The organism is Nostoc sp. ChiSLP03a (genome assembly GCF_034531215.2).
Classification (GTDB): domain Bacteria; phylum Cyanobacteriota; class Cyanobacteriia; order Cyanobacteriales; family Nostocaceae; genus Nostoc.
This window is the reverse complement of the sequence record NZ_JAVRBQ020000134.1, coordinates 1-57,671: the sequence shown is the minus strand read 5'-3', so window position 1 is coordinate 57,671 and position 57,671 is coordinate 1. Positions and strand designations below refer to the sequence as shown.

47 protein-coding genes, 1 tRNA gene and 1 other annotated feature are annotated in these 57,671 nt (G+C 41.9%); of the genes, 26 read left to right on the top strand and 22 right to left on the bottom strand.

Features of this window, described 5'->3' with window-relative positions:
- Window positions 1-225: 225 nt before the first annotated feature.
- Both RMY32_RS22460 and RMY32_RS22455 read right to left on the bottom strand, forming a co-directional pair.
- Complete coding sequence (locus tag RMY32_RS22460) at window positions 226-780, bottom strand: phosphate-starvation-inducible PsiE family protein (protein WP_322686257.1); 555 nt, start codon at window positions 778-780, stop codon at window positions 226-228.
- A gap of 158 nt (window positions 781-938) precedes the next feature.
- Window positions 939-1,847 carry a tetratricopeptide repeat protein gene (locus tag RMY32_RS22455; protein WP_322711267.1) on the bottom strand — a complete coding sequence of 303 codons (909 nt, stop codon included), beginning with the start codon at window positions 1,845-1,847 and terminating at the stop codon, window positions 939-941.
- A gap of 410 nt (window positions 1,848-2,257) precedes the next feature.
- Between RMY32_RS22455 and RMY32_RS22450 the strand changes: the two genes are divergently transcribed.
- The 3 genes from RMY32_RS22450 to RMY32_RS22440 all read left to right on the top strand — a co-directional run bounded on the left by RMY32_RS22450 (window position 2,258) and on the right by RMY32_RS22440 (window position 5,917).
- On the top strand, window positions 2,258-4,306 hold the full coding sequence (locus RMY32_RS22450; protein WP_322711266.1) for an elongation factor G: 2,049 nt from the start codon (window positions 2,258-2,260) through the stop codon (window positions 4,304-4,306).
- A gap of 317 nt (window positions 4,307-4,623) precedes the next feature.
- Entirely contained in the window at window positions 4,624-5,499 is an 876-nt protein-coding gene (locus RMY32_RS22445; protein ID WP_322711272.1) for a prohibitin family protein, read from the top strand.
- A gap of 244 nt (window positions 5,500-5,743) precedes the next feature.
- Entirely contained in the window at window positions 5,744-5,917 is a 174-nt protein-coding gene (locus RMY32_RS22440) for a hypothetical protein (RefSeq protein ID WP_322711265.1), read from the top strand.
- Here RMY32_RS22440 and RMY32_RS22435 read toward each other — a convergent pair.
- The 9 genes from RMY32_RS22435 to rplS form a co-directional block, all read right to left on the bottom strand.
- Window positions 5,914-6,699 carry a DUF4058 family protein gene (locus RMY32_RS22435; protein ID WP_322711264.1) on the bottom strand — a complete coding sequence of 262 codons (786 nt, stop codon included), beginning with the start codon at window positions 6,697-6,699 and terminating at the stop codon, window positions 5,914-5,916. The two genes, RMY32_RS22440 and RMY32_RS22435, sit on opposite strands and share 4 nt — an antisense overlap.
- A gap of 314 nt (window positions 6,700-7,013) precedes the next feature.
- Window positions 7,014-7,403 carry a 50S ribosomal protein L7/L12 gene (gene rplL / locus RMY32_RS22430; RefSeq protein ID WP_322711263.1) on the bottom strand — a complete coding sequence of 130 codons (390 nt, stop codon included), beginning with the start codon at window positions 7,401-7,403 and terminating at the stop codon, window positions 7,014-7,016.
- 93 nt (window positions 7,404-7,496) lie between these two features.
- Complete coding sequence (rplJ, locus tag RMY32_RS22425; protein WP_322711262.1) at window positions 7,497-8,081, bottom strand: 50S ribosomal protein L10; 585 nt, start codon at window positions 8,079-8,081, stop codon at window positions 7,497-7,499.
- 63 nt (window positions 8,082-8,144) lie between these two features.
- Window positions 8,145-8,313: a sequence feature (ribosomal protein L10 leader region), on the bottom strand.
- Window positions 8,314-8,390: 77 nt separating this feature from the next.
- Window positions 8,391-9,104 carry a 50S ribosomal protein L1 gene (gene rplA, locus RMY32_RS22420; RefSeq protein WP_322695413.1) on the bottom strand — a complete coding sequence of 238 codons (714 nt, stop codon included), beginning with the start codon at window positions 9,102-9,104 and terminating at the stop codon, window positions 8,391-8,393.
- Between the two features lie 132 nt (window positions 9,105-9,236).
- The gene (gene rplK, locus RMY32_RS22415) at window positions 9,237-9,662 is read right to left on the bottom strand and encodes a 50S ribosomal protein L11 (RefSeq protein ID WP_099102703.1); all 426 of its coding nucleotides are present in this window, start codon (window positions 9,660-9,662) and stop codon (window positions 9,237-9,239) included.
- 6 nt (window positions 9,663-9,668) lie between these two features.
- Window positions 9,669-10,319, bottom strand: coding sequence for a transcription termination/antitermination protein NusG (nusG, locus tag RMY32_RS22410; protein WP_322695415.1), 651 nt, complete (start codon window positions 10,317-10,319; stop codon window positions 9,669-9,671).
- Entirely contained in the window at window positions 10,319-10,540 is a 222-nt protein-coding gene (gene secE, locus RMY32_RS22405; protein ID WP_322671077.1) for a preprotein translocase subunit SecE, read from the bottom strand. Before secE ends, nusG begins: the two co-directional genes overlap by 1 nt.
- A gap of 187 nt (window positions 10,541-10,727) precedes the next feature.
- Window positions 10,728-10,800 (bottom strand) — tRNA-Trp (locus RMY32_RS22400).
- A gap of 159 nt (window positions 10,801-10,959) precedes the next feature.
- Window positions 10,960-11,322, bottom strand: a complete 363-nt coding sequence (rplS, locus tag RMY32_RS22395) for a 50S ribosomal protein L19 (protein WP_322671078.1) — start codon at window positions 11,320-11,322, stop codon at window positions 10,960-10,962.
- A gap of 152 nt (window positions 11,323-11,474) precedes the next feature.
- Here rplS and RMY32_RS22390 point away from each other — a divergent pair, with 152 nt between their 5' ends.
- Together RMY32_RS22390 and RMY32_RS22385 are read left to right on the top strand one after the other, a co-directional pair.
- Window positions 11,475-12,533: a glycosyltransferase family 2 protein gene (locus RMY32_RS22390; protein WP_322711261.1), complete on the top strand. Its 1,059-nt coding sequence runs from the start codon at window positions 11,475-11,477 to the stop codon at window positions 12,531-12,533.
- Window positions 12,534-13,034: 501 nt separating this feature from the next.
- Entirely contained in the window at window positions 13,035-14,093 is a 1,059-nt protein-coding gene (locus RMY32_RS22385) for a glycosyltransferase family 4 protein (RefSeq protein WP_322711260.1), read from the top strand.
- Window positions 14,094-14,233: 140 nt separating this feature from the next.
- On the opposite strand, the gene RMY32_RS22380 is transcribed toward RMY32_RS22385, so the two are convergent.
- Complete coding sequence (locus RMY32_RS22380; RefSeq protein WP_322689371.1) at window positions 14,234-14,890, bottom strand: hypothetical protein; 657 nt, start codon at window positions 14,888-14,890, stop codon at window positions 14,234-14,236.
- Window positions 14,891-15,244: 354 nt separating this feature from the next.
- A complete protein-coding gene (locus RMY32_RS22375) occupies window positions 15,245-16,072 on the bottom strand; it encodes an ABC transporter permease (protein ID WP_322711259.1) in 828 nt (275 codons plus the stop codon).
- 350 nt (window positions 16,073-16,422) lie between these two features.
- Here RMY32_RS22375 and RMY32_RS22370 point away from each other — a divergent pair, with 350 nt between their 5' ends.
- On the top strand, window positions 16,423-16,962 hold the full coding sequence (locus RMY32_RS22370) for a DUF3172 domain-containing protein (RefSeq protein WP_322695423.1): 540 nt from the start codon (window positions 16,423-16,425) through the stop codon (window positions 16,960-16,962).
- Between the two features lie 146 nt (window positions 16,963-17,108).
- Here RMY32_RS22370 and RMY32_RS22365 read toward each other — a convergent pair whose 3' ends face one another.
- Window positions 17,109-17,873, bottom strand: coding sequence for a DeoR/GlpR family DNA-binding transcription regulator (locus RMY32_RS22365; protein ID WP_322686269.1), 765 nt, complete (start codon window positions 17,871-17,873; stop codon window positions 17,109-17,111).
- 294 nt (window positions 17,874-18,167) lie between these two features.
- Between RMY32_RS22365 and RMY32_RS22360 the strand changes: the two genes are divergently transcribed.
- Complete coding sequence (locus RMY32_RS22360; RefSeq protein ID WP_322711257.1) at window positions 18,168-20,087, top strand: transketolase C-terminal domain-containing protein; 1,920 nt, start codon at window positions 18,168-18,170, stop codon at window positions 20,085-20,087.
- Between the two features lie 180 nt (window positions 20,088-20,267).
- Here the strand turns inward: RMY32_RS22360 and RMY32_RS22355 are convergent, their stop codons facing one another.
- From RMY32_RS22355 to RMY32_RS22330, 6 genes are all read right to left on the bottom strand, one after another.
- Entirely contained in the window at window positions 20,268-21,107 is an 840-nt protein-coding gene (locus tag RMY32_RS22355; protein ID WP_322711256.1) for an AMIN domain-containing protein, read from the bottom strand.
- Window positions 21,108-21,213: 106 nt separating this feature from the next.
- Window positions 21,214-21,696, bottom strand: coding sequence for a hypothetical protein (locus tag RMY32_RS22350; RefSeq protein ID WP_322711255.1), 483 nt, complete (start codon window positions 21,694-21,696; stop codon window positions 21,214-21,216).
- Between the two features lie 4 nt (window positions 21,697-21,700).
- Window positions 21,701-23,890, bottom strand: a complete 2,190-nt coding sequence (locus RMY32_RS22345) for a cation:proton antiporter (protein ID WP_322711254.1) — start codon at window positions 23,888-23,890, stop codon at window positions 21,701-21,703.
- A 268-nt stretch (window positions 23,891-24,158) separates the two neighbouring features.
- A complete protein-coding gene (locus tag RMY32_RS22340) occupies window positions 24,159-25,445 on the bottom strand; it encodes a cation:proton antiporter (RefSeq protein WP_322711253.1) in 1,287 nt (428 codons plus the stop codon).
- A gap of 410 nt (window positions 25,446-25,855) precedes the next feature.
- Window positions 25,856-26,290, bottom strand: coding sequence for a hypothetical protein (locus RMY32_RS22335; RefSeq protein ID WP_322711252.1), 435 nt, complete (start codon window positions 26,288-26,290; stop codon window positions 25,856-25,858).
- Between the two features lie 164 nt (window positions 26,291-26,454).
- Window positions 26,455-27,201 (bottom strand): GDSL-type esterase/lipase family protein, encoded by a 747-nt coding sequence (locus tag RMY32_RS22330; RefSeq protein ID WP_322711251.1) that lies wholly within the window; start codon window positions 27,199-27,201, stop codon window positions 26,455-26,457.
- A 1,123-nt stretch (window positions 27,202-28,324) separates the two neighbouring features.
- On the opposite strand from RMY32_RS22330, the gene RMY32_RS22325 reads away from it, so the two are divergent.
- Window positions 28,325-29,527, top strand: a complete 1,203-nt coding sequence (locus tag RMY32_RS22325; RefSeq protein ID WP_322711250.1) for an AAA family ATPase — start codon at window positions 28,325-28,327, stop codon at window positions 29,525-29,527.
- Window positions 29,528-29,536: 9 nt separating this feature from the next.
- On the opposite strand, the gene RMY32_RS22320 is transcribed toward RMY32_RS22325, so the two are convergent.
- Together RMY32_RS22320 and RMY32_RS22315 are read right to left on the bottom strand one after the other, a co-directional pair.
- A complete protein-coding gene (locus RMY32_RS22320) occupies window positions 29,537-30,406 on the bottom strand; it encodes a response regulator (protein WP_322711248.1) in 870 nt (289 codons plus the stop codon).
- 125 nt (window positions 30,407-30,531) lie between these two features.
- Window positions 30,532-32,511: a scytonemin biosynthesis sensor histidine kinase gene (locus RMY32_RS22315; RefSeq protein ID WP_322711247.1), complete on the bottom strand. Its 1,980-nt coding sequence runs from the start codon at window positions 32,509-32,511 to the stop codon at window positions 30,532-30,534.
- Between the two features lie 1,661 nt (window positions 32,512-34,172).
- Here RMY32_RS22315 and scyA point away from each other — a divergent pair.
- From scyA to aroF, 18 genes are all read left to right on the top strand, one after another.
- Window positions 34,173-36,050: a scytonemin biosynthesis protein ScyA gene (scyA, locus tag RMY32_RS22310; RefSeq protein ID WP_322711246.1), complete on the top strand. Its 1,878-nt coding sequence runs from the start codon at window positions 34,173-34,175 to the stop codon at window positions 36,048-36,050.
- Window positions 36,051-36,360: 310 nt separating this feature from the next.
- Window positions 36,361-37,422: a tryptophan dehydrogenase ScyB gene (scyB, locus tag RMY32_RS22305; RefSeq protein WP_322711245.1), complete on the top strand. Its 1,062-nt coding sequence runs from the start codon at window positions 36,361-36,363 to the stop codon at window positions 37,420-37,422.
- 25 nt (window positions 37,423-37,447) lie between these two features.
- A complete protein-coding gene (gene scyC / locus RMY32_RS22300; RefSeq protein WP_322711244.1) occupies window positions 37,448-38,419 on the top strand; it encodes a scytonemin biosynthesis cyclase/decarboxylase ScyC in 972 nt (323 codons plus the stop codon).
- A 57-nt stretch (window positions 38,420-38,476) separates the two neighbouring features.
- Window positions 38,477-39,760, top strand: a complete 1,284-nt coding sequence (locus RMY32_RS22295) for a ScyD/ScyE family protein (RefSeq protein ID WP_322711243.1) — start codon at window positions 38,477-38,479, stop codon at window positions 39,758-39,760.
- A 130-nt stretch (window positions 39,761-39,890) separates the two neighbouring features.
- On the top strand, window positions 39,891-41,267 hold the full coding sequence (locus RMY32_RS22290) for a ScyD/ScyE family protein (protein ID WP_322711242.1): 1,377 nt from the start codon (window positions 39,891-39,893) through the stop codon (window positions 41,265-41,267).
- A 172-nt stretch (window positions 41,268-41,439) separates the two neighbouring features.
- The gene (gene scyF / locus RMY32_RS22285; RefSeq protein WP_322711241.1) at window positions 41,440-42,612 is read left to right on the top strand and encodes a scytonemin biosynthesis PEP-CTERM protein ScyF; all 1,173 of its coding nucleotides are present in this window, start codon (window positions 41,440-41,442) and stop codon (window positions 42,610-42,612) included.
- A gap of 482 nt (window positions 42,613-43,094) precedes the next feature.
- A complete protein-coding gene (locus RMY32_RS22280) occupies window positions 43,095-44,450 on the top strand; it encodes a glycosyltransferase family 4 protein (RefSeq protein ID WP_322711240.1) in 1,356 nt (451 codons plus the stop codon).
- Between the two features lie 10 nt (window positions 44,451-44,460).
- A complete protein-coding gene (tyrA, locus tag RMY32_RS22275; protein WP_322711239.1) occupies window positions 44,461-45,540 on the top strand; it encodes a bifunctional chorismate mutase/prephenate dehydrogenase in 1,080 nt (359 codons plus the stop codon).
- 12 nt (window positions 45,541-45,552) lie between these two features.
- Window positions 45,553-46,197, top strand: a complete 645-nt coding sequence (locus RMY32_RS22270; protein WP_322711237.1) for a DsbA family oxidoreductase — start codon at window positions 45,553-45,555, stop codon at window positions 46,195-46,197.
- Window positions 46,194-47,390 carry a 3-dehydroquinate synthase gene (locus RMY32_RS22265; protein ID WP_322711236.1) on the top strand — a complete coding sequence of 399 codons (1,197 nt, stop codon included), beginning with the start codon at window positions 46,194-46,196 and terminating at the stop codon, window positions 47,388-47,390. Before RMY32_RS22270 ends, RMY32_RS22265 begins: the two co-directional genes overlap by 4 nt.
- A 357-nt stretch (window positions 47,391-47,747) precedes the next feature.
- Window positions 47,748-49,952 (top strand): anthranilate synthase, encoded by a 2,205-nt coding sequence (locus RMY32_RS22260; protein ID WP_322711235.1) that lies wholly within the window; start codon window positions 47,748-47,750, stop codon window positions 49,950-49,952.
- Window positions 49,953-50,104: 152 nt separating this feature from the next.
- A complete protein-coding gene (gene trpC, locus RMY32_RS22255) occupies window positions 50,105-50,938 on the top strand; it encodes an indole-3-glycerol phosphate synthase TrpC (protein ID WP_322711234.1) in 834 nt (277 codons plus the stop codon).
- A 39-nt stretch (window positions 50,939-50,977) separates the two neighbouring features.
- Window positions 50,978-51,256, top strand: coding sequence for a hypothetical protein (locus RMY32_RS22250; RefSeq protein ID WP_409883738.1), 279 nt, complete (start codon window positions 50,978-50,980; stop codon window positions 51,254-51,256).
- Window positions 51,257-51,304: 48 nt separating this feature from the next.
- On the top strand, window positions 51,305-52,135 hold the full coding sequence (gene trpA, locus RMY32_RS22245) for a tryptophan synthase subunit alpha (RefSeq protein ID WP_322711232.1): 831 nt from the start codon (window positions 51,305-51,307) through the stop codon (window positions 52,133-52,135).
- 234 nt (window positions 52,136-52,369) lie between these two features.
- Complete coding sequence (locus RMY32_RS22240; protein ID WP_322711231.1) at window positions 52,370-53,593, top strand: tyrosinase family protein; 1,224 nt, start codon at window positions 52,370-52,372, stop codon at window positions 53,591-53,593.
- Between the two features lie 53 nt (window positions 53,594-53,646).
- Window positions 53,647-54,876 carry a tryptophan synthase subunit beta gene (trpB, locus tag RMY32_RS22235; RefSeq protein ID WP_322711230.1) on the top strand — a complete coding sequence of 410 codons (1,230 nt, stop codon included), beginning with the start codon at window positions 53,647-53,649 and terminating at the stop codon, window positions 54,874-54,876.
- 152 nt (window positions 54,877-55,028) lie between these two features.
- Entirely contained in the window at window positions 55,029-56,309 is a 1,281-nt protein-coding gene (trpD, locus tag RMY32_RS22230) for an anthranilate phosphoribosyltransferase (protein WP_322711271.1), read from the top strand.
- A gap of 108 nt (window positions 56,310-56,417) precedes the next feature.
- A complete protein-coding gene (gene aroF, locus RMY32_RS22225) occupies window positions 56,418-57,488 on the top strand; it encodes a 3-deoxy-7-phosphoheptulonate synthase (protein ID WP_322711229.1) in 1,071 nt (356 codons plus the stop codon).
- Window positions 57,489-57,671: the final 183 nt, after the last annotated feature.

Genomic DNA, 57,671 nt, shown 5'->3' with positions numbered 1-57,671 from the left:
CGTTATATTCACCCTTAAAGAGCGATTCATCTTCCAAAAAGAGTATATTTCAATACGTCGGAAGTACCTTGCAAAAGTAGGTTATACCCTTTTAGATTTCAGAGCCATCCAATTTCCTGATATAGTCTCAAACAAAAGAGTGGAGAGTAGGAAAATACTTTTTCACTACTCTCCACTAGAGACACGATCAATAGCGTCTCTTCCACTCCCCATTTTCATAACAATTTATCCAAGCGGTTGATTCTCATCACATTGACGTGAATACTGTAATTCCAACTCGTTTTGGCGTTCTCTACCTCCCCTATACACAACCGGACAAAACTTAGTATTAGCACTCATACAATCCATGTGTGGTGTCTTAGCGCATACCACGAGTAGTCCACCCAAAACAAATAACAAACCACAAATTGCAAGCGTATTAACCCAAGAAATTTCCAGCGCTCCGTGAACGACTACCTCTCGCAGTAAAGATACTATTGTTACCTCAACTGCCACTCCTACAGAGATACTATGTTCTTGCAAATAGACCATTAATAGTCGAAATAACTCGACTAAAATCAACACAAATAGTATTTTTGCAGTCACATGTTTATAGTCTAGTGGCTGCATGAGGGCGATAGCTATCCCCCACAATTGGATTAGCATGACGGCGAACAAACCCAAACACAAAACAATCACTATTAGGTCTTGAAAGGCTTCCATGTTGCGAACAATTGATTGCCGATCGAGCCAGCGATCGCTAAATAAAAATCGACTTTTCTGGCGCTTTTGCATGTACATTTTTCCAATCGGGACAAGTTCAGACAACACCAGCGAGTCAACCCAATAGTTTTATCTTATGCAATATTAAGTTTTTCTGCCTCAGCGAGGTTGGTAATTTATTAGTCATTGATCATTGGTCATTAGTTTTAGACAAATGACAAAAGACAAATGACTATTCATTTTAAATTTTGTGCTTGTTGTAACAATTGCTCGGCATTTTTCGCCCATTGGGGATTTTTTTGAGCATTGTATAAATCTCTAGCAAATTGCAATACTTGTACTGCATCGCCATATTGCTGTAACTGGATAAAAACTAACCCAGCACCATAATAAGCGTTGGGATAGTTAGAGTTAGCTTCGGCTGATTTTCTAAAAGCCTCTAATGCTTCTTGTAGTTTCCTTTGTTGAAAAAAAATCGAGCCGAGATTGTAGTAGGCTTCTGGATACTTGGGATTAATTTTTAATGCTTGATAAAATGCACTTCTGGCTTGATCGAGTTTACTTTGTTGGAGATAACACATCCCAATATGGTAAGGAGGTTCTGGTGCATTTTTGCTATATTCTACGGCTTTTTTAAAAGATGCGATCGCTTTCTCACAATCTCGTTGCTGTTCTCGCACCAACCCCAAGTTATAGTGGGCAAATCCGAGTTTGGGATCGAGTTTTAAGGCGTGTTGTAAATAATCGTTAGCTAACTGTAAATTATTCCCTTCTAACAACGCTCCGCCTAAATTAGCAAAAGCTGGAGCAAATTTCGGATCGGCTTGCGTCGCTCGATAAAATGCATCCGCAGAGGGTTGTAATTGTCCGATTTGTCGGAATGCTAACCCTAAATTATAGTGCGCTGGTGCCAATGCTGGATCTAATTTAGCTGCTTGTTTAAAAGCAGCGATCGCATCTTGTACCTTTCCCGCCTGAATTGCTTGTAAGCCTTGGTTTAACCAGTCTACAGCAGTTTTAGCATTAGATTGTACCAGCTTTGAGGCGACAGGAGGAGATAGCGCAAGAGAGGGGAAGGAAATACTCATAATCAGCATCAAACTTACTAACCCTGCTATGCGATATTTAAAGAATGATAATTTCATTGATTTTCTGACTCGCAACACTTTCAGTTAAATTTACTTGATAAAAAGTTTTTTACAAAAGTTTTTGATTTGGGATAAAAATTTGCGATCCTTAACTTTTCTTAAGCTAAATCTTACGACAGGCTACAATTTTTTTAACTTTCGATTAAAGGGAGGATAATAACGAATTAAAGAAGGGGTAATTTTGACTCCAGAGAACCATTTTGTTCAAATAGAATTCAGGAGTCAGGAGCCAGAATTCAGCTGGGAATTCTGTACGACTGGCAAAGAAATAAATCGGTTTAAGACCCTCGCGGACTTGCTACTGTCAAGATTTATGAATCCTGAATTCAGAATAGCTGGATTCTTCTTTAACCCTTGATATATACAGAATCATGCGGTTATAAAAGACTGACCGCAAGGGAGGTTTTATGAACGAAAAAGTAAAATCGGGTTCGCGGAACGTTGCAATTGTTGGGCCTTATTTAAGTGGAAAAACCACTTTACTAGAAAGCTTGTTATTTGTCACAGGGGCAATTTCCCGCAAAGGCAATGTTAAGGACAGCAATACAGTCGGAGATAGTGCTGCCGAGTCGCGCGATCACCACATGAGTGTAGAAGTCAGCGCCGCTAGCACTGAGTATAACGGTATTCGCTTCACATTTATTGATTGTCCGGGAAGTATAGAATTTGCCCAAGAAACGTACAATGCTTTAATCGGAGTCGATGCAGCAATTGTAGTTTGCGAACCCATCCGCGAACGAGTCCTCACCCTTGCCCCTCTATTTAAATTCCTGGACGATTGGGAAATTCCCCACCTCGTCTTTGTCAACAAAATGGATCGGGCAAATATTCACGTCCTAGAAACGTTGCACGCCCTGAAAGCAGTATCTAGCCGTCCCCTGGTAGCGCATCAATATCCCATCATGAACGGCGAAGAACTCACCGGCTTTATTGATATGGTGAGCGAACAGGCATATCAGTATCATCCAGGCGCACCTGCCGATCCCATTCCCTTCCCCGAAAGTTTAAAAGAAGAAGAACATATAGCACGGGCAGAAATGCTCGAAGCCCTTGCAAATTTTGACGACCATTTACTCGAAGAACTTTTAGAAGACATCGAACCTCCTCAAGAGGAAATCCTCAAAGATTTAAAAATGGAATTAGGGGCAGATTTAGTAGTGCCCGTTTTCTTTGGTGTGGCAGAACAAGATTATGGTGTTAGACCTCTATTAGAAGCCTTGTTAAGGGAAGCTCCCGAACCAGAAACTACAGCAGAACGTCGTTTAAAAAACATCAAAGGTGATACAGCTTTAGCGCAGGTATTAAAAACTTACTACACTCCCCAAGGTGGCAAACTCTCTTTGGTGCGTGTTTGGCGGGGCAAATTAACTGATGGCATCGTCCTCAATGGCATTCGCACTGGTGGACTTTACCGCCTCATGGGACAACAACAGCAGTCAGTTAATCAAGTTAGTGCTGGTGAAATTGTCGCATTGAGCCGTTTAGAAGGAATCAAGACGGGCGATACAATCTCTATAGAACAGCAGTCGGCAATCAAATTACCCAAAGCTGTAGAGTTGGAACCAGTGTATGCTCTGGCTATTACCCCAGAAAAGCGCAACGATGAAGTGAAACTCAGCAGTGCCATCACCAAGTTATTAGAAGAAGACTGCTCACTTGCTTGGGAACAACATGGCGATACCCACGAAGTTATTCTTTGGGGTCAAGGCGAGATTCATTTACAAGTCGCCCTAGACAGACTACGCCGCAAATATAACTTGCCAATGACAACCCACTTGCCGCAAGTACCTTATAAAGAAACCATCCGCAAAGCAGTGGCTTCAGTTCATGGGCGCTACAAACACCAAAGCGGCGGTCACGGACAGTTTGGTGACGTTTTTCTCGAAATCAAGCCCCTACCACGCGGAACAGGTTTTAACTTTAATGAAACTATTGTCGGTGGCGTGGTTCCTAAACAGTACATTCCTGGCGTAGAAATGGGCGTGCGGGAATTTTTGACACACGGGCCTTTAGGCTTCCCAATAGTGGATGTGGCGGTAACTCTGACTAATGGTTCGTATCACAACGTTGACAGTTCCGAACAAGCATTTAAGCAAGCTGCCCGATTGGCAATGCAAACTGGGATACCGCAAGCGGAACCTACCTTGTTAGAACCGATTTTGCGGATAGATGTTACCACACCGAGCGAATTTACCTCCAAAGTGCTGCAACTATTGAGTGGTAGACGGGGGCAAATTTTAGGCTATGAGGGGAGAAACGATTGGCAAGGCTGGGATAATGTCTCTGCATACTTACCACAAGCAGAGATGCAGAATTTTATTGTAGAGCTGCGATCGCTCACTCTTGGCGTTGGTTCCTTCCACTGGGAATACGACCATCTCCAGGAAGTACCCGAAAAGCTTGCCGAACGCGTCATTCATAGCAATGGCAATGGTAGTAACGGCAACGGCAAGTAATACCAATTTGAAAAAAGAATGCGATAAATAGACGATTTGTAGAGACGCGATGAATCGCGTCTTTACCCAAAGATGTATTGCAATCATTAATTGAATTGGTATATTTTTCGATTTTGAATTAATTGTAAAGTAGCGTATGCCCGCCATAGGCATCGCTCCAAAGCTAAGATTCCTGACTTATGAGAAAAGTCGGGAATCTTTTTCAATCTATAAAAGAATTCATAAACCTCTAACTTGTGTGAAATGATATGAATTTCATAAAAGCGTTTGGGAATTATGTGATTAAGCATATTCGTCTTAACTACACAGAAAAACTTATGGGCTTTATAGTCTCTCTTGTAACTAGCCTAATTGCAATTCTCGTTTATCTCAATACAGATAAGATATCTAGTGAAAGGTCACGTTTAGCAATACGTGGAATTATGATATTGATTGGCAGTATTGCAGTACTGAATTCTTTTTCTAGGCTTTTGGTGATTGTCCCACCTGGTAATGTCGGTGTCGTCAATTTCTTTGGTGAGGTTTCCGAAACTACTCTTAATCCTGGTGTCCACTTGCTTAACCCCTTTAGCAAGGTGCTGAATTTTTCTACTCGCATTAAGGATATAAAAGAAAATGTAGATGCAACATCCCAAGAAGGTTTGAGCCTAAATCTTGATGTCAGTCTTCAGTACAAGCTCGATCCGCAAAAGGCAGCTACAGTATATAAAACAATTGGAACTGATGAAACACAACTGGTGATTTCCAGATTCCGCTCTACTGTCCGCGCCATCACGGCAAACTACCCAGCCAATGCTATTTACTCTACCAAACGCCAAGAAATCGCCCAAAAAATTGACCAACAACTCACCCAAGAGATACCAGCTTTGGGTTTCATCGTTGAGGAAGCTCTTTTACGAAACATCAAAATGCCTGATACTCTACAAGCTGCAATTCAAAATAAACTCAAGACAGAGCAAGAAAATCAGCAGATGAAATTTGTTTTAGAGAAAGAGCGTCAAGAGGCAGAACGAAAGCTGATTGAAGCGCGAGGTATAGCAGATTCCCAAAAAATTCTCTCAAATGGACTTAGCAACCAAGTCCTGCAATTACGAGCGATTGAAGCCACAGAAAAGCTAGCTCAATCTAATAATTCTAAGCTGGTAATTATTGGTTCTGAAAAAGGCGCAGTGCCTATTATGATCCAGCCATAAACAGGAACCTCAAAGCCCTAAAATTTTCTTATCGTGTCAAAAATTTATTAAATGAGATTAAAGATGTAAAACTAGAACGCATAGAAGGAGAAGAAAGTGGCTGGCTTTATCGAGTTATTTTTGTATTAAACTCAGATGAAATAATATCTCTAACTCAGGTTTATAGTTCTGTTTATCAAGAGAAGCAACAATTAGTTGATTGTATTAAAACTTTTCTTCAAGATAAATCAGGTAATGATAAATAATGGTAACACTTCAGGATGGCAAATACATTGAGTCAGAAATTAGTTCTAGTTTTCCCAACTTGCCAATTGTTAAAGAAATTCCCCGATTTATCGAACAAAGCCGAACTTTAGGTAGAAGTCCAACGCTTAGAGCCTTTCGTCAATGGGTAAGAAAGCAAATCAACTCAACTTAATGTAACCCTTGCTCTTTTAACAACTCATCTGCCCAAGCTGAATCAATTTTTCCAAGAGGCGGAATTGCATCACGAGTGTAGTCTATAGCCAAATCAAATCCAGCGCGATCGTAAACGCCATGTATTAATGCTTGCAAGTCTACTAATGGTTCTGTATCGCCTCTATGTATGGGTAACAAAAAAGTTGGAATCTGCTCTTGCAACCCAAAGGGGTATAATTCTGCTTTGGGGCGAGATTCACTGCGACTTACCAAAATGCGATAGTCTGATTTAATTTGACTACCCAAGATTGGCATGGGTTCGCCACCACGCAGCAAGTCTATTTCTAAAAGATGAGTGAAGCTACCTAATACTTGCTGACGTTTACTTTCGTATGCCTTTTTTCCTTCCCCAGTCCGCTTATTTTTTGGTGATAGAATCTCAATCACTGTTACAACTTCTCCTGTTCCTACTTCCCGAACTTCTAGGTATCCTTCTCGCACTTCCTCTAGAATGGGAACGTTGACAGTTATCGGTTTTTTAGGCGGTGCAGCTACTGCAATATTAGACGGTTCTTTTTCTGTGTTTGTTAAAGAACGGCCTACAACAACATCAGGAATCCCAACTAAAATAGAATTTTCATCTGTCATTTGATATACCCGTTTCTCAACCGCCACTCGATATTTCGGTCGCAGTTGAGGAGCAATTGCATCTGCGATCGCAATAATTAATCGACTGTGAACTTCCGGCCACAGTTCAGGATTTTCTAGGTAGGGGTTCATCCCTGGAAATGGTGAAGGCATAAGCTTGGCAAAACTAAATTCTTAATGCTGATCTTAGCAATCTGGTTTGTGAGCGCGAAGATGTTTCAACAAATGAGCGTTGCAATACTTAATAGTATTTCTATAAACAACAGAAGACTCTACGATAAAAAAAGGAGCCTAAGTTAGGCTCCTTAATAAAAAACTGGGGCGTTGCTGAATCAAGGGATGATTCTTGTAGGGTGGGCGACACGAGCGCCCTGAAATACAAGGAACGGGCTTTTCGGCCCATCCCACAAAACTAGCAAAACCATCCCGCTTTCTCTGCAACGCCAAAACTGGTAATAGAATTGTGACTACTTAACAGTCACCTTACCGCCAGCTTCTTCGATGCGCTTCTTAGCATCTTCAGCAGCATCCTTAGCAACACCTTCTTTAACTGCCTTGGGCGCAGCTTCTACCAAGTCTTTAGCTTCTTTCAAACCCAAACCGGTCAATTCCCGGACAATCTTCAGCACGGCAATCTTCTTATCAGCTGGGACTGATTCGAGAACCACTTCAAACTCAGTTTGCTCTTCTACGGCTTCAGGAGCCGCAGCAGCAGTACTAGGGCCTGCGAACGATACACCAACAGGTGCAGCAGCACTTACACCAAAAGCTTCTTCAATTTGCTTGACTAACTCAGAAGCTTCGATTAAAGACAGGGTTTTTAGTTGTTCTAAAATTTGATCGGTTGCAGCAGACATTGATATAACTCCTGTAATTTTGATTATTTATTTGTCATAAGTCATTGGTCTTTAACTATAGACTTTTGACTTTCGACTGATGAACCACGAAGTCTATTCAGCAGCAGTTTCAGTGCTGCTATCTTGGACAGCAGCAGTTTCGGTACTACCACCACTTTGCTCTTGGTCAGCCACAGCCTGCAAAGCACGAGCCAGCGAACCAGGAACTTCGTTGATACCCACAGCAATCTTGGTAGCCAAAGCGTTGATAGCTCCAGCAATTTGGGCAATGAGTTGCTCTTTAGATGGCAAGTCTCCTAGTATCTTGACATCAGGTTCTTTGAGTAGGCGACCTTCCAGTACACCACCACGAAGTTCTGTCTTCTTGGTGACTTTTTGGAATTCTTGGTATGCCTTAATTGCCGATGAAAAATCATCTTTTACCAGCAAAAATGCGGAAGAACCATTGAGCAATTCCGACAAAGGCTGCCATTTTTCATCGTCTTTGATAGCAATGCCCATTAAGGTGTTCTTTGTCACCTTACAAACGGTGCCACTAGGACGCAGCCGCCGCCGTAAATCGGTAATTTCGGCAACAGTTAGTCCCTGATACTCTATTACCAGTGCCAGAGTTGACTCACTCAAAGTTTCTTTGAGGTCAGCTACTATTTCTTGTTTATTTTCTAGTGTTCTACCCATTCCAATCTCACCTCCTTAAAACAATCGGGGAAGTGCCCTAGTTGTGTGTTTTTTCTCAACCTGAACCCAAACAACAAACCCCAGCTAATATAGCCGGGGTTGAGTAGTAAGACTCTTGACGCCATAGTTATCACACCTTTGTGGGTGGTAATTCTGACAATTAGAGTTTTAACCTCGGCAGGATATTTAAGCTGTTAGCACCTGCTGTCTCCGGCTTTGCCTATTTAATTTTGTCATTTGTCATTTGTCCTTTGTCCTTTGCCCTTTGCCTTTACAAATGACAAATGACTAAGGACTAATGACTAAAAATTAACCAGCTTCGCTCAGTTTCAAATCTCGTAGGGCGGTGACATCAATTTTAATTGATGGTCCCATTGTGGCTGACACATAAAATGTGCGCCAATAACGACCTTTAGCTCCTGAAGGACGATTGCGGTCAATTGTTTCCTGCAATGCCTTTAGGTTAACTAACAAATCTTCAGGCGAGAAGGTTGTCTTACCAAACATAACATGGACAATACCAGTTCGGTCAGCTCGGAATTCTAATTTACCTGCTTTGAATTCTGCGATCGCACCTGCTAAGTCAAATGTTACGGTTCCACCCTTGGGCGATGGCATCAAACCACGCGGCCCAAGCAACTTACCCAGCTTTGCCACCTGTGGCATCACATCGGGTGTGGCAATCAGCTTGTCAAAATCCAGTCTACCTTTTTGGATTTCGTCAATTAGTTCTTCTGACCCAACTAAATCAGCACCAGCACTGCTAGCTTCATTTACCTTTTCGCCTCTGGCAATCACCGCCACCCGGACGATTTGTCCTGTACCTTTGGGCAATGCTACCGTTGTCCGTAACTGTTGGTCTGTATATTTGGGGTCAATTCCTAACCGGATATGCGCTTCCGCAGCTTCGGTAAATTTAGCTGTTGCTGTGTCTTTGAGAAGGGCTAAAGCCTCTAGCGGTTGATAGTCCTTATCTTCTACTTTTGCTTGCAGACCCTGCAAACGACGCGATATTTTTGCCATTTGTTCTCCTGGGGTAATTCCGAAGCCTTGCCTCTCCCCCAATAATTTTTAGTTATTTGTCCTTTGTCATTTGTCCTTCGTCATTTGTGATTTGTTGATTTTTTCTAATGACTAATGACTAATGACCAATGACTAATCCGTAACTGTTACACCCATATTTTTAGCCGTTCCTGCCACAATCTTCATTGCCGCTTCGATATCGTTGGCATTGAGGTCGGGGAGTTTGGTTTGGGCTATCTCTTGCAATTGTGCTTTGGTTATTGACCCAACCTTCTTTTTGTTGGGTTCATTTGAGCCTTTTTCAACTTTCGCCGCCTTCCGAATCAGTACTGATGCGGGTGGCGTTTTGAGTACGAATGTAAAACTCCGGTCTTCAAAAACCGAAATTTCTACAGGTATCACCATTCCAGCTTGGTCTGCTGTTTTGGCGTTGTACTCTTTACAAAACATCATGATGTTGACACCATGTTGACCCAAGGCGGGACCAACTGGCGGTGCTGGGTTGGCTTTTCCAGCATTCAGGGCCAGTTTAATGACCGCCACTACTTTCTTCGCCATTTGTATTTAACTCTGTTTCTCTACCTGATTAAATTCCAATTCTACTGGTGTATCCCTGCCGAAAATTGAGAGCAAGGCTTTAAGTTTACTCCGTTCTGGAGAGACTTCAATCACCTCGCCTTCAAAGTCTTTAAATGGACCAGAAAGCACCATTATCTTATCACCAGTAGCCATGTCAATTTTGACAACAGCTTCTTGTTCGCTGGTTTGTTTGAATATACGTTCAACTTCTGAAGAACTTAGTGGTATGGGGTTGACATGACCGCGACCCTTGCTGCTACCACGTTTTTGTTCTGAACCGACAAAGTTAATTACATGAGAGGTGTTGCGTACCACCTGCCAAGTATCATCATCCATCATCATTCGCACCAGCACATAACCAGGAAAAACTTTTTCTTCTGTATGCTGGCGACTGCCATCTTTGCGGATTTTCACCGCTGGCGTCTGCGGAATTTCTACCTGGATAATTTTGTCAGCGACATCAAAAGTTTGAATGCGTTGCTCTAAGTTAGTCTTTACACGCTTTTCACAGCCTGAAGCTACTTGTACTGCATACCAGCGTGCTTCTTTTGACGCTGCTTCTGCTGCTTCTGCTGTTTCTGCTGTTTCTTCTGACTGCAACATTGAGTTGCGTGGTTCATCTGTTGCAAAACTCATTAGAACACCTGTTTTGCTGCCCAAGCAAACAATCCATCGACCAAGTATATCAAAGATGCGGAGAGTGCCACCATTAACAACACAGCGGCGGATTCGCTCACTATCTGTTTCCGACTGGGCCAAACTACTTTTTCAAGTTCTTCTTTGGTTCCCTGTATGAAGTTGCCAAAGCTAAACCCATTTGCGGTTTCTGGCAATTCTGCTTCACTTTTTTTGGCCACGACCGTTTATCCCCCGTTTCTTATACTAGATCCTGTTTAATTGTCATCTAGGTTTGCAGTTTCGACTCTATTTTACTTTTTGCCAGTAAAACAACTGCAAATACAATAAGTTTACCCGAAATTATTAGCGCTAACTGCTATACTAGCAGCTGCGTAATTATTTCGGGCTTTGTTTTTTGCTCTTGAGCGCGCCCTGGAGGACTTGAACCCCCGACATCAGGTTTTGGAGACCTGCGTTCTACCAACTGAACTAAGAGCGCACAAGCTGTTTTTGATTCAGTGATTGCGCTGAACTAAATTTTAGTTTAACGCAATATGCGATTTATATCATAGCTTAATTTTGCCCTTGAAAACAAATCAGCGGCAGATGCCGCTTGCAGCTTGAGATTTCTCCCATTCTTTTTCTTTTGCAGTCCGAATCACAAAGGGCGGTCAAACCGTTGCTTGATTCTGGTTGCCTTACCTACGCGATCGCGGAGATAATACAGTTTAGCACGTCGGACTTTACCTCGACGTAACACTTTAATGCTGTCAATCCGGGGAGAATGCAACAGAAATACCCGCTCAACGCCCACGCCTTGAAAAACCTTACGAACTGTAATAGTTTCGTTGATGCCGCCATTGCGCTTGGCAATCACAACTCCCTCGTAGGGTTGCACGCGGTATTTTTCGCCTTCCTTGATTTTTACTCCCACTTTTACAGTGTCACCCACATAAATGTCGGGCACATTCGATTTTATCTGTTCCGCTTCAATGGAGCGGATAATCTCTTGAGCGTTCATAGTCTTTCTGTCTGCTGAAAAAAACTCACGATCATCAATGATAAATCGATAATCCTATTTCAGTCTACTTGTTAGGATTGATAATTGTACTGATACAACAGCTTAAAGATCGAAGCTATATTGCAGAATGCCGTATTACAAAGGAAAAATTTATGAAATTTAGCATCGTCATCAGTACCTATAATCGCTTGAATTTGCTCAAAAGAGCAATTAATTCGGCTCGTAACCAAACAATCGAGTGCGAGGTGGTTGTTGCTGACGATTGTTCTGATGATGACACCCAAACCTATCTCAAAAGCTTAGGGGATAAGGTTGTTTACCATCATAACGAAGTAAACCTTGGTCATGCAGCAACGGTAAATGCTGGAGTTGCCAAAGCTAGCGGCGACTGGATTAAGTTTTTAGATGATGATGACTATTTAGCGCCCAACTGCATAGAAGAGATGGCAAAGGCGATCGCACTTCGTCCCGATGCTGTAATCTGCTCTTGTGTGGCGGCTCAGGTGGATGGCAATGAAGTTGAACTCTCTCGCACCCCCCAAGTTGGCCCCGGTTTAGCTTTTTATATCCCCCAAGCTGATATTCACTACGGGATGCTTTTAGAGCTTGTACCCTTTGGCACACCTGTACAAGTAGCTTGTCGACGTGATGCTTTTCTACAAAGTGGTGGTTGGGACTCCACACTCGATGCTAACTGTGATGACATCGATTCCTGGATTCGGATTGCTCAGTTTGGCGATGCTATTTTCTTCAATCAGTGTCTTGCTTACCGCACTATTTGGCCGGGTGCGTATAATCAGAAGTTTTCTTTGTCTCGGCGGTTGGCGACAAATATTTTAATGAAAGAAAAAATTTACGCCTTGGTAAATGAGCAACATCGTTCAAAGATTCCTGTCTTTCAAGATATAAAAAATTACCTAAGACTCCATTGGATTTTAGTTGCACTGAAGCAAAAAAATCTCAAGAGTTTTCTTTCCATGATAGATCCATCTATACTTTCTCCTCGGTCTTGGAAGTTTTTGCTAACTGCTATTTCATCACGCCGCTCTCAGGGAAACAATTCTCAGGTTCGTAAACTTGTATTGATTGAGTTGTACTATGATGTCTGGCAAAATGCCCAGAATAAAAGCGCCAGTCTTCAAAATTTAGAATTAGATTCTGTGCCACTGGTGGACTTGCCCATGAGCGCCCAGTCGAACTCTCAGTACTAGATGAGGACGTTACTACCAATTACCAGATCGGTAGCTGTGAAATTCTTCAAAGTTGCCAATGTGGTAGTGTAATCACTCTTACCGTAATTATAATTAACTTGTGTAGAAGTACCCGATTGGGCAAATAGTAGGTAGCCATCACTTACGGGATTGCTGCCAGTTTTTTCTTCTCTGTTTTTACTGCTGTGTGAAATGGAATTTATATATCTGCTGTGGTGTACTAGAGTTCGATACCAGAGTATTAAGAAATAGAAAATAAGGTTATAGCAACTTTAAATAGCAGATTCAGCCTTCAGAATTTTGGAGTTTTACCCCGATTTATTGAGCCGTTACTGAATAAGTCTTTAAGCTAAGTAACTGGTTAGAAGCGCTCTTAATCAGTAGAAAGTGGTCAATTTTACGGACTACTGACTACTTTTTAGTTGTCGCTGAAGACCTCAATAATTATGTTGATTTCTATTCAGTTACTTATCTTTATTTTTTATACACATCTCAAAGATTATGCGAATCATACATATTTTAAACCACGTTCAAGAGATAGGTAACGGTATTGTGAATGTGGCTGTGGATCTGGCTTGTCTACAGGCAAAATCTGGTTATGAGGTCGCGGTTGTTTCTGCTGGTGGAGAATACGAGGCTTTACTAGAGCTTTGTGGTGTCAAACATTACTACTTAGACCAAAGCAGGAAATTGCTAAATACGATTAAAGCAGCTATGCGTTACCGAGCGATCGCAGCTGAATTTCAGCCGGATATTGTTCATGCTCACATGATGACGGGGGTAATATTAGCACGCATTTTTAGGGGACGCAAATATGCTTTAGTTTCTACAGTCCACAATGAATTTCAGCGTGCTAGCTTGCTGATGGGTTTAGCTGACAGAGTAATTGCTGTCAGTCAGGCTGTATGTGATTCTATGATTAGGCGTGGTATTCCAGAAAACAAGTTGCGGATAGTATGTAACGGCACTTTAGGCAGTCCCCGCACTAGACAAATACAAGATTATCAACCTTTAACATTACAGCATCCAGCGATCGCCACTGTCGCCGGGATGTATCAACGCAAAGGAATTGCTGAGTTAATTGCTGCCTTTGAACAAATTGCCTCAGATTTTCCCCAAGCCCATCTTTATTTGGTAGGAAATGGCCCTGATAAACAGCTATTTGAGGCACAGGCACAAGCAACTTCTGTAAAAGAACGCATTCATTTTGAAGGCTTCCAACCAGAACCTCAACGCTATCTAATATCTTGTGATATATTTGTGCTGGCTTCTCACCGTGACCCGTGCCCTTTGGTGCTTTCGGAAGCTAGAGAAACTGGAACTGCGATCGTCGGCACTCAGGTAGACGGGATTCCTGAAGCTTTAGACAACGGGCGAGCAGGTCTTTTAGTGCCAGCAAAAGATAGTCATGCTTTAGCTGGGGTTTTAGTGCAATTACTGAGTAATGCCGAGATGCTGCAAGAGTGGAAACAGCGGGCAAAGAAAAACTTAGACAGGCTGAGTGTTGCCCGCGTCCATCAGGAAACTATGACAGTGTATCGTGAGTTGATTACAGAATGAGGGCAGGGGCATTGGGCATTGGGCATTGGGCATTGGGCATTGGGCATTGGGTAACAATCAATAGTTCTTCTGACCCCTGCTTCCCCTGCCCCTCTGCTCCCCTGCTCCCCTGCTCCCTGCTCCCTGCTCCCCTAGTCCTCTTAACAGAGCGATCGCTTTAATTTGAAAGCTACGCCTAAAGCGCCAAAAACCAGTACACCCAAAACGTTAGTTGATTCAGGAACAGCGGTGTAATAAGAAGCCACTCTGATGGGCCCGTCTTTATCTTCTTGATCTGCTGGAATTGGTGGAATGATTCCAGCACCTGGCGCTAGATTAGGTAGGCTAGCGAATGGATTGTAAAATAGGCTTCCATTAGGGATTACGCCACCACTAAAAGTGACAGTACTACCCTTGATAGTAATGTCTTTAAAAACATCCTTAAGATCGGGGTTAACAGAGGAACCAATCTTCCCATCTCCATTAACATCTCCCCACTCGACTGGTTCATTATCAAATGGTGGAGTAGAATTCGGATTACTATAGGACAGCGTTTTTAAATCAAAGACCAAGCTATTTATATCGTAACCAGTGGCATTTACAAAGTTATTAGCTACATCTGGAACACCATATTCTATTACTTCCCCTGGTAGAAACCCTGTAAGGGTTCTTGGTTTTTTGATATCGAGTATGGCTTGATTTTTAGTCGTCACAATGGGTTCTACAAAAATGACGGCTCTTGCTGGTGTCGAAGACAAAAAACTAATTCCTGCTGTTCCTAGAACAGACAAGGCTATTTTTGTGGCAATTCTAGTCATATTTGTGTCCTTTTGATATTGATTCGCAGAATACTACACGGCATGGTTTAAATCAAACAGCAAAAACTCATTTTTCAACCGCTACTTATCAGCTAGATAAATAGTGGTTAATGTATGCTTGCTTCCTGAGTTGATATTTACTCATAGGTTGATTTATAAAGCAATTCTTGTAATGCTTTATCACGATAACTAGTAATTTCACGCAATCTTTATAAAAAATCCAAATTAGAATTCATACATTGACAGATTAGACAATATGTGAATCATAAGTAATTATCCTGACTCTTAATGAACTATGCTTCATTACTGTCTTAACGGGGCGCTACGTAGCAGGTTTGAGATGAAATGCAAGCTTTAATCTTGTTGATGAGCAAATTTATAACCACCCCAGAAAGAAAGAGCGATCGCAACTACCAACAAAATTGGTATGCTGTACCAAGGAAACTGAGACAAGGGTAAATGGGCAGCTGCACGCAGTCCAATGCTGGCGTAGGTTAAGGGTAACAGGTAAACTACGACTTTAAGGGCTGCCGGTAATGTACCAGGGTCAAAGAAGGTTGCCCCTAAGAATGACATGGGGATAATAATAAAGTTATTGTAGAGTCCAACTGATTCGAGCGATCGCACACTCAACCCTACAATCACCCCTAATCCAGCAAATACCGCACAATTGAGCACCACTAGCAGTAAAAACAGTGGGTTGACAAAATTCCAGTTTCCACTTAGAAGCAACGCTACCAAAATCACGGAACCGGAAGTCATCAAACCCCGCACGACTCCCGCCAGCATTTTACCGATGTACAGCGCTAAGGGATTTATGGGAGTTAACAACAATTCCTCAAAGGTTTTGGTAAATAATCTGTCTCCACAAATTGAAAATGTCGTTCCAGCAAAGCTAACTGTCATCGACGACAGCGCCACCATTCCCGGTAATATAAATTCCAAATAGTTGTCATAGTTACCACTAATTCCCGAACCGGGTTTGATGGAACTACCTAAACCCAAGCCAAAAGCTAAAATATATATCAGTGGCGATATTAAACCTGATGCCGCAACTGGTAAAATTCTCACGCGTAAATCTAGCCAATCTCCCCAAAAAATAGTCAGGCTATCAGCCAGGAAGATTTGAAGTTGCGAAGTTTTGAACCTCTTGCCCGAAGGTAGCGCTCTTTGAGATGTCACTTGCTTTCAATTAGTTATTAAAATTTTATTAAATCTTAATTTACATTGTTTTACACATCAATTACTACGGGAAACAAAAATATCTCATCCGAAAAATTTAAAATTAACAACAAAAGTTAGATAGTTTAAGTATTCTGACTAGATCAATTGTGAAAGTAAATAGCGATATCTGATAACAATTAAAAGTATTAAAATTTTGTGCCAATATCTAGATAAACTAGTATTTTTCTCATTTAACAAGAATATTGCAGAGAAAATCGCAGGCAATTACAGTCAAGAATAGGCATACTGAAAGAGGGAGAAAAAACTTTAGACTACTCCCAAATTGGCGTGAAGGTGATTAAGCAACAATGAGACGTAAATCTACTGGTAGATCGGCTACTACTTCTAAACCCTCTATTTTCCAATCCCCTCTATTTAACTTCACCACCATCGCAATTATGGGAGGGGTGTTGATTTTGGGAATTGGGATTGGTATTGCTTTTAGTTCTACAACCACATTGGCACCAGCAAATGTAGCTTCCCGTGAATTTATAGATACCAAAGCACCGAACCCGGAAATTTGCGTGCAGTACGGAGCCAGCGCGATGGTGATGGACGCTAGACTGTTTGTTACTCTCAACCCCTTTAATGTTTATGTTTCACAGCCGAGTATGCGTCCCGGATGCGTGCTGAGACAAAATAACTGGGCGCTTTTAGAGCAACGTAAGCTGGTGACATCCGAGCAGGTAAATGAGTGCAAAAATCGCCTGAACACCTTTGGTTTCACAGGTAACTTGGACAGTGATAAACCTGATATTAGATGTATATATCAGAATGAAGCTGCTCAAAACTTCTTCACCGCTCAACCGGGAGCAGTTGGAACACCTCAAGAAACGGACAGATTTTAGATTTGGGGATTGGGGATTGGGGATTGGGCAAAACAGTTCTGAGTGCTGAGTTAGGAGTTAGAAGTGAGGAATTATTTTCCTTGTCCCCTTGTCTCCCTTGTCTCCCCAATCCCCAGTCCCCTGCGATCGCATCTGCCTTCATCACCTCACTCGTACTCGTCACGGATAATTGTTAAACCTAGAGCTTTGTAAGCACTCAGCATATTATTAGATACTGTCGGTGCTGTTACTAGGTAAGTCAGGGCATGAATGGACTCCACAAGATAAGGAGCAGCCGTGTCTAGTTTTTCTGCTGTGACTAATCCGACTACCTCAGCCGATCCAGCAATCATCGCTCGTTTGACGTGGGCTTCGTCTAGGTTAGGTACACTAATCCCAACTTCTGGATGCAAACTGCAAACTCCCAACATACACAAATCTGCACGAATCATCCGTAATGTCTCAATTGTGACCGTACCGACGTTCACCAAGGCTTTTTTGTAGAGTTGTCCGCCTAACATCACAACCTCTATATGGGGATGTTCTGCTAAAGCAACGGCAATTGGCGGACTATTTGTGATCACTGTTGCGTGCAAATCTAAAGGCAAATGACGGGTTACTTGGAGAGTTGTTGTACCTCCATCTAAAATCACTACCTGTCCCGTACTAACTAATTTTGCTGCTGTGCGAGCGATCGCTTCCTTTTCTTTTGGCGCTTGCTTTTGGCGATCGGCATAACTAGCGGTGGCTGGAGATTTCAGGAGCGCTCCCCCATGAACGCGTTGCAATAGTCCGGTTTGTGCCAGTTCTCGCAAATCTCGGCGAATCGTATCCTCAGAAACTTTGAGAACAGCACTAAGTTCTGTCGAAAGTACCTTTTTATCACGACGCAGAATTTCTAAGATGAATTGTCGTCGTTCAGCAGTTAGCATAATTAATTTTCCTGAAATTGCGTTTTTAAACTTGAAATTGCACGTTTGTGAGTTTATACTTATTGATATACAAGTCTCTGTACGGTAATCCGTAACTTCAATTGAATTCAAGCACATTCATGCACAATTGCATGTATTGATTTTGGCATTTGATGATATCACACGGTTCCACAATGGTTCTGAGTGGTTAGTTTGAGCTTGAATAATTGTTGCCCATCGGGGTTTTAACAATTTTTTTGTAGTGCGATCACGCGTTTTGTCTGTTCAAATTGTTTTTTATTCAATCAAGAAACCATGACTATTATGAACAACCAATTTCCAATTGATCTCGGTGCTTACAAACCTTTAGCGCTCAATCCCGCAAATTCCAGCCTCACAGATGAACAACGAGATACTCTCAAAGCGAATATTCAACTTTGCCGAGATGCGATCGTCTTTTTTACGGCGACTGGCGCTGCTAGCGGAGTCGGCGGTCATACTGGTGGGCCATACGATACAGTCCCAGAGGTGATGATTCTCGATGCCTTTTTCCGGGGAGCATCGGAGCAATTTGTACCAATTTTCTTTGATGAAGCAGGACATCGAGTCGCCACCCAATATCTAATGGCAACATTGCATGGTGATTTACCTGCCGAGCAACTTTTACATTATCGGCAAGCACATTCCAACTTACCGGGACACCCGGAACTAAAACTAACTCCTGGTGTAAAATTTAGTTCTGGGCGCTTGGGCCATATTTGGCCTTACGTCAATGGTGTGGCAATGGCGAACCCAGGCAAGGCTGTTTTCTGTCTCGGTTCTGATGGTTCGCAACAAGAAGGCAATGATGCCGAAGCGGCTCGCTTGGCTGTTGCTCAACATCTCAACGTCAAGCTACTCATTGATGACAATGATGTCACGATCGCTGGACATCCTTCTAAATATTTACCTGGTTTTAGTGTCGCCAAAACCTTAGAAGGTCACGGTTTGAAAGTACTTCAGGGAGACGGGGAAGACTTAGACGATTTATACCGTCGTATTTGCGAAGCTGTGAATACTCCCGGAGCGATCGCTCTAATCAATAAACGCCCGATGTGTCCTGGTATTGAAGGTTTAGAAGGTTCCATTCATGGTCATGATGTAATTTCTCTAGATTTAGCAGTTAAGTATCTAGAATCTCGCGGACAAACTGCGGCTGTCGAATACCTTAAAAGTATTGAGAAACCCAAACAACCATATACGTTTCTGGGTTCTGGTGACAAATGGGGCGCTAACCGCAGTGTGTTTGGTGAAGCCGTGGTGGGTGTCCTCAGTCGCATGAGTGAAGCGGAGCGTAAAGAAAAAGTCAAGGTCATTGATAGCGATCTAGAAGGCTCCTGCGGTTTGAAGATAATTCATGAAACATACCCAGAAATATTTATTTCCTCCGGCATTATGGAACGGAGCAACTTCTCTGCTATGGCCGGATTCGGGATGGACGAGGGCAAGCAAGGTATTTTTGCGACTTTCAGCGCCTTCTTAGAAATGTGTATCTCAGAAATCACAATGGCACGGCTAAACTATTCCAATGTTCTGTGTCATTTTTCCCATGCGGGTATAGATGACATGGCAGATAACAGCTGCCACTTTGGTATAAATAATATGTTTGCTGACAATGGCTTGGATGATGGCTACCCAACACAGTTGTACTTCCCAGCAGATAATAATCAAATGACAGCTTGTGTAGAAGCTGTATTCCATGAGCCTGGACTGCGGTTTATTTTCTCCACCCGTTCCAAAGTGCCCAATATTCAGGACAGTAACGGCAATGACTTGTTTGGAAGTGGTTACAAATTTGTTCCCGGTAAAGATGAGGTTATACGAGAAGGGACACAAGGCTACATTATCAGTTTTGGCGATGCTCTCTACCGTGCCGTTGATGCTGTAGAGCGTCTTAAGCAAGAAGGGTTAGACGTTGGTTTAATTAACAAACCAACTTTAAACACCATTGATGAAGAAATGATTACCAAAGTTGGTAACTCTCCTTTTGTGCTTGTAGTAGAACCCTTCAACCGTCGCACTGGCTTAGGCAGCCGTTTCGGTTCCTGGCTACTAGAGCGAGGGTTGACTCCCAAATATGCCCATCTTGGAACTTATAAAGAAGGTTGCGGCGGTTTGTGGGAACAGTACCCATATCAAGGTATCGATCCAGTCGGCATCATCAACAAGGTGAAGGAGTTAGTTGGAGGAAAGTAATTCATTTATTAGGGCATAGGGCATAGCAGGGGAGGCAAGGGAGGCAAGGGAGACAAGGGAGACAAGGGAGACAAGGGAGACAAGGGAGACAAGGGGGAATTATTGAACAAGTCTCTCCCCTCTTCCTTGTCCACCTTGTTTCTTCTCCATGCCCAATGCCCCATGCCCAATTCCCAATATTTATTTAGTTTTGGGTAAAGGTTGACCAAACTCGATTACCTGGGGTTCGGGATCGTTGGGGATTGTTGGAATTGGAAATTCCGACACCCCTAAAGGAGGAATGTTATTTAAATTACTGGGTTGATTTGGGAAAGAAGGAGGGGGAAGACTCGAAGCAGGTTGTTGAGAGGGAGAGGATGGATTTGGATTTAAAGCAGGTACGGTGACAAAAGGCTGCCCTGAGTTAATAGTAGTTGTTGAGGGCAGTTGATTGGATGGAGGCGGAACTGTGAGTGAGGGCGATTGTTGATTAGTAGCGGTTACGGGTTGTTTAATAGGCGGCTTTTGGAGTGTTTGAGGTTGTTTCTTGGCTGAAGCTGCGGATTTTCCTGGTTTTACGGCTGTAGTTTTACCGGGAATAGCCGAACGTAATACCCAGCGAGTGGAGTTTTTTCGGGAAACTGGTTGCAGTTGTACCTTTTTGGGATTAAAAACAGTCCCTGCTGCTAAATCTAGGACAATACGTGTATCGTTTGCGTTTAGCTGAGAAATACGAATGCTTTTGATTGCTCCAGAATAATTTTGTTGTGTGGTAACTTTGCCCAACTTAGTATTCGGTAAATCTACAACCAGACGAGAGGGTTGAGCTAAATAGAAATAACGAGGGGTTGTGCCTGCTGATAGATTGATTTCGAGTTGCTGTGTTTTGGGAGAAAAACGCCAATTATTTAGCTTTGCCCCTGGTGTACCAGCATTAGTAAAAGTTTCGAGGGCGATCGCTGCATAAAAACTTAATATACTGATGCTAAATAACTGCTTGCCCCATTGGTAAAATTGCTTAGTTTTTAGTTCCCGATTCATTCTGTTTATTTGCTCCATAAAACCCATACAATGCACTTACATTGCTGTTTACTTCGCGCTTCCAATCCCTTAGACGCGATGATCGCGTCTCTAGCAATCCCCCAATTCAATTAGCTTTTTGAGGCACAGCAGTAAATTTCAGAGTTTGTGGAATACCATTTACGGTTAATTGACCTGTCATATTACCTCGATCCACAAGTTGCATTTGAATTGTGACTGAGTTTAGAGGATCGTTTTGGGGGCGAGAAATATTACAAAGGATTGATTTACCAACTTTTCCAGATAAATTTAATTGTTGATTTCTGAAGATGCCTGCCAGAGAGTGCTTTTCGTCAGTGTCGGCGTTAGCGCTTGCCGGTAATACAGAGGCATTTAAGTAAATACCTGACTGCTCAATGTTTAACGTCAGAGTATCCGATTTTTCACAGTTAGGCAAATTCTCCGCTAGGGTTAGACGATAGCGACCGTTAACTGACGGAGGAGCCTTGAGTTTGTTTTCTCCGTAAACAGTGACAGTTTTAAACAACAGTAGCACTGAAATTATTGCTACTCCGTAAAAACTTAAAGATTTGAAGTTGAAATGATTCATGTTCTCAGTTCCTCAATGTTGGCTCTTGACTGCTGACATCAGGAAGCATGGAAGCCAGATGAGCGGTGACTTGACTGTAACGGCGGGTAATCAGCAGGGAGGAGCAACATTGAATGGCTAGTTGATCTGTATATCTTCCCAAGGTTTGACGCTCGATACCCCAAGTGCGGCTAGTGCCTGCAATTGTTAGGTCTACATTTTTTGAGGCTTCGACTACAGCTTGAATTGGATCTGGAGCTTGAACAATTTTGATTTCGATGCGATCGCGTACACTACTCGGTAATTGCTCCATCATCGTATTTAACTCATCACTCAATTCATCCTTGAGGTGATTTTCGGGTACAACCTGCAAAACTTGTAACAGACAAGTCTCACGATTAATTAGCAGTCTCAGAGCTATTATTAGTGCTAAATCATCATGAATATTGGCCGAATAAGGCACCAACAAGCTTTCTAATTGCTCACTTCCCCTATCCACAAACACTGCAACATCAACTGGCGCAGTAGTGAGCATTTGACCAACTCTTCCACCTAAGCGGTTGCTACTAAAAGCTGGGCGATGCCATCCTACAAGAATTAAATCAACTTGTTTGAGTGCGGCAATCTGTGCAGTTTCCCGCGCAACATTACTAGATATGCGAATGATGGGATGCACATGAGCGCGTGTTTCTACTGGTTCGAGCGTATTAATCAATTCTTCTAGCTGCTGGCGGCGCTGGGCAATTAATCGGTCTGCTTCAACTGGCGTACTTTCAAAGGCATAATCTTCTTCAAATTCAATCAAGCTTAGAGGGTTAACAACAGAGGGATATCGGGAGTTGATGGCGATATTTGCTGCCAACTGTACCAAGCCTTTTTGGGTACTCGGATTTGCCACTGGCACTAAAATTCGGTAGGGACGAATGTAAGTTTCAGCATCGGCGGCGGTGGTAGCTGTTTGTGCTTCTAACTCCGGTTCCACCACATCTAACCTGATCAGCTTTTTAGGATATGTCCATTCCAGTAGTGGCGAGGTCATGAAGGTAGTTACCAATGCCATAATTACCAGCATGGTAAATATTAAAGGAGAAATTACCTTTAACTCTAAACCAATGTTTAGCACTATCAGTTCGGTTAAACCGCGAGTATTCATTAACCAACCGAGTGCTGAGGCTTCCCGTTTACTAATGCCACTGACACGCGCTGCTACATAAGTACCAACATATTTGCCTGCGATCGCTACTGCTAAAACCAACGCACACAAAAGCCACAATTCGGGACGGTTGAGCAAGCCTATCTGCGTTTTTAAGCCACTGTAGGCAAAAAATACTGGTAGCAAGAAAATTAGTACAAAATCTTCCGTTTTTATTGCCAATTCTCGCACTAAATCTTCATTTTTGGGCATAGCTGCTCCCAGCAAAAATGCTCCAAAAATTAAGTGAATCCCAATTAATTCAGTGATTAGTGCCGATGCAACCACACCCAGATAAATCCCAGCTAGCAGTAATTGGCTGAGTCGTCTTGCACGGAGGTAATGTTTGGCAAGGCCTTGCAGGAACCAACGACCAACTGTCAACATCAAGCCGATGTAAACTATGCTGGCGATAATTGTGGGTACAGCACCAGCAAAGTCACCAGTTCGCGCAACTGCGATCGCTACTGCCAAGAGACACCAAGCTGTGACATCATCCACTGCTGCACAAGTTAACGCCAACGTTCCTAAACGCGTTCCTTGTAAATTGTTTTCAGTAATGATTCGCGCCAAAACTGGAAAGGCAGTAATCGACATCGCCGCCCCCAAAAATAAAGCAAAGGCGGTGAACGATACACTTGCATCGGAAACTAGGGGATAAAGGATTACCGCTAGCAATGTTCCTAGAGAAAACGGCACCAAAATGCTGACATGAGAAGTTAAAACTGCTACTTCTAATTGCCCTCCGAGGTATTTGGGATTTAGTTCTAGCCCAATCAGAAACATGAAAAATATTAATCCCACCTGAGACAAAACATTCAGAAAAGGAAAAGTTTCTGGTGGAAACAAGCTAACTGCTAAATGGGGAGCAACTAACCCAAATAAAGATGGGCCGAGCATAATTCCGGCGACAATTTCACCAATTACTAGCGGTTGCTTAATAGAACGAAATGCTAGCCCTACTAGCCGTGAAAGTCCAATAACAATCAGCACCTCAACCAGAACGAGAATAACTATGTGCATGGTTTCCTCAAAATTAACTATCTGGTTTCCCTAAGATAATTCTTTAAAAGACTGCAAAATGTCAAGCTTGTGGATACAACAAAGAATAATTTGTACTTTGTTGTTATATTAATTATTGTTACGATGCTGTTGCAGCCGTTATGGGTAATCAAGTTCGTAGTAAAGACTTTAGTCCTTAATTTTTTCAGCACTAAAGCGCTTACTAAAAACTCTCAAAACTAGTTTGATAAAGTACTAGATTCTTAATTAATCTAAGATTTAAATTTGTTTAAGTCAAAGATTTATCATAGCTTGTACCGTGCAATAAAAAGGCAATCATTGGTGATGCCATTAAAGTAGTAATAACTGCCATAATAACCATTATAGTGAATAAAGTTGGGGTAATTATACCTTGTTCTAGACCAATATTGAGGATGATTAACTCCATCAAACCACGAGCATTCATCAGAGCGCCGATTGTTGCAGATTCGCGCCAATTTTCCCCCGCCAATTTTGCAGCCAACATACAAGCAACACCTTTACCGAGAATTGCGATCGCAATAATTAATAGCGTCATTCCCCATAAAGTAGGTGTGTTTACTAATCCAATTTGAGTATTTAATCCAGAGAAAACAAAAAAGATTGGTAACAAAAAAGAAGTAGTTAAAAACTCCGTATATTGGCGAATTTGTTGGGCAAATTCTCCCCGTGGTGTCACTGCTCCCAACACAAAAGCACCAAATATTGCATAGATACCTGTAACATCGGTAAACCATGCACAAAACATCAAAATTATCAACATTAAAGTCAGGGTTTGTCTGTTCACACCTTCGCGTTTTGTTATGCGTGTGAACGCTTTTAGTAGAGGTTGTCCGAGGAAAATCGCAAATAAGACATAGCAAATGCCACCACCAATTGCTAATATGGCAATGCTCAGAGAATTTTTCACGCTAGCAAGCACAATCGCCAGCAAACACCAAGCAACTGCATCATCTACCGATGCTGCACCTAAAGCCAAAGTACCGAAGCGAGTTTGTGTCAGACCGCGTTCGTAAAGAATACGAGCTAACATTGGAAAAGCCGTAATTGTCATCGATGCACCCAAATACAAAGCAGCTGACCAAGGCATAACTTTTGGTTGAAAGAAATCGCCATTACGATAAAACCAAAAAGATGCGATCGCTCCTAAAATAAAAGGAGTGATAATCCCAGCCGCTGATAGCAAACTTGCACTTTTAATATGATGTTTTAAGAGTTTGGTATTAAACTCTAAACCAATCAAAAACATATAAATTACCAACCCAATCTGGCTAATAGCATATAAAATCGACATCGATGGATTGGGTATTTTGAGTCCGACAGCAGTGATGATGGGAAGCTTAGGAAATAGCCATTGTTGAAAATCTGGTGCAATCAATCCTAAAAGTGATGGCCCTAGCATGACACCTGCGATCATTTCGCAAACAACATCAGTTTGACCAAGATAGCGGCGTCCTATAATCGTGACAATGCGACAAGTTGCTAAAATAACTGTGAGTTGTAGAAATAGCTGAATAACCAGATCAAAATTTGACATTGCACTTCCTTAATTTATGTCTCTGCATTGAAGAATCTCCCTAGAGTCTAAAGTTTGTCCTGTTTTACTCATATATGACTACTACATCAGCACAAATGCCAATTTTGTAAACATAAGATAGCTGTTTGTAGTTTGATGAGATACAACAAGCAATGCGTTGCTTTGGTTTCTAAAGTTATCTTGTTCTTAAGAACGCACATAACTGTACGTCAATACAACATATTGCATCCAAACGAAAACCGCCATATATGATTTTTTATGATTTGTTAATTGGCGATTTATAAGCTTTTTTATCTATTTGAGGCACAATCGACTGTAAAGACGTACATTTGTGCGTCCCTAACCTACAGTTGAATTACCTGAAAATTGCTATGATTTTTGATTAAACTAGTTTCTGATAATTTTAAATTTTACAACCACTCTCCACCCCGAAAACGCCAACGAGGGAAGATAATTCGCATCAGACTTTGGGAACTAATAAAAACTGCTAGCCACACAGTGCTATAGTGCAATAAAAAAGCTCCTGGTGAAAGTTCTTCTTTTGGTAAAGGTATTGGTAAAAAGCCAAATAATTTGACTCCACAAAATATAAATATTAATTCCCATATACCAGCTAAAAGTTGATAAGCTGCTGGCCAATCTCTATCCCAACGGGATTTTTGGAGATAGTCATAAAGTACATCCCAACCTAAGCCAAAGATAGCGACATAAGCAAGTATCCAAAAATAAACCGAGTTAGCACCAGGGCCAATCCAACCCATTGCAAATGGCAAAGATACGAGTACGCCGACAGTTGCCAGTAATAATAATCGAGTTTGCCAGCGACCAAATAAAGTTGGTGTCATAGGAGTGCTGAGTGCTGAGTTAGGAGTTAAAAGTTAGGAGTTAGGAGTAATGAATAATATAGAAAAATTAGAGTTTTTATAAATAGATTGTGGTGCTTTTTGCGAGGATGGCAAATATGAGAATATCGGCTACCCCCAAAGCACCAACACATCTATATTAATTATTAGGATGGTTTAAGGTGATAATCAAATTTAGAATGGTAAGCTGCATTGGCAAAGCTCATTGAAGGTATGGCATCCCAATTGATTACATCTTCTAACAAAGCTTGATAACCTAGTGTATTGGGATGGAGTCCATCTTCACTCAAGCGTTTGAGTCGCCAACTTTCACCGCGTTCCATCCATTGCTCAAAAATATCCAAATAAGGAATCTGCCGTTTGCTGCAAGCAATTCGAGTTGCTTCTTTGTAGCGGTACTGGTCGGCATGATTATAGTAAAAGCAATCTAAAAATGGCATCTTGGCTTCATCCACTGGCACCATGCCGACAAATAACACAGGACAAAGTTGCTGTGCTAAATCTAGCAGAGATGCAATTTCCTTTTCAAACAATGTAAAATCTGTGTAACTTCGACCATCGGGACGCGCCAAGCGTGCTGAGTCATTCACGCCTACGGATAAAATAATCAAATCAGGAACACGATTTCGCAGTTCACCGCGGTGGCGAAATTCAACTTCCAGTCTTTGGGCTACTTGTTGAGTGCGATCGCCTCTTACCCCTAAATTATAAAGAATATGACCGGCACTATCCGGCAACATCCACCATCGCCGTAGTTGCTCAATCCAGCCTCCTTTTTCCGGGTCGCCGAATCCATAAATTAAGCTATCCCCCAGCGCGACAATCTTCATAGGCTGAAAGTGATTTGGTGGTAAAGACCGCTGCATTGAGGAAGAAGCTAGAAATGTGTGCATTTAACGACTATATTTTATATCTTTACAAGATTCTATACATTTCTATACCATAGATGGCTATCTTTAGTGTCCAAGCATCTATGGAGTTTCTACTTGTTGAGATGGTTGCAAGGTTAATATAGCGCTTCTCGGTTGAGTTTAATACAGGCCTAACCCCTCTAACCCCCCTTCTCTACGCTACCGTGTATACACAAGTCCTAAAAACCTAGCTTGATAAGACTTTCCTCGTTCCCAGTCGGAGACTGGGAATGCATTTATTGAGTCTCTGACTCAATGCCAGATTAGAGGCTCTGCCTCAACGAGGAGCATTCCCATACTCTTCATGGGAACGAGATAAACGAGAGAACAATGGAAAATCAAACTTTTTTTGATTTGTGTATACACCGTAGCTTCCCTACAAGGCTACGGTGTACACACATCTCTAAAAATCCTACCCACCCAATATTTCTGTTCAAGTGAAAGTCCGAGACTGAGCAAATATCCCGCCCAGAACTAAAGTTCCGGGCTGATAGTCAAAGTCCTCTAAAAGAGGACTAAACTAAATTTCTTGTTTAGTCTTCTAAAAGAGGACTTTCGTTATGAGACTCGGAATTTATTCCGAGGCGGGATAGATACACTGCACCAACACTTGTGTGTACACCGTAGCCCCTACAAGGGGAGGGGTTGGGGGAGAGGTCAAATCTTAAATCTTGGCTGAGTAATCACCAGATTACTGAGCAAGAATTTTGCGTAGATGCAAAGCAGCTTGCCATTGGGCATCGCCTCACCACTTTGAGCGAAAATAATTTTATGTATGTCAGTCAGGTAATAAGTGCGATACCTTCGGTAAGCTTCGCTAACGCAGAAAATTTCTAGCTGATACCTTTCCAGTACATCACGATTAAATATACAAGTTAAATGCGTAACAGCTTACCAATTGGTTTGTCAAAAAAGTTGACGCAAGTAGTTATTTTGTAATACAACATGTTACAATAGTAATGAGTTAAATTAAAAAGACTTCCTCGCTAGTACAGTGAAAATAAAATTACCATTTGCACGCAATTAGTTAAGATTACAAGAAAAAATTTTCAAAACTTCCTACTTAACACAAAATAACTGAATTAACGCTGCATAACCGATAAATATGGATTTTGACTATTTTAGAAGCAATGAAGGCACTCCTACAAATAATACTCGGCAAAGCTTACTTGCTTGCGGTTGGCGACCGTTTAATCGAGAATTAGACTGGGGATTTTTGTGGCAACTGTTGTACAGTGACTCCCGCGAATTAAGTCAAAAAAGTTTGAATTTGGCAAGTAATATTGCTGATGTTTTAGGAAGAAATAATTATGCTTGGTGGGCTAATTTATTAAGTGTTGTATCTGATAATACCCGCTACGAAGTTGAAAAGTTTTGGAATTACATCACGCCAGATCCTCAATCACCAGATCATCGCTACAAAGATGTTTTGAGTACGGAAACACCTATTGTCCAATTTGTCAGTCGTAGTAGTATTCCTATTGATTATGTTCTGAATCGACTGCAAGAAATTACTGTACTGCGAGTTTTAGGTGTATTGGGTAATCCTGATATTATTACCCAGTATTACTCAGAAAGAGATTTTTACTTTCCGATAGATAAATTTGTTAGCTGGGAACGCTTAGACGTTATTAATACTGTTTACGCTTACTGGTCTAAGTATGACATTTGGTTGCAAATTGATGCCTACGATCGCGGCAGACGACAATATAGTTTAATGGCGAAAAATCTCGCGCCACTAATTAACAAAGCAACTTACGACTTAGCAGTGATGCTGAGTGGATATCAAAGTCGTGTAGGCAAAGTTCATAGTCAATTTAATATTCGGACATTTCCCGCAGATATCCAAAACTTTACTGATTCTGTACAGCAAGCGATTTTAAATCAAAACCAGTTAGCGGTTGTTGTACATGGACAACCAGGTACTGGTAAAACAGTCTGGACACAAGCAGTAGCAAAAGAAATTCTTGTACCTTTAGGGTATGTAATTTTTATTTTAGATCATGATGCGATCGCTAATTTTGTGCCACCAACTTACATAGAACGTATTTGTATTGTTATTAACGAAGCTGATAATCTAGCACAAAATCGTGCTTCGGAGGTAGCGCAATACAATAACAAAACCGAACACATTCTGAGTTTGCTAGATGGCACTTTGTATCAGAGTGTAATTGATGACTCTGGTATTCAGATGCAGCAACGGTTAGTTGTCTTGATGACTTGTAATACTACTGAAAGATTAGATCCAGCCATGTTACGTAAAGGTAGGGTGGATTTAATATATGAGTTTACACAACTATTTGTATAAAATCTACTTTCACCACAGTTTCACTTGTTTTTGCGATACAAGCTGATGCTCTTTGCGCCAAGCTTGGGGAGGTAAACCGTGATGTTGGCGAAACTGACGGGAGAAATGAGACACATCTTGATAGCCCAATGTTTTCGCTATCTTCTCGACTGTATGATTATTATTTTGGAGTAAAAAACAAGCTTCCGCCATCCGGCGTTTGACAATCCAGCAGTTTACAGTCTCTCCACTTGTCTCCTTGACTCGGTTAGTTAAGTAAGCCGATGAATAACCAACAGCAACAGCCACATCACATAAAGTAATTCCTTGATGATAATGGGCTTCGATAAAGTCGAAAACTTCTTTTAATTGCGGAATGTTAGGAAAGATTGACTTAGGAGGAATGTTGACTTCTTTATCAGAGGCTACGGCAACATCAGCAGCGATCGCTGTAGTATTATCTGCAAATACTGATTTTGCAGCTTTATGGAATTGAATATTGCACCAGTATTGGAGAGTAGCTTGCTTTTCCAAGCGAGTAGCGATCGCTCTGAGCAATTCCTCTAGTGTCGAGGGTTTGGTAAGATAATCATCTGCTCCCAATTCCATAGCTTTGCGAACATCTGCTTTAGTACTACTACCAGTCAGAAAAATGAAAGGAATAATTGCTGTCACAGGATCTTGGCGTAGTGTATTTAAAACGCTATAGCCATCCATATCGGGCATCGTGATATCGCAAATAACTAAGTCGGGTACATCCTTTTGTGCTTGTTGGATACCAACACGACCGTTTTGAGCGCCTGTCATATCAAAACCTTTAGCCTCAAGACCCTTTAAATAAAGATTGCGGGTGACGCTATCATCTTCAATGACAAGAATTTTCTTTGACGATTCGTACATAATTTTCTATTACAATCAATTTTTGCAGAAGCTAATTCTAGACTTTTTGGTGAGTATCTAAATAGACTTGTTCCGAGAGTTATGATCGTTAAGTTAGTTAATTAACAACTATTTCATTTCAACACTCATAACTCGGAACAGGTCAACTTTGATTTGATTAATGGCAGCATTACAGTAAACGTAGTGCCGACATTAACTTCACTTTCTACAGAAACTTGACCATGATGTAAATCCACAAGGGTTTTAAGAATCGATAGTCCTAGTCCAGTACCAGGTATATGATCGATATTACTACCACGGTAAAATGGCTCAAATATTCGTTGTCGATCTACTACTGAAATACCGATCCCCCTATCTTTTACTTGGAAAATTACTTTTTCATTTTGGCAAGATAGTTCTAACTTTATTGCCGGATTCGAGGGAGAATACTTAATGGCGTTATCAAGCAAGTTCTTCAAAATCGGCTCTAGCAATTTTTTATCTATATAAGCTGTTAGAGTTTTCTCTTCACTGACAAAATTGATTGATTTTTTACTAACAATCATCTGCATTTGTGCAACTAAATCCTGACAAAACTGAACTAACTCAAGCGGTTTTGGTTCAAAGTTTAATTTTGCTGATTCTGCCTTAGAGAAGAACAAAATATCATCCAACATCAGGCTCAATTGTTCGGTGGCTTTTTGAATATGATCGAGTAATGGTTGGATTTTCTTCTGTGTACGTTTGTCTACTTCTTCTTTAAGTAAACTATTAGAAAATGAAACAATATTCAGTGGAGTTCGGAATTGATGACAAACCATAGAAAGAAAACGCGCTCTAAGTTCGCTAAGTTGTTTGGCTTGTTCTAAAGCTTGATTAAGCCCTAATTCTGCATATTTGTAATCGGTAATATCGATACCTGCAATCAGTTCGACTGGTTTTCCCCCAAAATCTAGCCCTCCATCGAGCTTGGCAACTGCACAAGCTAGCCAGCGCTCCGTGCCGTTTTTTGTTAAGATATTCATCTCCTGGTATTCAAAGCCAGCAGCTTCATCCTGCTTACGTACTTGCCTGCGTTTTTTGCTCTTAATCAATCGGCGAAGATCGAAACCTGTTAGTAGTTCTTCTTTTGTATAGCCAGTGAGTTGTTCTACTGCTGGATTTACATAGCAAAGCCGCGTACCTTGAATCAGAAAAGTGCCGGCATCTGTCGTTTCGGCCATTGTCCGAAATCTAGTTGCGTTCAGTCGTAATGCTTCTTCAGTCTGTTTTGATTCAGTAATGTCCCAAATACTCCACACTCTCCCAATAATTTTACCCTCAAGCAATTGAGGTTTAGAATAGTGTGCAAAAACTCTTCCATCTTTTAACTCTAGAATGTCGTAGCTCTCAAAATCAGATTGGCTAGACACTTCCCAAATCAGCCGACTAAAGGTTTGTGGATCTTTAAGTTGATTCTCAAAAAATGCTTTGCATTGAGGACATTTCTTAGATAATATTAGGGATTCTGGGATCTGCCACATATCCACAAATTTCTGATTCAAGCTCAGAATATCTCCCTCAAAGTTAACTGCAACAATACCAATGGCAGTAGACTCAAGAGTAGAACGAAGTAAACAAAGAGATGTTTCTAGTTCTACTTCTTTTGCCTTGAGTTGAGAAAATTCTTGTTGCAAATTGTCTTTGGCATCTCTTAATTCATCTGTCCACTGTTGCACGCTCAATTCTACTATTTCATCAGTTTTCTCACGAGCAAAGGCACAGCCAAATTCCATATCTTGGTGTTTTACATAGTTCATGGATATTTCTACCAGAAATATCCGACCTTTTTTTGTCCGATAGCGAGATTTAAAGGTAAGAGAACCCTGTGAGCTAATATCTGACCAATTGTGCAGAGCAAAATCTACATCTATATCATGCAGACTCATAGAAAGTAATTCCTCACGGGAATACTCAGTCATCAGACAAGTGGCATCGTTGACGTAAAGAAACTGGGCGTTTGCTCCTAAACAGAAGGCAGCATCTACAGCGTGATTTATTAGAAAGTGAGCAAACTTCATCTCTATTTCTGGTTGTAATGCCCATTGATTGTTCGATCTAGCTAATGTATATTCGCCAGAATTCATATTCTTACTTCCTCCTGGTAATCAATTAGCACTATGCCCATTAATGAGTTAAGAGTCATAACTTCCTAAAATCTTTGGTATACTGTTTGTTCGGCTGTTAAAAAATAAAATGAGTTAATCTATAAAAAATACTATTAAATAAATTAACAAAACTTATTATACCAGTAATCTCTGAATTATTAAACCAAATTTACCTAAAAAAACTAAAGATTTTAGAAAATATTATTGACTTCAACAAATTTTTCTAAAATAATCACAAAGTTTCGATAATAAAATCTAGATTAGTCAATATATAATCTATAAATAGAAAAGATATTTTCAATTTCAACTATTCCTGCACCGGAATTAACTAATAGATATCTGGTAGATATCTAGTGAAATTAATCATGCTTATTAATAACCTTTGTAGAGATGTAGCACTGCTACGTCTCTACAAGAGTTCACTAATCTAAAATTCCTGGGTTTCCACTGAGAAAAAGTTAAAAAATCAGAATTTTTCTGCTTTAAGCTTTTCTTTACCAAGAACTTTGGCGAACTACTCGTATAGAGTAGTTTGATTTTCAACATAAATGAAATAAATTTGCAGTAGTGGGTCTGGATTAAACCAATAAACTTCAACTCATCAACTTATTTTTCTTAATTTATCTTAACCTACCTTCTCAGGAATTTAACTATAGAAGAATATGCTTAGTCATCTGTCGTAAGAAGTACATTTGTATTGACAATATACGTACGAAGTAAACACTACATTGTATATTTTTTGTCAAGAATAAAGTCTGCTACCGTATATTAAGTATATAGTGCTGATTTATGTATTATCAAAAACACTTTTTTTAAAATATTTCTGTCTTGAATGCTTTGTCATCTTTCAAATTAAATATAAAAAGTTAAAAAATAATGTCTTTATCGTTACAAATAATTGACTCAAAGAGTTTTTGGTGGCAATATAAAGACCGCTAAATCGCCTCATGCTTAATTTAGATAAAAAGTTGTGTAAATAATAAAGCAAAAGAATTGACAACTAAATCAAAAGATTTCCTATTGCAAATTTGGTAATGTGCTGCTCTTGGGATGCTTACGTAGAATATCGGTGTTTTAAGTGACTCAGTTGCAAATGTTACAATCACTAAAAAAAGCGAAAGAATTGACAACTAAATCAAAAGATTTTTCATTGCAAACTAGGTTTTTATTGTCGCGGACAAAAATTTCACCAGGCGTTTATTAATTAGATCGGTGTTATTAAAGCTAGCTATATAAAGTTTTGTAAGGATTATGAGACGTAGTTAAATTAAGGTTAGTTGCTACTTTATACACATTTATATAACTTAGTTTTTCTTCGCCAATCTATTTAAGCACTATAGTCATCATCATAGAAGCGAAAAATTTGACACCCCCATCAAAAGATTTTTGATTGCACCACAGTCTTCATCTCCTTTATTCTTACCGTTAAGAAGCACAGCTTCAACTGTTGTATGCTTTTGGTCAAAATTTTTTGGTACTGCGCTCACAAGCATCAATCAGCAGCAATCGACCATTTCTACTATCGTCTAAGCCAGGTCATAGCTGTAGTGAACAACAGAGTTGTTTGTATTAAATATTTCTAGCGCTGTGATTGTAAACTAAAAAGCCTTTGTATAACTTTCTGAAATTACGTGAAACCAATGAGTCAAAACTATACTGGTTCAAATCCTCTCATCACCACTGAGCCATACAAGGAACTTCCAGCAAACAGATATGTAGAATCTGTGACTGACTCCCGCCAGCTTGATGAATCGGAGAATAATGGGGGAATTCAGCCTTTTTTAAACGATGAAACAGCCCCAACGCTCTTAGTTGCCGATGCGATCGCTCAAATGTTAGAAAATTTGGGAGTAAGCTACGCTTTTGGTGTCGCAGGTGGCGCAATGGCCAGCCTTTGGGGTGCGCTATCCAATAGCAGCATAGAGGTGTTGAACTTCCGCCATGAAGCCGGAGCAGCTTTTGCAGCCACCGAAGCTTACTTTGCGAATAATCGCCCGACTGTAGTTTTTACCACAGCAGGGCCGGGGATCACCAACTCCCTCACCGGATTATTTGCGGCTCGTGGTGAAGGTGCAAAGGTAATTTTGTTGTCGGCTTGCACCTCAGCACCGCAGCGTGGACGTTGGGCTATTCAAGAAACCAGCACTTATACATTGCCAAGTGGAGGGATTTTTACCCCAGGAGCGTTATTCAACTATGCAGTCACGATTGAATCTGCGGCTCAACTACCGCAGATTTTTCGTAAACTTGCATTAGCAATGGCGCAACCGGGTGGATTTGTTGCCCATTTGAGCATTCCCACCAGTGTGCAGACAAGTTTAGTTGAGAATATAGCTTTACCCCAGCTAGATATTACTCCGTTTGCGATGACTGCTTCCAAAGAAGCGATCGCTAAATCTGTAGAGTTATTATCATCTGGCCCCTTTGCTATCTGGGTTGGTTTCGGTGCGCGTGACGCAGCAGAAGAAATCCTTGAACTGGCTGAAAAAACCGGAGCCGCCGTTATGTGTTCGCCCCGTGGTAAAGGTATTTTCCCTGAAGATCATCCCCAGTTTGTGGGTGTTACAGGTTTAGGCGGTCATGCTTCCGTCTTAACTTATATGGAACAGCAACCTCCACTACGCACACTCGTATTAGGAACCCGTCTTGGCGAACCGACTTCTTTCTGGAGTTCGGCGCTAGTTCCAGAAGGAGGTTTTGTCCATGTAGATATTGACCCAGAAGTGCCAGGTGTAGCCTATCCCCACGTTGAAACTTTCCCAGTTCGCTCTGATATTAAAGCTTTTGTGAAAGAGTTGTTGCAGCAATTACCAGATGCTTCTGATTCCACAATGTCGCTACCTCGTCCAGAACACAAAGCAATTGAACCTGCTACAGAGGTAGATTATCCAGTGCGGCCAGAAGTCTTGATGGCAGCAATTCAAAAGATCGTTGTTGAAGATAGCGATGCCGTAGTCATGGCGGAGTGTGGTAACTCGTTTACTTGGTCAACTCATCTACTCCAATTTTCCGAAGCCAATCGTTACCGAGTCAGCACCGGAGTTGGCGCAATGGGCCACGCCGTCACCGGAGTATTGGGTGCAGCACTAGCAAGCAAAAGCAAGGCTGTAGGGATTGTCGGCGATGGAGCAATGCTGATGAATAACGAAATCAGTACAGCCGTGAAATACAAAATTCCGGCAATCTGGATTGTACTCAACGATGCGCGTTACAACATGTGCCATCAAGGGATGAAAATCTTGGGATTAAAGGGCGCAGATGCAACAATGCCACCAACAAACTTTGCGATGATTGCTCGTGGGATGGGAGCAGAAGCGATCGTCGTCGTCAGAGAGTCGGATATTGAAGCCGCATTACAACAAGCGATCGCATCAAATGTTCCTTTTCTCATTGATGTAGTGATTGACGCCGATCGCCCAGCACCTTCTGGCGGACGTAATAAAAGTTTGGCAGCACAAGGAATTAAATCAAGTGCCGCGAAAAATCCAGCCAAGCAGGTTTCATTTCCAATGGTTTGATTTTAAAAGTTTGCAATCTCATTCAATTGTTATAGACACTAAAACACTGCAATCAAGCTGAATTTACAACGCAGTTTGGATTAGTTTACTCACTAAAAGAGAAAGGATGATTTTAGAAGCGACAAAAGCTTTGTTTGAGTCAGAAACTCCACTCAAAAAGCTGGAATCTAAAACTTATTTTTTAAACCCTAAGTCTTTTCTTAACTTCATCTAATCTTAATATTCAATAGTGTTTTTATGTCTATATCTTCATATTTTGTAATGTTCATTACTTTCTCTAAACAATTCCAACCAATATCAAGAGGACAAGATGCTGCTATTTGAAACTGTTAGAGAAATGGGTCACGAACAAGTTCTCTTTTGTCATGGTAAAAATCCGGAAATTAAAGCAATTATTGCTATCCATGACACCAGCTTAGGCCCAGCGATGGGAGCGACAAGACTCATGCCTTATCTTAACGAAGAAGCTGCTTTAAAAGATGCACTTCGGCTGAGTCGTGGAATGACTTATAAAGCTGCCTGTGCCAATATTCCGGCTGGTGGAGGAAAAGCAGTAATTATTGCTAATCCTGAAAATAAAACAGATGATTTGTTAAGAGCTTACGGACGTTTTGTCGATAGCCTGAATGGACGTTTTATTACCGGACAAGATGTCAATATTACCCCTGACGATGTGCGGACAATTAGTCAAGAAACGAAATATGTTGTTGGGGTATCAGAAAAATCTGGTGGGCCTGCTCCCATCACATCACTAGGAGTTTTTCTCGGAATTAAAGCCGCTGTAGAATCTCGTTGGCAGAGCAAAAGACTTGATGGGATGAAAGTTGCAGTTCAAGGCTTAGGAAATGTCGGTAAAAATCTCTGTCGTCACTTACATGAGCATGATGTCCAGCTTTTTGTTAGCGATGTAGATCCAGTCAAAGCAGAAGAAGTGAAACGGCTTTTTGGCGCAACCGTTGTAGAACCATCTGAAATTTACTCGCTTGATGTAGATATCTTTTCTCCTTGTGCTTTAGGAGGAATTCTTAATAGTCATACAATTCCTTTTCTACAAGCTGCGATTATTGCTGGTGCAGCTAATAATCAATTAGAAAATGAGCAATTACATAGTCAAATGCTTGCCAAGAAAGGGATACTTTACAGTCCCGATTATGTAATTAATGCTGGAGGATTAATTAATGTTTATAACGAAATGATTGGTTATGACGAAGAAAAGGCTTTCAAGCAAGTGCATAACATTTATGACACGCTATTAGCAATTTTTGAGATTGCTCAAGAGCAAGGAGTTACTACTAACGATGCTGCCAGACGATTAGCAGAAGACCGGATCGACAAGATTAAGCGAAGCAAAACTACAGCGATCGCAGCTTAATTATGATTATTTTAAGGAGTGAATAATGGAAAAAAATACCTTTGCTACATCAGCATATATTGCTACTTCCCCAGAAAGTGCTTTTGAGTATCTTTGTAGTTTAAAAAACTTGGATGAATGGACGCTTTATAGCCGGATGAAAGAGCAAATTGACGAAGATACTTGGCTCGGATCTGCATCTGGTTATCACAAAAATCTCTATTATCATGTTAAAAAATTAGAAAATCCACTTTTCTACGGCATTGAGTGGCACTGTGGATTAGAGTATCAGAAATATTTTCAGGTTTATCCTGTCTTGCTATTTCCCACCGACTACATAGAGCCGGGAACAGATGAAAAAGGTGTGTATTTTCACTGGTTAAGCTTTGTCGATCCCAAACGGCAGACTCAGATGATTATGCAGGGAATTCACACAGTACACACTTCTGAATGTCGTTCTCTCAAAGGTAATTTGGAACGCAAAGCTGGTTTGACCGCAGCAGCTAAAGGAAGCCACTTTATCGATACAGACACTATCTATGTTGATGCCCCAATTGAAATCGGCATCGAATACTTAAAAGACTTAAAAAATATAGATGAGTGGGCACATTTACTGCGACCGAATGGCGATATTACTTCTGATTCAGGTGAATTCAAAGATGAATACGACCAAAAAGTAAAAGTGTCTGTGCGCGTTCATTCTTTGAGTAAATACTACTTACTTGAACAAGAACATTTTTATCCAGATTACGAATATTATCAGCGTTCTGTAGCGTTATTGATCCCAACCGCTTACGCTTTCGCCGATCCCGAAGCCTCTGGTTTCATCCTACATCGAATCACATTCTGGAAAGCAGATGGAACTGTAAGCCACGGCAAACTTCAAATTGAAGACTTTGGCGCTGAGAGCATGAACATCAAACGTTTACTCGAAGCCAAAGCTGGCAACCTCAAATCATTTGACCGAGGAATGAGCTATCTACCAAAAACTCAAGAGGAGCTAGTTAATAGTCATTAGTCATTAGTCATTGGTCATTGGTCATTAGTCAATTAACAAAAAAATGATAAAGGACAAATGACAAATGACAAAGGACAAAATATGAAACAACTTACCATTACCTTCCTAACTTTTTGTGTTGCCGCTTTTTCTGGAATCAAAGCTGCCTCAGCTGCATCCTTTTCAGTAATCGCCGACGGTCTATATAATGCCGGAGGACTAAGCTTTAGCCCTGATGGTAATCTCTATGTTACAGAGGCGGGAATCGGAGGAAGTGGCGGTTGTGTTCCACCAGCAAGCGGTCAAGGTGACTCTTTATGCTATGGCACAAGTGGGGCAGTTAGCAAAATTGAGAATGGTAAGACCGAGCGGATACTTACAGGACTTCCTTCTATAGCATTACCAGATGGTACTGGAGCCGGTGGCCCTCGTGATATCCAATTCGATCCAAAAGGTAAACCTTATGTTCTGATTGGATATGGAGCGAATCCAACTTTTCGCGATCGCAATTTAGGTGACACTGACCTCGGTAAAATCATTGCTCCCGACTTTAAGACCAATTCCTGGACGAGTGTTGCAGATTTAGCTAACTATGAACTCGCCAATAATCCCGATGGTGGTGATGTCGGTAGCAATCCTTTGGGCTTTGTAATAGATGGCAATAAGTTAGTTGCAGTTGATGCAGGTGCAAACGACTTACTCAGTGTTAATACTGGCGATAGTAACTTGCAAGCTCTTACTACCTTTCCCGAAGACATATTAACTAATCCCATCTTTCCACCTTCTGATACCCCATCTAATGAACCTGCACAGGTTCCATCTCAAGGTGAAGCGGTGCGAGGCCCATCGCAGTTTGCAACTCAACCAGTACCCTCAAGTGTGGCAAAAGGGCCTGATGGTGCTTATTACATCAGCCAATTTACTGGTTTTCCTTTCCCAGAAGGCGGCGCAAAAATCTATCGAGTCGGTGCTGATGGGAAATCATCAGTCTTCGCCGATGGTTTTACCCAACTTACAGACTTGCAATTCGATCCTGCGGGCAATTTGTATGCTTTGCAGTACGCCAATCAGTCAGCCTGGAAGGGTAATTTTGATGGTTCTGTAATCAAAATAGCTCCCGATGGCACACGCACAACTCTTCTGAGTGGCAATGGATTAGAGTCGCCTAGTGCCCTGACTATTGGTGCTGATGGTGCAGTATACGTCACCAACCGAGGTGATCGCCCAGGATTTGGACAAGTTCTCAGAATTGAGGATACCAAGTCTATTCCTGAACCTGATTCTGCTTTAGGTGTATTAGCGATCGCTGCCTTGAGCGTTGGTTGGTTGCACAAGAAGAAAGAGCTACCAAACCTCCCATAAAAAATAGAGTTGTGGCGCTCGAATAAAGAGTTTCAAACCAATCTTGCGTTCTTCAAAGACTGCAATTCGTTGTCTTTAAAACCATAAAAGTTTCCCCAAACAAATTATTTAACTCTCAATCTCCAAAGGTATGAAACTCAAGTCATTTGCTCTTACATCTGTTACATTTTGTTTTACTGCTATTTGTGGAACACTATCTGCACAAGCTGCAACGCTAACGACAGTTGTCGATGGAGTTAGTAATGCCCGGGGTGCTAGCTTTGGCCCTGACGGCAGTCTTTACGTAGCAGAGCCAGGTATCGGCGGAAACGGAAATTGTCAACCATCTCCGAGTACGTTGTTTCAGCCTATCTGTGCTGGTAATACTAGTTCACTGGTCAAAGTTTCACCAAACGGCACAAAACAGCGTCTACTTAATAACTTTCAGTCTTTAGCAGAGCAACCCACCGGCAACCAAGGCGCTGGTATTGAAGACATACAATTCGATTCTAAAGGGAATGCTTATCTGCTGACAGGGTTTGCCGGTTATCCAGGAAATCGCGATCTAGCAACACTTAACCTTGGTTCTAAATCCCCACTCCCACCACAGCAACTTGCTACTTTCCCGCCATCAACACCCGATAAAGTTTTGAATACGCCGCTTCTAGCACAACTGTATCAAGTTGACTTGAACACCGGATCTCTCAATAGTATTTTTGACTTTGCTAAAAATGAAATTACCCAAAATCCAGACAAGGGGGATGTAGTTACCAATCCCTATGACCTGGCTATTAGTGGCGATAATGCTTATGTGGTTGATGGCGGCGGGAACACTGCTTACAAAATCAAGCTTGACGGAAGCAAGTCACAAGCGATCGCAATTCCTAAAAATATTATTAGTAAGTCAGATTTGCCACCAGGATTACAATTACCTCCTGGGCTATTAGAAGAACTTCCAGGGGGAAAAATCGCAATTCAATCAGTACCTACAGGTGGCGCAATTGGCCCCGATGGAGCTTTATACGTTGGTGAATATACGGGTTTTCCTTATCCACAAGGCAAATCACGGATTTTCCGCATTGGCGAAGATCAAAAACCAGAAGTTTTTCTAGATGGTTTTACTCACATCACAGACTTAACCTTTGATGAAAAAGGTGATTTGCTGGTTTTACAGTTCAGTGACAAGTCCCAGTTAGGGGGTGACATCACAAATCTACCTGGATCTCTCATCCAAGTTGCTCCTGATGGCACTCGCACAACACTTGTTGCAGCAGGTCAAGGGCTAGATTCGGCTGATGGAATTGATATTGGCCCTGATGGCAAGATTTATATTACCAATCGCGGTGTCGGCCCAGAACGAGGGGAGGTTGTTCGGGTGGATGGTGTCGTTACACAAAAAGTCCCCGAACCTGGTTCAGTAGTCGGCTTACTAGCACTTGCTAGTGTAGGCGCAACTGCTGCTTACGCCAAGCGCAAACGCCAACACAAGTTGGGTGAAGAATTGCTAACCGAAGCAGAGACTGTCTAAATCCCTCTTTACCTGACATCAGGTAAAGCTTACAGAATAGGCTGCTGCCCAAAAGAGAAAGTTGCATTTCCAACAAGAGGCAGCAGCCCAAATTTCAGAGTTCCCAAACTAGGACGGGGAACAAAATTAGTCTAGGAAAGAGTATACCTTATACAACCAGGACTTAAAACTCATGGGATTAGTCAAAAATTTGTCAATTGGCATTCTCGGTACTGGATTGATGGTGTTGGCAACAGCAGCCCAAGCCAAAGCTGTAACATTAACTTACGACAGAAGTATCGGCAGTCCTGGCTTCGGGCCAGGGCAGCTTTTTGTTCCCCAAGGGATAACGGTAGATGATTCGGGGAATACCCTCATAGCTAACGGACGCGGTGTTAACCCAGATGGTACTCCTAACTACAACCTCGGTAACAAAATTGAAAAATTTAGTCCAAGCGGTCAGTATATTGGAGCAATTGGTTCCGGCGGCACAGGGCCCGGACAGTTTGACGAGCCAACAACTGTAGACTTTAATCCCGTAACAGGGGATTTGTATGCAGGTGATGTTTACAACAACCGCATCAATCAATTCGATTCTCAGGGTAACTTTGTTAGATCCTTTGCAAACGGAGATTTTACCCCTCTCATACCAGGTAGATTTTTCTTTGGCCCATCTGGCGTGACTTTTGACAAAACTGGCAACGTTTACGTAGGTGATTTTAACGGCGAAAGAATCCTCAAATTCACACCAGACGGAAAGCAAATTGGTGTCATTGGTGGCACTGTGGGCACTGCACTTGGAGAAACTCAAGGTGTAGCAGGTATAAGAATTTCCCCAGTCAGTGGAAATATCTTTCTAGCTGACCAGTATAACAACCGCGTTCAAGTACTCGATCCAAATGGTAAACCTCTGTACGCATTTGGTTCAGCAGGTAGCGGCCCTGGACAGCTTCTTCAGCCAATTGGCATCGAAGTGGACGACCAAGAGAATGTTTATGTAGCTGATTCTATCAACAGCCGCGTTCAGGTATTTGATAAAAACGGTAAGTTTTTGACTTCCTACGGTGAAAATGCCCGCGATGCATCAGGTAATCCTGTACCGCCTCCAGCATTAACTGGCCCTCCTTTTGGTAATCCCCTCGACCTCACACCAGGCAGATTTAACTGGACTGGTGGCACAACGCTCAAAGATGGCAAGCTGTATGTGGGCGATTTCTTCCAAGGTCGCGTCCAAGTGCTAAACGTAGAGGGCACAAGGAAAGTACCGGAACCTAGTTCAGCATTAGGTTTAGCATTGCTTGGACTTGGCGCTGCTACCGTCACATTGCGAAAACGCGGGCAACAAAAGCCAATACGCTTGGGTTAAGCAAATTTATCTGTTAAGGCAGGCAGGGGGAGCAGGGGAGGCAGAGGAAGCAGGGGGAGAGAAAAAAGCTTAACTGAACTGTATTGCAACAAAAGCCAGTCTTCAGTTTAGAGAAGACGTTGCAAAAACAGTGCTGAGTTCTCATGATTGAGAGCAGTAAAGTGACCGAATTCGAGTTCAGAGGTCGAAGTTCCGAGTTCAAAGGCTGAAGTTCCGAGTTCAGAGGTCGAAGTTCCGAGTTCAGAGGCTGAAGTTCCGAGTTCAGAGGTCGAAGTTCCAAGTTCAGAAGCTGAAGTTCCGAGTTCAAAGGCTGAAGTGGATTAAACAAAATCTAAAACTTCTGTTTCGTGGGGTGCGTTATGCCCTTGGTAACACACCTTACGAAAATTTCAGGTCATTAAATCTGGAATAAGGGAGATAAAAACTGGATAACACTAAATAAAGCCAAGATTATCAAGGTGCTTTTAGCACATTAACGGTTAATGCACATTCTGATTTATTCATACAACTATCATCCAGAACCAATTGGTATTGCACCTTTGATGACTGAACTAGCAGAAGGGCTGGTGAAGCGAGGGCATCAAGTGCGGGTAATCACAGGTATGCCTAACTATCCTCAGCGTCAGATTTACGATCGCTATCGGGGTAAGTTATACGTTACTGAAGAGAAAAATGGTGTCACTATTCAACGTAGTTACCTGCGGATTAAGTCTAAACCTAACCTGATAGATCGGCTATTGCTAGAGTTGAGCTTTGTCTTTACAAGTTTGCCACAAGCTCTCAAGGGTGAGCGACCTGATGTAATTCTTTTAACAGTGCCGCCGTTACTCGTTTGCTTACCTGCAACTTTAATAAGTTGGCTATACAACTGTCCAGTAGTGCTGAATGTGCAAGATATCCTCCCGGAAGCTGCTGTGCGTGTTGGGCTAATTAAGAATAAGTTGATGATTCAAGCTCTGGAAGCTTTAGAAAAATTTGCCTACCGAACTGCACATACCATTAGCGTGATTGCCGATGGTTTTGTAGATAATTTAATACATAAAGGTGTACCTGCTAATAAAATTGCCTGCATTCCAAATTGGGTAAATCTAAATTTTATCCGCCCTTTACCGAAGGAGAATAACTCCTGGAGAGCTTTTCATCAACTTGATGATAAATTTGTAGTACTTTATTCAGGTAATATTGCTCTGACGCAAGGTTTAGAGACAGTAATAGAAGCAGCATCTCGATTGCGTCATATTAATGATATTGTCTTTGCGATCGCAGGTGAATCTCAAGCTCTCGAAAGGTTACAAAAACATTGTCTTGCTTGTGGAGCAGATAACGTTTTGCTGCTACCATTGCAACCGCGAGAAAAACTACCACAAATGTTAGCAGCTGCTGATGTTGGGTTGATTGTGCAAAAGAGCAATGTGATTTCCTTCAATATGCCTTCTAAAATACCACTGTTGTTAGCCAGTGGTCGCCCAATTGTCGGTTCAGTTCCCGCCACTGGTACTGCTGCCAAAGCTATCAAAGAAAGCGGCGGCGGCGTTATCGTTGAGCCAGAGTCAGCAGATGCTTTGGCTGCTGCGGTATTAGATTTATATAATCAGCCGGAACTAGCAGCACAATTAGGGCGCAAAGGGAGAGAATTTGCCGTAGAAAACTACTCTTTTGAGCAAGCGCTAGATCGGTATGAAGAGTTATTTGATGATGCGATCGCCAAAAGAGCAACAACTTTGGATATCTTGCCCGAATTGAGTTCTAAAAAATCACTTGTTGAGCAAGAGCTTGTGGTACATACCTTGCCCCTTGTGCGCGTGATATCTCAAAGACAAATGACAAATGACAAATGACAAATGACAAATGACAAATTCAGATCGGCTGAAAAAAACAGACCAAAAGTTGATTGCCTTATTGAGCGATCGCCTATCATTATTAGCAGCTTCAGAACAACCTTCTCTAGATCGACAACTGTCTGATGTCGCTCCCCTACTCGCCCAAGCTGGTATTCCTGAGTCTGTTTGGGCAGGTTTGCTAAATAGTTGTCATGCTACTCTAATTCCTAAATATACAACAAATCATGTCAGTCCCCGACAAATTACCATCATCGGTGGACACGGCAGGATGGGAAAATTATTTAAAGAGCAGCTTTCGCTAGTAGGTAATAATGTTAGCGTCCTCGAATCCGAAGATTGGGAATACGCAGAGCAACTATTAAGTCAGACAGAATTAGTTTTAGTCAGCGTTCCTATTGAACATACAGTTGATGTTATCAAGCGTGCAGCTAAATACCTCGCCCCAACTACCGCTTTGTGTGACATTACGAGTATTAAAATACAGCCAATTCAAGCAATGCTCGAACATCATTCCGGCCCAGTCATGGGTTTACACCCAATGTTTGGGCCAAATATAAAATCGTTTTTTGGACAAAAAGTAGTAGTGTGTCCAGGTCGAAACGATGATTCATTTCAGTGGTTTTTAGACTTGATTAAAAGCCAAGGTGGAGAGTTAATTGTTTGTACGCCCGAAGAACACGATCGCATGATGGTGATTGTCCAAGCAACGCAACATTTCTGTAGATTTAGTCTTGGCATTTTCTTAGCACAAGTAAAAGTGGACATAGAGCAGAGTTTAACAATGTCAACTCCTAACTACCGTCAAGAAATTGACATTGTTAAACGTTTGTTTTCCCAAAACCCTCACTTATGTGTGGATATTATACTCGCTACAGAAGAAAGGTGTGATGCAATTAGCTTTTTAGCTGATACTTATAGCCGTTTGGCGAAACTAGTAGCAAAGAAAGACAAAGACGCATTGATTCAAGAATTTGAAAAGGCTCAAAGTTTTTTTGAAGATAAAATCAACACTTTTATCCAGCCTTTAAATACAATGGCTATCCAACGAGACTTTCAACCACAAATACACACAAATATTAGCATTTAAATCCACAAAAATATGCTGATAGACATATTTCACGATACTGTTTGTCCTTGGTGTAGAATTGGGAAAAAACATCTGTTTGATGCACTGGCACAACAGCGAGAACAAAAAGTGCATATCCGCTGGCATCCTTTTCTTTTGGACAATACTGTTCCTGCCGAGGGATACGAATTTCGCAGCTTTATGCAAAATAGAAAAGGTATGAAAGCGGCAGAAATACAACAGACATTTGATAGTACGCAACGCGCAGGTGAGGCGGCTGGAGTTAAACTAGATTTTGATAAAATCCGTTTGGCTGTCAATACTAAGCTTTCTCATCAACTGATTGCACTTGCACCCGCAAACGTCAAAAACGATGTTGTCGAAGCTATATATAAAGCTTATTTTGAAGATGGTTTGAACATTGGAAATATCGACGTTATTGTTGCCATTGGTACAGCGTATCAGATGAATGCTAGCGCATTAAAGTTGCAATTAAACGATCGCGTGGTGAGTGATGCAGTCATTGCTGAATCAACATTTGCTCGGTTAAATGGCATCAACAGCGTACCGTTCTTCGTCATCAATGACAAAGTTAAGGTAAATGGTTCTCACTCGGTAGAGGTGTTCCTGGAAACTTTGAATCGTGCTGCACTTTTAGATATACCTGCAAAAATATGATAGTTGACATCAAGCAAAAAAGTAGATTAATTCATCAAAGTGTTTCGGTTACTTTTAATTACGAAGTTTACTTCACCCACAATTTATTTGAGTTAAAAAATCCTACTTTAGCTCAAGTGATTGGTGCGGATGAGGAGACAAAGCCAAAGAAATTAGTTGCAGTAATAGACGCAGGAATATTAAAGTATCAACCTGAATTGGTGAAGCAATTAGTCGCGTATACCAAGTTTTATGCAGAGGTAATAGCGATCGCAGCCGAACCGATGATAATTTCGGGGGGAGAAGCTGCTAAAAACGATCGCACTTTATTAGAGCAAATCCAGCAACAGATTGAAGCCGCCGGATTATGTCGCCACTCTTATGTGTTAGCGATCGGGGGTGGGGCTGTATTAGATTTGGTAGGATATGCAGCCGCAACTGCTCACCGGGGAATTCGGCTAATTCGGGTGCCGACAACGGTGTTAGGGCAAAATGATTCTGGGGTTGGTGTCAAAAACGGCATCAATGCTTTTGGAAAAAAGAATTTTCTTGGCACATTTGCGCCACCTTATGCAGTTATCAATGATTCTGCCTTTTTGACAACCCTAGACGATCGCGATTGGCGTTCTGGAATTGCAGAAGCAGTGAAAGTGGCGCTAATTAAGGATGCTAGCTTTTTTGATTTTATCCACTCTCACACCACAGCCTTGAAGCGGCGAGATATGGATACTATGCAACAGGTTATCTATCGTTGCGCTCAATTGCATTTAGAACATATTGCCAATGGTGGCGATCCTTTTGAGATGGGTTCGTCTCGTCCCCTGGATTTTGGACATTGGGCGGCTCATAAACTGGAGCATTTGACAAATTATCGCTTACGTCATGGCGAAGCTGTGGCGATCGGTATTGCTTTGGATAGCACTTATTCTTATTTAGCAGGATTGCTGGATTGTTCGGAGTGGCAACGGATATTAAATACTTTATCGGCGTTGGGTTTCACGTTGTATGTGCCAGAACTGGCTGATAAATTATCACAATTGGAAGATCCTCATTGTTTGTTTCGGGGTTTGACTGAATTCCGCGAACATTTGGGGGGAGAGTTGACTTTGACGCTGTTGAAAGGGATTGGAAAAAGAATTGAGGTTCATGAGGTGAATTTGTTGTTGTATCGGCAAGCAATATCTCTGTTGCAGGAAGTGAGGGGGGAGTTTTAAACGCAGAGGGACGCTGAGGGAAGCGCGGAGGAACGCAGAGGTTTTATGAGGCGATTTACTACTTTTGGGGGAGGCGGATTTTTTTTATAGGGTTGTTGGTAAATGTACTAAAAAAGCAGTATAAAAAGCGAATAAATTGACAACCAATCGAAAAATTATTCAATGTCTTATCTGCTTGATATCTAGTATTCTTAAATCAGAAGCAAAAAGTTTTTGATTACATCTTTTAAAAAGAATATGTTGGCTTGGATGGATAAAAGATTATCTAAGTCTGTTCTAGGTTTGAAAATAACTACTAATAATGATTAATGGTTGCTGCTTAATGATTGACTAACAAACATTCTAGAGAAATTACTCATGGTTGTTGATTCACGTTCCTACAATACTCTTGGCGGTGTAAGTGTTTCTCGCTCCATCACTGAAGTTAAGATGGACACTGCCCTCGATGATATTCTGTTCCATTTAAATTCTCAGCGTGGAGGATTGCTAAGGAGTAGCTACGAATATCCAGGCAGATACAAAAGGTGGGCAATCGGATTTGTCAATCCACCGTTAGAGTTGACTACACAGGATAATGCTTTCACTTTGATAGCGTTGAATGAACGCGGTCAAGTGCTTTTGCCATTCTTTTTAGAGAGACTATCCCAGTCAGAACAACTTGAAAAAGTTAGCCAATATAATAACAGTGTTGTAGGCTTTATTAAACCTTCAAAAAAATTATTTACTGAAGAAGAACGCAGTCAACAACCTTCATCATTTACCGTTGTCCGCGAAATTCTATATACTTTCTCTAGTCAAGAAGATGAGCATTTAGGCTTGTATGGTGCGTTTGGTTATGACTTAGTTTTTCAGTTTGAACCAATTACTCAACATTTGAATCGTCCAACAGATCAGCGCGATTTGGTGCTTTATTTGCCAGATGAATTGATTGTTGTTGACTATTATCAGCAACGTGCATTTCGTTTCCAATATGATTTTAAAACAGCGCATGGCAATACCAATAATCTTCCGAGAACTGGTGAGTCTGTAGATTATCGCGGCAAACATCTTTTACCAAATCAAACTGCTGACCATCAAGTAGGCGAATATGCGAAAAAAGTTGAGGTTGTACTCGACTATTTCCGCAGAGGCGATTTATTTGAAGTTGTTCCTAGTCAAAACTTTTTTGAAGGCTATGAAGACGAACCCAGCAAACTATTTAATACCTTAAAAGAAATAAATCCCAGTCCTTATGGGTTTATTTTGAATTTAGGTGGCGAATATTTGATTGGTGCATCTCCAGAAATGTTTGTGCGGGTTGAAGGTAGGCGGGTAGAAACTTGTCCAATTAGTGGCACTATTAGCCGGGGACAAGATGCTCTTGACGATGCGGTGCAAATTCGTCAGTTACTCAACTCTCATAAAGATGAAGCTGAGTTGACCATGTGTACTGATGTCGATCGCAATGACAAATCTCGAATCTGCGAACCTGGTTCAGTACAAGTCATCGGTCGTCGCCAGATTGAATTATACAGCCACCTGATACATACAGTAGATCATGTTGAGGGTACTTTGCGATCGCAATTTGATGCTTTAGATGCCTTTCTTTCGCATACATGGGCGGTTACAGTCACCGGCGCACCCAAAAAAGCCGCAATAGATTTTATTGAACGGCACGAAAAGAGCGCCCGACGTTGGTATGGTGGAGCAGTCGGCTATTTAAATTTCAACGGCAATTTAAATACTGGCTTAATTCTGCGGACAATTCGATTAAAAGATTGCATCGCCGAAGTGCGAGTTGGCGCTACAGTCCTTTATGACTCCATACCACAGTCAGAAGAACAAGAAACAATTACCAAAGCTGCTGCTTTATTTGAAACGATTCGCCGTGTAAAGCAAACGAGTCAGAAAATTGATGAGTCCGGTTCTCTAAAATTAAGCAAACAGATTCCAGGTGTAAAATCTAGCAAACGCATCTTATTAATAGACTACGAAGACTCATTTGTTCATACCCTAGCCAATTACATTCGCCAAACTGGTGCAAGCGTTACTACACTGCGTCATGGTTTCTCGGAATCGTTATTCGATACAGAACGCCCTGACTTAGTTGTATTATCTCCTGGCCCTGGTAGACCAAGTGATTTTGGAGTTTCCGAGACTGTCGGTGCGCTTCTGCATCGCCAAATTCCTATCTTCGGAGTTTGTCTGGGATTGCAAGGCATCGTTGAAGCTTTTGATGGCGAATTGGGAGTTCTCAACTATCCTCAACATGGGAAATCCTCACGAATTTTCGTCACCGATTCCAATTCTGTCACCTTTAAAAACTTACCGGAATCCTTTGCAGTCGGTAGATATCACTCATTATTTGCCCTACCGCAACGTTTGCCAAAAGAACTCAAAGTAACAGCGATTTCTGATGACGACGTAATTATGGGCATTGAACATCAAACACTTCCCATCGCCGCCGTTCAGTTTCATCCAGAATCAATCATGACTTTAGGTGGAGAAGTCGGTTTGAAAATAATTAAAAATGTGGTGCGTGCATATACGCAAGTCAAAGAGTCATTAGTCATTGGTCATTAGTCATTAGTCATTAGTCATTTGTCATTTGTCATTTGTCATTTGTCATTGGGCATTGGGCATTGCTCAAGAATCAATAGTTTTTCTTCCCCTACTCCCCTGCCTCCCCTGCCCCCTGCCCCCTGCCCCCTGCTCTCCATCCCCCCAAGCAGTTTATGACTAACCAAGTTGCTCCTTCCCGCCATATTCTTGAAGAAATTGTGTCGCATAAAAGGCAAGAAGTTGCACAAATGCAGCAAGAATTGCCTTTAGGCTCCTTGCGACAACAGTTAAATACAGCCCCAACTGTGCGAAATTTCTTGACTGCTTTGCAAGATAATCCCAATCAACCTAGTTTAATTGCTGAAGTAAAAAAGGCATCACCTAGCCGTGGGGTTATCCGCGCAGATTTTGACCCTGTTGCTGTTGCTCAAGCTTATGAACGAGGTGGTGCAGCTTGTTTATCAGTCCTAACTGACGAAAAATTCTTTCAGGGTGGTTTTGATAATCTGCGAAAGGTGCGTCAACAAGTTGCATTACCTTTACTGTGCAAGGAGTTCATCATTAACTCCTATCAAATTTATTTAGCACGGACAGTAGGCGCAGATGCAGTATTGTTAATTGCAGCTATTTTATCAGATCGAGAACTCCAAGACTTTTTGCGAGTAATTCACGATTTGGGCATGACTGCGCTAGTAGAAGTCCATACCTTAGCTGAACTAGATCGAGTACTAAAGCTTGATAACCTAAGTTTAGTAGGAATCAACAATCGCAATTTAGAAGACTTCACCCTTGATTTAGGAACCACACAGCAACTTTTAGCAGAGCGTCAACAACAATTACAAAGCTTAGATATCACCGTCGTCAGCGAGTCTGGACTGTATACACCTGCTGATTTATCTCTTGTCGCTGAGGCTGGCGCGCGTGCAGTTTTGATTGGCGAGTCTTTAGTTAAACAAAGCGATGTAGAACAAGCTGTGCGTGAGATTTTACTAATTCGTAATTCGTAATTCGTAATTCGTAATTGGTAAATCTAAAAAAATGAAGCTCTGATATTCATTAACGGAGATAAAAGACTCGTTAACGGAGATAAAAGACTCGTTAACGGAGATAAAAGACTCGTTAACGGAGATAAAAGCCTCATTAACGGAGATAAAAGACTCGTTAACGGAGTTCAAAGACTCGTTAACGGAGATAAAAGCCTCGTTAACGGAGATAAAAGACTCGTTAACGGAGATAAAAGACTCGTTAACGGAGATAAAAGCCTCATTCACGAGTATCAAAGACTCGTTAACAAAAAATTTAGCATGGGCATCGCTAATTGCTAAGTGTAAATTATTCTAAAACTATTAAACAATCATTAACTATTTTTCAGCATGACCTCTATCTCCGATTCCTTTCAAGCTTTACGCGATCGCCAACAGTGTGCTTTAATCCCTTTTATCACAGCAGGCGATCCTAACTTAGAAACTACTGCCGAAGCCTTACGCATCTTAGATCGCAACGGTGCTGACTTTATCGAGTTGGGCATTCCCTACTCCGATCCTCTCGCAGATGGGCCTGTGATTCAAGCAGCAGCAACCCGCGCTTTACAAAAAGGCACGAAATTAGAGCAAGTGCTAGAGATGTTACACGTAGTGATTCCTAGCTTAAAAGCGCCGATAATTTTATTTGCTTACTACAATCCCATTTTGTACCGAGGTATTAAGACGTTTTTGGCGCAAATTGCTGTTGCTGGGGTGCAGGGATTGGTAGTACCAGACTTACCCTTAGAAGAAGCAGAAGAATTAATCAAAACTGCTGCATCTTTCGGAGTTGAGGTAATTTTACTCGTCGCTCCTACTAGTTCTCAAGATAGAATTGAAGCGATCGCTCGTCAATCTCAGGGTTTTATCTATCTAGTTAGTGTTACAGGCGTTACAGGTATCCGCGCTCAAATCCAAAACCGCGTAGAGCATTTAATTACCGAGTTGCAAAGCGTCACCAAAAAACCCATCGGCGTTGGTTTTGGCATCTCCGCACCAGAACAAGCACATCAAGTCATGGAATGGGGTGCAGATGCAGTGATTGTTGGCAGCGCCTTTGTCAAACGTTTAGCTGAAGGTAGCCCCACAGAAGGATTACAAGCCGTAGAAGAATTTTGTCGAGAACTTAAAGCAGCCATCACAGAAAGTCAGCGCGAAAGTCCATCTCTTCAAGAGGTGTGATAAATCCATCCGCAGATTTAGGGAGTAGGGAATTATAGCGGTTTGTAGTTGAGTTCGATACAGACCTAACCCCCAGCCCCTTCCCTGCAAGGGAAGGGGAGTAAGATTCAAAGCCTCTCTCCTCTTAGGAGAGAGGTTTGGAGAGAGGTCAAAACTAAACTGTACCCAAACAAAATATCAATTATTTCTCTTTTTGTCCTTTGCCCCCTCTCCTCCTCTTATTCCATTAAGATAATGAAACTCCTGCTAAAGTCGGTCAAAATATTAATTTATAGCTTACTTATAGTTAGCACCTGTGCTATTACAGTCTTAGCCCACGATCGCCTTGACAAGGGACAATACAAATACCATTGGAATCATAATCTTCCAGGACAATACGCTCGCCTAGCTGTAAGAAAGAACGTAACTCAGCTAACACAAAGAGAGAAAACAGCCTTTGTTAAGGCTATCAAAACCTTAAAAACTGTCATACCCCCAGGTAGCAAGGTTAGTATTTACGACCAATTCGTTGCCATACATATAGGGGCAACACGCTTAATTCACAACCATAAAGGACATTCCGATGGTTCAGTCCAAGAACTTGCTCATGAAAATGCCGCATTTTTCCCTTGGCATCGAGAATATATCCGCAGATTTGAACAAGCACTGCAAGCAGTAGACCCAACTGTTACTCTGCCATACTGGGATTGGACAGATGCCAAATCACTTAATGTAATTTTTAATGATGACTTTCTTGGCTCCAACGGTCAAGGAGTAACCATCAAAATTCCAAATCAGGGAAACTTTACAGGCGGCGCTGTGCCAGGGGCTTTTTCGGCTGCAAATGGCTGGGTGATGAATCCAGCATTAAATATCGACCCAGAAACCCAAACATCATTAGGTACATCACTTGTCCGCTTTCTCAGACTACCTCCTGCCAGTGATTATCCTGTGCCGAAAAAAGATGTTGAGCGTGCCCTCCGTCTGAATAACTATTCTCTATTTCGCCCTGCTTTGGAAGGATTTATCTCTGTAGATGAGCAGGGTAAAGTCACCCCCGGAGGATTCATCCACAATTACATTCATGGCTTAGTCGGTGGGGTACAAATAGACGCAAGCACAAAACCCATAAAGTTTAAGGGTCTAGGTACTATGGGCAATATCCCAAGTTCGCCTTATGACCCAGTATTTTGGCTGCATCATGCCAACGTAGACCGCCTCTGGGCCCAATGGCAAGAAAATGGTCATCAAGGTAGCGATTTTTATCCTGCCAATGGTCAACCTTACGGGCACAATCTCAAAGACCTAATGTGGCCTTGGGATGGCGGTATGTCTACCCCCAAAGCTACAGCGTTAGGAAATTTACTATCTTTATTACCAAATTTTAACTCTGACGATTTGGTGCGCCCTATAGACGTTTTGAATCACCAAAAACTGGGCTATACCTACGAAACCTGGGAATGGAAAACCCAAAGATGATTCAAAGTTAGAACCAGAGTAAAAAATACTTGAACATGAAAGGATTTTAACCAATGGTAAACATACTAAACATCAATACTGCAACTGTGCAACCAGATTCTTTGGGCAGGTTTGGAAAATTCGGCGGTAAATATGTCCCGGAAACCTTAATGCCTGCATTAAGTGAATTGGAAGCGGCGTATCAACAATATCGCAGTGAGCCGAGTTTCCAAGCAGAACTGCAAAACTTAATGCGTGATTATGTCGGACGGCCCAGCCCATTATATTTTGCTGAACGCCTGACAGCAAATTACGCTAGACCAGATGGCACGGGAGTGCAAATTTATTTAAAGCGCGAAGATTTAAATCATACAGGCGCTCACAAAATTAATAATGCTTTGGCTCAGGTGTTACTCGCTAAACGCATGGGTAAGCAACGGATTATTGCCGAGACAGGTGCAGGACAACACGGCGTAGCGACTGCAACTGTATGTGCGCGGTTTGGTTTGAAATGTGTGATTTACATGGGCGTCCAGGATATGGAACGCCAAGCCCTGAATGTGTTCCGCATGAAATTAATGGGTGCAGAAGTTCGTCCAGTAGAGGCAGGTACAGGAACTCTCAAAGATGCAACTTCCGAAGCAATTCGAGATTGGGTGACGAATGTAGAAACAACTCATTACATCCTCGGTTCCGTTGCTGGGCCTCATCCCTACCCGATGATTGTCCGTGACTTCCACGCGGTAATTGGTGTAGAAACTCGCGTTCAATGCCAAGAAAAATGGGGAGGACTACCAGATATTTTACTGGCTTGCGTGGGTGGAGGTTCCAACGCGATCGGCTTATTTAATGAATTTGTCCATGAACCTTCGGTGCGCCTAATTGGAGTCGAAGCTGCGGGTGAAGGTGTAAATACAGAAAAACACGCTGCTACCTTGACAAAAGGCAAAATAGGTGTATTGCACGGTGCAATGAGCTATTTACTGCAAGATGATGATGGTCAAGTCATCGAAGCCCATTCAATTAGCGCCGGATTGGATTATCCCGGTGTTGGGCCAGAGCATAGTTATTTAAAGGATTATGGTCGCGCCGAGTATTACAGTGTTACCGATAAACAAGCATTAGATGCATTTCAGAGGCTTTCGCAACTAGAAGGAATTATCCCAGCCTTAGAAACTGCTCATGCGATCGCATATCTCGAAACCCTTTGTCCCCAGTTAACAGGCAATCTCCGCATCGTCATCAATTGTTCCGGCAGAGGTGACAAAGACGTGCAAACTGTCGCTAAAGTCCTGATTCCTTAATTTGTCATTTGTCATTTGTCATTTGTCATTTGTTCTTCGTAAATGGCCAATGACCAATACAACTCTTGGAGAGGCTGTTCGCGTTCTCTCAGTACAAGTGACTGATAACCAATGCCCCATGCCCAATGCCCAATGCCCAATGCCCAATAAATATGATAGCTTTAACTCAAACTCTACCTGAAAACATCTCCATCCCTGCCGATCTCTACAACTGGCCAGCTTTATTACAACAGTTGTTAAACCGGCGATCGTTGACAGTTTCCCAAGCTGCGGATTTGATGCAAGGTTGGCTTACAGATGCCATTCCCGATGTTCTATCAGGAGCGATTTTAGCCGCAATTCAAGCTAAAGGCGTATCTGCCGAAGAATTAGTCGGCATGGCTACCGTCTTACAATCCCAAAGGCTAGGGACTGGGGACTGGGGATTAGGGACTGGGCAAGAGTTTTCCCAATCCCCATTACCCAGTACCCAATCCCCAATCCCCAATACCCAATCCCCAATACCCAATACCCAGTACCCAGTACCCAATCCCCAATACCCAGTCCCCAGTCCCCAGTCCCCAGTCCCCAGTACCCAATCCCCAATACCCAGTACCCAATCCCCAGTCCCCTTAATTGACACCTGTGGAACTGGTGGAGATGGTGCTTCAACCTTTAATATTTCCACTGCTGTCGCCTTTGTCGCCGCCGCTGCTGGGGTAAAGGTTGCTAAACATGGCAATCGTTCGGCATCTAGCAAAACTGGTTCTGCTGATGTGCTGGAAGCTTTGGGTATAAATCTCAATGCCACTCCTGAAAAAGTACAAGCGGCAGTTGGTGAAGTTGGAATCACCTTTTTATTTGCTCCTGGCTGGCATCCTGCACTCAAAGCGATCGCAACTTTGCGAAAAACTTTGAAAGTGCGGACTATTTTTAATTTACTCGGCCCACTAGTAAATCCGATGCGACCGACGGGGCAAATTATTGGTGTGAACGACCCGCTTTTATTGGAAGAGATTGCTCAAGCCTTGTCCCAACTGGGATGTCAGCAAGCGATCGCCCTCCACGGACGAGAACGTTTAGATGAAGCTGGTTTGGCAGATGTCACTGATTTGGCTGTACTCCAAGATAAAAAAGTCCGCTCTCTAACGCTCAATCCTCAAGAACTTGGATTAAGTTTTGCACCGACTGCGGCTTTGTGCGGTGGAGATGTCCAAGAAAATGCCCAAATCTTGAAGGCAGTTTTGCAAGGTAAAGGTACTCAAGCGCAACAAGATGTAGTCGCTTTAAATACAGCCTTAGCCCTGCAAGTTGGTGAAGCCATTCATGGGGAAACTGATGTTTTAGCAGGTTGTGTTAAAGGTATTGCCCTTGCCAAGGAAATTCTGCAAAGCGGTGCAGCTTGGACAAAACTAGAACAACTTGCAGAATTTTTACACGATTCACCAAGGTAATTTTGAGGGTTCGTAGTAAGCACAAAGCGTGCTGAGAATAAAGTCTTTACTACAAACTTACTTACCCTACTTTTATTACACCCAAAAACTATACAGAAGGAAAAACAGATGATTATCATACTGAAGAGCGGTACACCTGTTGAGGAAATTACTCGCATTAGCCAAGAACTGAGAGACACTTGGGGAGTGACGGTAGAAAAAAGTGTTGGCACTCATAAAGTTGTGCTGGGGCTAATTGGTGATACCACTAGCATTGATAAATTACAGGTTCAGGAATTTAGCCCTTGGATTGAGCAAGTATTACGAGTGCAACAACCTTTCAAGCGGGTAAGTCGAGAATTCCGTCATGGAGAAGCTAGCGAGGTTGTTGTTCCTACACCTAACGGTCGTGTCTATTTCGGCGAACATCATCCGATTGTAGTGGTAGCCGGGCCTTGTTCTGTTGAAAATGAAGCGATGATTGTCGAAACAGCAAAACGCGTGAAGGCAGCTGGGGCACAGTTTTTGCGTGGCGGAGCCTACAAACCCCGTACTTCACCTTATGCCTTTCAAGGTTATGGTGAAAGCGCTTTAGATTTATTAGCAGCAGCGCGAGAAGCTACTGGCTTGGGTATCGTCACAGAACTAATGGATGCTGCCGATTTATCAGCAGTGGCGAGAACAGCTGACATCATCCAAATTGGGGCGCGAAATATGCACAACTTCTCGCTGCTGAAAAAGGTAGGCGCTCAAGATAAACCAGTGCTGCTGAAGCGGGGAATGTCTGCCACAATTGATGAGTGGCTGATGGCGGCAGAATATATTTTGGCATCTGGAAATCCCAATGTAATTCTTTGTGAGCGAGGAATTAGAACCTTTGATGGTAAATATGCTCGCAATACTTTAGATTTATCAGTGCTGCCGGTGTTGCGATCGCTTACCCATTTACCAATTACGATCGATCCCAGTCATGGTACTGGTAGGTCTGAATATGTGCCATCGATGGCAATGGCTGCGATCGCCGCTGGTACAGATGCCTTAATGATAGAAGTTCACCCCAATCCCGCAAAAGCTTTATCTGACGGGCCTCAATCTCTCACCCCTGAGAAATTTGACCGCTTGGTTCAAGAAATGTCAGTCTTGGGCAAACTAGTCGATCGCTGGCCTACACCTGCATTCGATCGCATTGGTGGGCGTTGAATAATGAAAGAGATAAATTTTAGCTGATTTTTTGTAAATGGCTAAGAGGTTGTTTGAAAAGTGTTTTGCTGTGACTTTAGGCACTTTAGATCCCCCCTAACCCCCCTTAAAAAGGGGGGAACCGGAGTCAAAGTCCCCCAATTTATCGGGGGATTTAGGGGGATCTAAAACTTTTGATACCGA

Bases quoted from the DNA above. Each gene is read 5' to 3' on its own strand.
- rplK (WP_099102703.1), bottom strand. From the start codon at position 9,662: ATGGCGAAGAAAGTAGTGGCGGTCATTAAACTGGCCCTGAATGCTGGA.
- RMY32_RS22450 (WP_322711266.1), top strand. From the start codon at position 2,258: ATGAACGAAAAAGTAAAATCGGGTTCGCGGAACGTTGCAATTGTTGGG.
- trpB (WP_322711230.1), top strand. From the start codon at position 53,647: ATGGTAAACATACTAAACATCAATACTGCAACTGTGCAACCAGATTCT.
- RMY32_RS22455 (WP_322711267.1), bottom strand. From the start codon at position 1,847: ATGAAATTATCATTCTTTAAATATCGCATAGCAGGGTTAGTAAGTTTG.
- rplL (WP_322711263.1), bottom strand. From the start codon at position 7,403: ATGTCTGCTGCAACCGATCAAATTTTAGAACAACTAAAAACCCTGTCT.
- RMY32_RS22360 (WP_322711257.1), top strand. From the start codon at position 18,168: ATGACTATTATGAACAACCAATTTCCAATTGATCTCGGTGCTTACAAA.
- RMY32_RS22355 (WP_322711256.1), bottom strand. From the start codon at position 21,107: ATGAATCGGGAACTAAAAACTAAGCAATTTTACCAATGGGGCAAGCAG.
- rplS (WP_322671078.1), bottom strand. From the start codon at position 11,322: ATGAACGCTCAAGAGATTATCCGCTCCATTGAAGCGGAACAGATAAAA.
- RMY32_RS22325 (WP_322711250.1), top strand. From the start codon at position 28,325: ATGGATTTTGACTATTTTAGAAGCAATGAAGGCACTCCTACAAATAAT.
- RMY32_RS22280 (WP_322711240.1), top strand. From the start codon at position 43,095: ATGCACATTCTGATTTATTCATACAACTATCATCCAGAACCAATTGGT.
- RMY32_RS22315 (WP_322711247.1), bottom strand. From the start codon at position 32,511: ATGAATTCTGGCGAATATACATTAGCTAGATCGAACAATCAATGGGCA.
- RMY32_RS22440 (WP_322711265.1), top strand. From the start codon at position 5,744: ATGGTAACACTTCAGGATGGCAAATACATTGAGTCAGAAATTAGTTCT.
- scyA (WP_322711246.1), top strand. From the start codon at position 34,173: ATGAGTCAAAACTATACTGGTTCAAATCCTCTCATCACCACTGAGCCA.
- RMY32_RS22370 (WP_322695423.1), top strand. From the start codon at position 16,423: ATGAGACGTAAATCTACTGGTAGATCGGCTACTACTTCTAAACCCTCT.
- aroF (WP_322711229.1), top strand. From the start codon at position 56,418: ATGATTATCATACTGAAGAGCGGTACACCTGTTGAGGAAATTACTCGC.
- RMY32_RS22340 (WP_322711253.1), bottom strand. From the start codon at position 25,445: ATGTCAAATTTTGATCTGGTTATTCAGCTATTTCTACAACTCACAGTT.
- RMY32_RS22240 (WP_322711231.1), top strand. From the start codon at position 52,370: ATGAAACTCCTGCTAAAGTCGGTCAAAATATTAATTTATAGCTTACTT.
- RMY32_RS22365 (WP_322686269.1), bottom strand. From the start codon at position 17,873: ATGCTAACTGCTGAACGACGACAATTCATCTTAGAAATTCTGCGTCGT.
- RMY32_RS22385 (WP_322711260.1), top strand. From the start codon at position 13,035: ATGCGAATCATACATATTTTAAACCACGTTCAAGAGATAGGTAACGGT.
- RMY32_RS22350 (WP_322711255.1), bottom strand. From the start codon at position 21,696: ATGAATCATTTCAACTTCAAATCTTTAAGTTTTTACGGAGTAGCAATA.
- RMY32_RS22380 (WP_322689371.1), bottom strand. From the start codon at position 14,890: ATGACTAGAATTGCCACAAAAATAGCCTTGTCTGTTCTAGGAACAGCA.
- RMY32_RS22265 (WP_322711236.1), top strand. From the start codon at position 46,194: ATGATAGTTGACATCAAGCAAAAAAGTAGATTAATTCATCAAAGTGTT.
- trpD (WP_322711271.1), top strand. From the start codon at position 55,029: ATGATAGCTTTAACTCAAACTCTACCTGAAAACATCTCCATCCCTGCC.
- RMY32_RS22390 (WP_322711261.1), top strand. From the start codon at position 11,475: ATGAAATTTAGCATCGTCATCAGTACCTATAATCGCTTGAATTTGCTC.
- RMY32_RS22320 (WP_322711248.1), bottom strand. From the start codon at position 30,406: ATGTACGAATCGTCAAAGAAAATTCTTGTCATTGAAGATGATAGCGTC.
- tyrA (WP_322711239.1), top strand. From the start codon at position 44,461: ATGACAAATTCAGATCGGCTGAAAAAAACAGACCAAAAGTTGATTGCC.
- RMY32_RS22460 (WP_322686257.1), bottom strand. From the start codon at position 780: ATGTACATGCAAAAGCGCCAGAAAAGTCGATTTTTATTTAGCGATCGC.
- trpC (WP_322711234.1), top strand. From the start codon at position 50,105: ATGACTAACCAAGTTGCTCCTTCCCGCCATATTCTTGAAGAAATTGTG.
- RMY32_RS22295 (WP_322711243.1), top strand. From the start codon at position 38,477: ATGACAAATGACAAAGGACAAAATATGAAACAACTTACCATTACCTTC.
- RMY32_RS22435 (WP_322711264.1), bottom strand. From the start codon at position 6,699: ATGCCTTCACCATTTCCAGGGATGAACCCCTACCTAGAAAATCCTGAA.
- trpA (WP_322711232.1), top strand. From the start codon at position 51,305: ATGACCTCTATCTCCGATTCCTTTCAAGCTTTACGCGATCGCCAACAG.
- rplA (WP_322695413.1), bottom strand. From the start codon at position 9,104: ATGGCAAAAATATCGCGTCGTTTGCAGGGTCTGCAAGCAAAAGTAGAA.
- RMY32_RS22260 (WP_322711235.1), top strand. From the start codon at position 47,748: ATGGTTGTTGATTCACGTTCCTACAATACTCTTGGCGGTGTAAGTGTT.
- nusG (WP_322695415.1), bottom strand. From the start codon at position 10,319: ATGAGTTTTGCAACAGATGAACCACGCAACTCAATGTTGCAGTCAGAA.
- RMY32_RS22335 (WP_322711252.1), bottom strand. From the start codon at position 26,290: ATGACACCAACTTTATTTGGTCGCTGGCAAACTCGATTATTATTACTG.
- scyB (WP_322711245.1), top strand. From the start codon at position 36,361: ATGCTGCTATTTGAAACTGTTAGAGAAATGGGTCACGAACAAGTTCTC.
- RMY32_RS22345 (WP_322711254.1), bottom strand. From the start codon at position 23,890: ATGCACATAGTTATTCTCGTTCTGGTTGAGGTGCTGATTGTTATTGGA.
- scyC (WP_322711244.1), top strand. From the start codon at position 37,448: ATGGAAAAAAATACCTTTGCTACATCAGCATATATTGCTACTTCCCCA.
- scyF (WP_322711241.1), top strand. From the start codon at position 41,440: ATGGGATTAGTCAAAAATTTGTCAATTGGCATTCTCGGTACTGGATTG.
- RMY32_RS22270 (WP_322711237.1), top strand. From the start codon at position 45,553: ATGCTGATAGACATATTTCACGATACTGTTTGTCCTTGGTGTAGAATT.
- RMY32_RS22290 (WP_322711242.1), top strand. From the start codon at position 39,891: ATGAAACTCAAGTCATTTGCTCTTACATCTGTTACATTTTGTTTTACT.
- rplJ (WP_322711262.1), bottom strand. From the start codon at position 8,081: ATGGGTAGAACACTAGAAAATAAACAAGAAATAGTAGCTGACCTCAAA.
- RMY32_RS22330 (WP_322711251.1), bottom strand. From the start codon at position 27,201: ATGCACACATTTCTAGCTTCTTCCTCAATGCAGCGGTCTTTACCACCA.
- RMY32_RS22445 (WP_322711272.1), top strand. From the start codon at position 4,624: ATGGGCTTTATAGTCTCTCTTGTAACTAGCCTAATTGCAATTCTCGTT.